Origin of the sequence: Psychromonas aquatilis, assembly GCF_038155185.1 — a bacterium.
GTDB lineage: Bacteria > Pseudomonadota > Gammaproteobacteria > Enterobacterales > Psychromonadaceae > Psychromonas > Psychromonas aquatilis.
On record NZ_JBAKAZ010000012.1, the window covers coordinates 1 to 57,671 of the forward strand.

43 protein-coding genes and 4 pseudogenes (1 of these 47 running past the window's edge) are annotated in these 57,671 nt (G+C 37.9%); 25 read left to right on the forward strand and 22 right to left on the reverse strand.

Going from position 1 to position 57,671, the window contains the following annotated elements:
• Positions 1-326: 326 nt before the first annotated feature.
• The 3 genes from V6256_RS04875 to V6256_RS04885 all read right to left on the reverse strand — a co-directional run bounded on the left by V6256_RS04875 (position 327) and on the right by V6256_RS04885 (position 3,062).
• Positions 327-860, reverse strand: a complete 534-nt coding sequence (locus V6256_RS04875; RefSeq protein WP_341596953.1) for a class I SAM-dependent methyltransferase — start codon at positions 858-860, stop codon at positions 327-329.
• An 87-nt stretch (positions 861-947) separates the two neighbouring features.
• Positions 948-2,360 carry a DNA repair protein RadA gene (radA, locus tag V6256_RS04880; protein ID WP_341596954.1) on the reverse strand — a complete coding sequence of 471 codons (1,413 nt, stop codon included), beginning with the start codon at positions 2,358-2,360 and terminating at the stop codon, positions 948-950.
• A 39-nt stretch (positions 2,361-2,399) separates the two neighbouring features.
• Complete coding sequence (locus V6256_RS04885) at positions 2,400-3,062, reverse strand: regulatory protein RecX (protein ID WP_341596955.1); 663 nt, start codon at positions 3,060-3,062, stop codon at positions 2,400-2,402.
• Positions 3,063-3,258: 196 nt separating this feature from the next.
• On the opposite strand from V6256_RS04885, the gene V6256_RS04890 reads away from it, so the two are divergent.
• Positions 3,259-3,918 carry a 7-cyano-7-deazaguanine/7-aminomethyl-7-deazaguanine transporter gene (locus V6256_RS04890; protein ID WP_341596956.1) on the forward strand — a complete coding sequence of 220 codons (660 nt, stop codon included), beginning with the start codon at positions 3,259-3,261 and terminating at the stop codon, positions 3,916-3,918.
• 75 nt (positions 3,919-3,993) lie between these two features.
• Here the strand turns inward: V6256_RS04890 and V6256_RS04895 are convergent, their stop codons facing one another.
• Entirely contained in the window at positions 3,994-4,251 is a 258-nt protein-coding gene (locus V6256_RS04895; protein WP_341596957.1) for a DUF2960 domain-containing protein, read from the reverse strand.
• Between the two features lie 198 nt (positions 4,252-4,449).
• Between V6256_RS04895 and V6256_RS04900 the strand changes: the two genes are divergently transcribed.
• The 3 genes from V6256_RS04900 to V6256_RS04910 all read left to right on the forward strand — a co-directional run bounded on the left by V6256_RS04900 (position 4,450) and on the right by V6256_RS04910 (position 8,250).
• On the forward strand, positions 4,450-6,168 hold the full coding sequence (locus tag V6256_RS04900) for an AMP-binding protein (RefSeq protein ID WP_341596958.1): 1,719 nt from the start codon (positions 4,450-4,452) through the stop codon (positions 6,166-6,168).
• 141 nt (positions 6,169-6,309) lie between these two features.
• Positions 6,310-6,588 carry a peptidylprolyl isomerase PpiC gene (gene ppiC / locus V6256_RS04905; protein WP_341596959.1) on the forward strand — a complete coding sequence of 93 codons (279 nt, stop codon included), beginning with the start codon at positions 6,310-6,312 and terminating at the stop codon, positions 6,586-6,588.
• Positions 6,589-6,636: 48 nt separating this feature from the next.
• The gene (locus tag V6256_RS04910; protein ID WP_341596960.1) at positions 6,637-8,250 is read left to right on the forward strand and encodes a recombinase family protein; all 1,614 of its coding nucleotides are present in this window, start codon (positions 6,637-6,639) and stop codon (positions 8,248-8,250) included.
• Positions 8,251-8,508: 258 nt separating this feature from the next.
• Here V6256_RS04910 and V6256_RS04915 read toward each other — a convergent pair whose 3' ends face one another.
• Both V6256_RS04915 and V6256_RS04920 read right to left on the reverse strand, forming a co-directional pair.
• A complete protein-coding gene (locus V6256_RS04915; protein WP_341596961.1) occupies positions 8,509-9,444 on the reverse strand; it encodes a hypothetical protein in 936 nt (311 codons plus the stop codon).
• On the reverse strand, positions 9,444-10,007 hold the full coding sequence (locus V6256_RS04920; protein ID WP_341596962.1) for a recombinase family protein: 564 nt from the start codon (positions 10,005-10,007) through the stop codon (positions 9,444-9,446). Before V6256_RS04920 ends, V6256_RS04915 begins: the two co-directional genes overlap by 1 nt.
• A 256-nt stretch (positions 10,008-10,263) precedes the next feature.
• Here V6256_RS04920 and V6256_RS04925 point away from each other — a divergent pair, with 256 nt between their 5' ends.
• From V6256_RS04925 to V6256_RS04965, 9 genes and pseudogenes are all read left to right on the forward strand, one after another.
• Entirely contained in the window at positions 10,264-11,082 is an 819-nt protein-coding gene (locus V6256_RS04925; protein WP_341596963.1) for a HEPN domain-containing protein, read from the forward strand.
• Between the two features lie 494 nt (positions 11,083-11,576).
• On the forward strand, positions 11,577-12,398 hold the full coding sequence (locus V6256_RS04930) for a helix-turn-helix domain-containing protein (protein WP_341596964.1): 822 nt from the start codon (positions 11,577-11,579) through the stop codon (positions 12,396-12,398).
• A gap of 68 nt (positions 12,399-12,466) precedes the next feature.
• Positions 12,467-20,713: pseudogene (locus V6256_RS04935) on the forward strand (SDR family NAD(P)-dependent oxidoreductase); the annotation flags it as partial.
• A gap of 2 nt (positions 20,714-20,715) precedes the next feature.
• Positions 20,716-23,127 carry a PfaB family protein gene (locus tag V6256_RS04940; protein ID WP_341596966.1) on the forward strand — a complete coding sequence of 804 codons (2,412 nt, stop codon included), beginning with the start codon at positions 20,716-20,718 and terminating at the stop codon, positions 23,125-23,127.
• Positions 23,128-23,136: 9 nt separating this feature from the next.
• The gene (locus V6256_RS04945; RefSeq protein ID WP_341596967.1) at positions 23,137-28,893 is read left to right on the forward strand and encodes a hotdog fold thioesterase; all 5,757 of its coding nucleotides are present in this window, start codon (positions 23,137-23,139) and stop codon (positions 28,891-28,893) included.
• A gap of 26 nt (positions 28,894-28,919) precedes the next feature.
• The gene (locus tag V6256_RS04950) at positions 28,920-30,563 is read left to right on the forward strand and encodes a PfaD family polyunsaturated fatty acid/polyketide biosynthesis protein (protein ID WP_341596968.1); all 1,644 of its coding nucleotides are present in this window, start codon (positions 28,920-28,922) and stop codon (positions 30,561-30,563) included.
• Between the two features lie 13 nt (positions 30,564-30,576).
• On the forward strand, positions 30,577-31,005 hold the full coding sequence (locus V6256_RS04955; protein ID WP_341596969.1) for a VF530 family DNA-binding protein: 429 nt from the start codon (positions 30,577-30,579) through the stop codon (positions 31,003-31,005).
• Positions 31,006-31,038: 33 nt separating this feature from the next.
• Positions 31,039-31,491 (forward strand): GNAT family N-acetyltransferase, encoded by a 453-nt coding sequence (locus V6256_RS04960; protein WP_341596970.1) that lies wholly within the window; start codon positions 31,039-31,041, stop codon positions 31,489-31,491.
• 111 nt (positions 31,492-31,602) lie between these two features.
• Positions 31,603-32,118, forward strand: a complete 516-nt coding sequence (locus V6256_RS04965; RefSeq protein ID WP_341596971.1) for a VF530 family protein — start codon at positions 31,603-31,605, stop codon at positions 32,116-32,118.
• A gap of 128 nt (positions 32,119-32,246) precedes the next feature.
• Here V6256_RS04965 and V6256_RS04970 read toward each other — a convergent pair whose 3' ends face one another.
• Entirely contained in the window at positions 32,247-33,098 is an 852-nt protein-coding gene (locus V6256_RS04970; RefSeq protein ID WP_341596972.1) for a tetratricopeptide repeat protein, read from the reverse strand.
• A 210-nt stretch (positions 33,099-33,308) separates the two neighbouring features.
• Between V6256_RS04970 and dapA the strand changes: the two genes are divergently transcribed.
• Both dapA and bamC read left to right on the forward strand, forming a co-directional pair.
• Positions 33,309-34,190 (forward strand): 4-hydroxy-tetrahydrodipicolinate synthase, encoded by an 882-nt coding sequence (gene dapA / locus V6256_RS04975; protein ID WP_341596973.1) that lies wholly within the window; start codon positions 33,309-33,311, stop codon positions 34,188-34,190.
• A complete protein-coding gene (gene bamC / locus V6256_RS04980; protein ID WP_341596974.1) occupies positions 34,187-35,302 on the forward strand; it encodes an outer membrane protein assembly factor BamC in 1,116 nt (371 codons plus the stop codon). The genes dapA and bamC overlap by 4 nt, the downstream gene beginning before the upstream one ends.
• Before the next feature lie 63 nt (positions 35,303-35,365).
• Here bamC and V6256_RS04985 read toward each other — a convergent pair.
• The 4 genes and pseudogenes from V6256_RS04985 to V6256_RS05000 form a co-directional block, all read right to left on the reverse strand.
• Positions 35,366-36,229, reverse strand: a pseudogene (locus tag V6256_RS04985) (IS3 family transposase); the annotation flags it as partial.
• Positions 36,208-36,714 (reverse strand): helix-turn-helix domain-containing protein, encoded by a 507-nt coding sequence (locus V6256_RS04990; protein ID WP_341596445.1) that lies wholly within the window; start codon positions 36,712-36,714, stop codon positions 36,208-36,210. The gene V6256_RS04990 and the pseudogene V6256_RS04985, both read right to left, overlap by 22 nt.
• 53 nt (positions 36,715-36,767) lie before the next feature.
• A complete protein-coding gene (locus V6256_RS04995) occupies positions 36,768-36,944 on the reverse strand; it encodes a DUF2897 family protein (RefSeq protein WP_341596975.1) in 177 nt (58 codons plus the stop codon).
• An 84-nt stretch (positions 36,945-37,028) separates the two neighbouring features.
• Positions 37,029-38,132, reverse strand: a complete 1,104-nt coding sequence (locus V6256_RS05000; protein WP_341596976.1) for a phosphoribosylaminoimidazolesuccinocarboxamide synthase — start codon at positions 38,130-38,132, stop codon at positions 37,029-37,031.
• A 180-nt stretch (positions 38,133-38,312) separates the two neighbouring features.
• On the opposite strand from V6256_RS05000, the gene V6256_RS05005 reads away from it, so the two are divergent.
• The gene (locus V6256_RS05005; protein WP_341596977.1) at positions 38,313-39,044 is read left to right on the forward strand and encodes a tRNA1(Val) (adenine(37)-N6)-methyltransferase; all 732 of its coding nucleotides are present in this window, start codon (positions 38,313-38,315) and stop codon (positions 39,042-39,044) included.
• 11 nt (positions 39,045-39,055) lie between these two features.
• On the opposite strand, the gene V6256_RS05010 is transcribed toward V6256_RS05005, so the two are convergent.
• The 3 genes and pseudogenes from V6256_RS05010 to V6256_RS05020 all read right to left on the reverse strand — a co-directional run bounded on the left by V6256_RS05010 (position 39,056) and on the right by V6256_RS05020 (position 41,519).
• The gene (locus V6256_RS05010) at positions 39,056-39,682 is read right to left on the reverse strand and encodes a sulfotransferase family protein (protein WP_341596978.1); all 627 of its coding nucleotides are present in this window, start codon (positions 39,680-39,682) and stop codon (positions 39,056-39,058) included.
• An 88-nt stretch (positions 39,683-39,770) separates the two neighbouring features.
• Complete coding sequence (locus V6256_RS05015; RefSeq protein ID WP_341596979.1) at positions 39,771-40,577, reverse strand: SDR family NAD(P)-dependent oxidoreductase; 807 nt, start codon at positions 40,575-40,577, stop codon at positions 39,771-39,773.
• Positions 40,578-40,647: 70 nt separating this feature from the next.
• Positions 40,648-41,519 (reverse strand): annotated as a pseudogene (locus tag V6256_RS05020) (zinc-binding dehydrogenase).
• 207 nt (positions 41,520-41,726) lie between these two features.
• Between V6256_RS05020 and V6256_RS05025 the strand changes: the two are divergent.
• The 6 genes from V6256_RS05025 (at position 41,727) to yghU (ending at position 48,023) form a co-directional block, all read left to right on the forward strand.
• A complete protein-coding gene (locus tag V6256_RS05025; protein ID WP_341597007.1) occupies positions 41,727-42,518 on the forward strand; it encodes a LysR family transcriptional regulator in 792 nt (263 codons plus the stop codon).
• Between the two features lie 163 nt (positions 42,519-42,681).
• On the forward strand, positions 42,682-43,608 hold the full coding sequence (locus V6256_RS05030) for a TAXI family TRAP transporter solute-binding subunit (protein WP_341596980.1): 927 nt from the start codon (positions 42,682-42,684) through the stop codon (positions 43,606-43,608).
• Between the two features lie 141 nt (positions 43,609-43,749).
• Positions 43,750-45,633 (forward strand): TRAP transporter permease, encoded by a 1,884-nt coding sequence (locus V6256_RS05035; RefSeq protein WP_341596981.1) that lies wholly within the window; start codon positions 43,750-43,752, stop codon positions 45,631-45,633.
• A gap of 179 nt (positions 45,634-45,812) precedes the next feature.
• Complete coding sequence (locus V6256_RS05040) at positions 45,813-46,313, forward strand: YbhB/YbcL family Raf kinase inhibitor-like protein (protein ID WP_341596982.1); 501 nt, start codon at positions 45,813-45,815, stop codon at positions 46,311-46,313.
• Between the two features lie 146 nt (positions 46,314-46,459).
• Positions 46,460-47,137 carry a glutathione S-transferase family protein gene (locus V6256_RS05045; protein ID WP_341596983.1) on the forward strand — a complete coding sequence of 226 codons (678 nt, stop codon included), beginning with the start codon at positions 46,460-46,462 and terminating at the stop codon, positions 47,135-47,137.
• A gap of 25 nt (positions 47,138-47,162) precedes the next feature.
• Entirely contained in the window at positions 47,163-48,023 is an 861-nt protein-coding gene (yghU, locus tag V6256_RS05050) for a glutathione-dependent disulfide-bond oxidoreductase (protein WP_341596984.1), read from the forward strand.
• A 446-nt stretch (positions 48,024-48,469) separates the two neighbouring features.
• Here yghU and V6256_RS16415 read toward each other — a convergent pair.
• The 8 genes and pseudogenes from V6256_RS16415 to V6256_RS05085 form a co-directional block, all read right to left on the reverse strand.
• Positions 48,470-48,604 (reverse strand): annotated as a pseudogene (locus V6256_RS16415) (helix-turn-helix domain-containing protein); the annotation flags it as partial.
• A gap of 591 nt (positions 48,605-49,195) precedes the next feature.
• Positions 49,196-49,297: a helix-turn-helix domain-containing protein gene (locus tag V6256_RS05055; RefSeq protein ID WP_424141047.1), complete on the reverse strand. Its 102-nt coding sequence runs from the start codon at positions 49,295-49,297 to the stop codon at positions 49,196-49,198.
• Positions 49,298-49,696: 399 nt separating this feature from the next.
• The gene (locus tag V6256_RS05060; RefSeq protein WP_341596985.1) at positions 49,697-50,245 is read right to left on the reverse strand and encodes a carboxymuconolactone decarboxylase family protein; all 549 of its coding nucleotides are present in this window, start codon (positions 50,243-50,245) and stop codon (positions 49,697-49,699) included.
• 229 nt (positions 50,246-50,474) lie between these two features.
• Entirely contained in the window at positions 50,475-50,852 is a 378-nt protein-coding gene (locus tag V6256_RS05065) for a hypothetical protein (protein WP_341596986.1), read from the reverse strand.
• A gap of 7 nt (positions 50,853-50,859) precedes the next feature.
• Positions 50,860-51,798 (reverse strand): DUF808 domain-containing protein, encoded by a 939-nt coding sequence (locus V6256_RS05070; protein WP_341596987.1) that lies wholly within the window; start codon positions 51,796-51,798, stop codon positions 50,860-50,862.
• 104 nt (positions 51,799-51,902) lie between these two features.
• Positions 51,903-52,751, reverse strand: a complete 849-nt coding sequence (locus V6256_RS05075) for an ADP-ribosylglycohydrolase family protein (protein ID WP_341596988.1) — start codon at positions 52,749-52,751, stop codon at positions 51,903-51,905.
• 290 nt (positions 52,752-53,041) lie between these two features.
• Positions 53,042-54,343 carry a DEAD/DEAH box helicase gene (locus V6256_RS05080; RefSeq protein ID WP_341596989.1) on the reverse strand — a complete coding sequence of 434 codons (1,302 nt, stop codon included), beginning with the start codon at positions 54,341-54,343 and terminating at the stop codon, positions 53,042-53,044.
• A 114-nt stretch (positions 54,344-54,457) separates the two neighbouring features.
• Positions 54,458-54,874 carry a hypothetical protein gene (locus tag V6256_RS05085; protein WP_341596990.1) on the reverse strand — a complete coding sequence of 139 codons (417 nt, stop codon included), beginning with the start codon at positions 54,872-54,874 and terminating at the stop codon, positions 54,458-54,460.
• Between the two features lie 781 nt (positions 54,875-55,655).
• Here V6256_RS05085 and V6256_RS05090 point away from each other — a divergent pair.
• From V6256_RS05090 to V6256_RS05100, 3 genes are all read left to right on the forward strand, one after another.
• Positions 55,656-56,735 carry a TRAP transporter substrate-binding protein gene (locus tag V6256_RS05090; protein ID WP_341596991.1) on the forward strand — a complete coding sequence of 360 codons (1,080 nt, stop codon included), beginning with the start codon at positions 55,656-55,658 and terminating at the stop codon, positions 56,733-56,735.
• A 95-nt stretch (positions 56,736-56,830) separates the two neighbouring features.
• Complete coding sequence (locus V6256_RS05095; protein ID WP_341596992.1) at positions 56,831-57,334, forward strand: TRAP transporter small permease subunit; 504 nt, start codon at positions 56,831-56,833, stop codon at positions 57,332-57,334.
• A 12-nt stretch (positions 57,335-57,346) separates the two neighbouring features.
• On the forward strand, positions 57,347-57,671 hold the start of the coding sequence (locus V6256_RS05100; RefSeq protein ID WP_341596993.1) for a TRAP transporter large permease. It continues 971 nt past the right edge of the window; the window shows 325 of its 1,296 coding nt (coding positions 1-325); it begins with the start codon at positions 57,347-57,349; the stop codon falls past the right edge of the window.

Consider the following 57,671-nt stretch of genomic DNA (forward strand, 5'->3'; position numbering starts at 1 on the left):
CAATGATTTAACACCGATTAACTATGAAAATTTACAAAGTCAGGTGTCCAGTTATACTTGACCAGAATAAAATGCAAAAAGGTAAAGAGCGAAGTGCTTTGTTTTATTCATTGCACCTACAAGGGACGCTAAAAAAAGAAGTCGCAGAGCTTCTCCGCTCATGATACTAAGCTGATACTTAATTCGCCCACCGCCCCAAAGTCAAAGCAAGATTTCTGAAAGTGAGTAGACCTAGCGTTAATAAATAGGTGAGTATCTATCTAAGCGAAGGCCTCGAAGGGTGGATTGGATGAAACTGACCAGTTAATTTTACAGATTGGTATTAGTTAGTTTTCAGTCAATGGCTTTTGACAAACAATTTGTGCAATTGAACGCATTGGATCATGTTTAATGCCTTCAAAATAAAAATGTATTGTCCAATCACTAAACAGTGCTTTTAATTCATTTTCTTGCAATAAAAAGCGTTCACTATTAGGCCTACCAAATTGTCTGTTATTTATTGTAAATGTTTCATAAATAACAAAGCCGCCAGGCTTAATGGCTTTTTTAATTGCGCTAAATAATGGTCGATGTAAGTATCTAAAAACAATACATCCCTGCAATTGCAGAGTACTCAACTTTTCTGGTGCGGTTGATCCATCACCTTCAAAATCAGCATGCCACAGCGCATTGTTATCAACATGATGGTCAGATGCTAGATCGGATAAGTGTTGCTGGTTTATATCGGCAAATAAAACCTCTATTTGTTGAGCTTTTAATGCTAAGCCGTTGTCTCCTTGCCCACAAGCAAGGTCCAAAACAACGCCTTGATCCTTTTTAAATAAATGCTTATAGCGGTCTAATAATTCTGCAGTGTTCATCAATTTCAGATCCTGAGTTAACAATTAATGTGTTGGTATGATCAATTAATATTACCTATAAGCATCTTAGATAAATCTAAGCGTTGATTATTGTAAAGCTTCGATTAGCTCTCTTACATTCTTAAGCGCTATTATTTTTTGATCCGCTTTAACAAATTGTTGCATTGAAGAATGGTAAGCAACCGCCGGTATAAATATTTGTTTTTTACCATGGCTTAGCGCTTCACGCACACGTGGCACAATTTGTGGGATTTGGCGTAATTCACCTGTTAACGCTAACTCACCAATAAAAACAGCGTCATTTGGTAATGGTTTTGAGTTAATGGAACTCAACAATGCAGCGGTTACCGCCATATCAGTAGAAGTTTCTGAATCAGCCATCTTCAGTCCACCGACCAAACTAATGTTGATGTCATAGTAGGTTGGGATACCACCATGTTTTTTTAATACCGCTGTGATTAAGGATAATCTACTGTATGAAACACCGATACAGTTACGAATCGATTTTTCGCCTTCCACTTCTGTTGCCAGAGCTTGAATCTCAATTAATAAATTACGAGCGCCATCTTTAATTACGGAAATAGCAGAGCCTTCAAAGTGTTCTTCACTGCCTGATAAAAATAAACGGCTTGGGTTATCAACTGAATGCATGCCTTTTTCAGTCATTTGAAATATGCCTACTTGTTCAGTATCACCAAACCGGTTCTTATCAGCACGTAAAATACGCACAGAGGCATCGTTTACTTCGATATGAATGGCTGTATCAATAATATGTTTAAGGGTTTGTGGGCCTGCCATTTGTGAGTTTTTGTTAACTTGGCCAACTAAAATTAAGGTGATCCCATGTTGTTTACACAAACGGTTTAATATTTTCGCACAGGTTTTAACTTGGGTAACACCGCCAGCAGATCCATCTACTGAGTTTGATTCAAATGCCTGAATGGAATCGGCTATTAAAAACTTAACCTTATTTTCGATACACTGATTCACAATATCTTCTATGTTATCTGTATCGGATAATAAAAAGTTATCTTCGTTAAAATTAAGCTGTAAACGCTCAATACCTCGTTTTGCCCATTGGCTTAAGCTTTCTTCTGCAGTGACATATAAAGTAGACATTGTTTGAGACATCACAGAAGCAACTTTTGTGAGTAGGGTGGTTTTACCTGAACCAGGGTCACCACTAATTAAGACCACTGAGCCTAAGGTAATGCCTTCGCCTAATACACGGTCCAGTTCGCTTAATCCGGTTGAGACTCTTTGTGCATTTTCAACCTGCACGGTAGAAATCTTTTGAACTCCATTGCTAGTAACACCTGCATAACCGCCTGCTTGGTTTCGATTGATTGCAGCGTTGACCGATTTAGTGGTACTCGAAGCTTCTCGAAATTCAGTAATGGTATTCCAAGATTTACATTCTGAACATTGGCCTTGCCACTTTGTATAATCAGCGCCACAGTCACTGCAAACATAGGATATTTTGGTTTTTGCTTTTGCCATTGGAAGAGTCCGTAATTTGTATAGATATGCAGAGGGTCTTTATGCTTCGTCTGCTAATTGTTGGTTAAATAATTTAATTGCTTGATTTGATTTTGAATAGTCATAACCATTTGAAACTAAATATCTTAATGCTTTATTAACCTGTTTGCTATCGGTTATTTCGTGTTTAAACTTTTTTGATAGTAAGCTACTTGCTTCGTCTACACTGCTAAAACTAGGCGTCGGATAAAGTGCATTATGTGCTTCAATTGCAAGCGAGATAGTATCAAAACGATGACCTTTTGCTTGTAAAAAGCCCATTGCCTTTTGTTTTAAATTGGTAGTGACAATAGCTTCATTATATTTGTTATTTAACAGTTGCTCAGCAGCATCAATATAGTTGAATTGATTCTCTGCAAATGCTTTTTTAATGAGTGGCTCGCCAATCCCTTTTATTTTTAAATCTTGTTGAATCCTTGCTGGACCGTGGCCTTTGTTTTGTGCATTACGAATAAAAGAATCCGCAAAGCGTTGATCGTTCAGATAATTAAAATCCAAACATTCATTGATCACGCTCTCTATCCAATCGTTATTATCGGTTTTACGCTGAAGTTTTTTTAGCAGTTCAGCTTGGCTATGGTCACGACGAGATAAATGCCAAAGGGCACTACGTCGAACGCCTTCAATATCTTTTGCTATTTTAATTGGTTTATTAGCAAACATATTAGCCTCTCATGTTTTTTTATACAGTGTAGCATTGATGATCATTAAAATTATAGTAGGGGAGGTAGAAAAGCACATATTTAAACTATAAAAACTTGTATTGAGCATTCACCACCTTATAATATGCGGCCCCAATAATGGGTTACATACTAAGCGGGTTCCCTCACCCCGTTGTTACATATAAAAAGGTTAAAATATGTTATCACTGTCTCACACGCAAATTCGCCGTGCTCTTACGCTATTGGTTGGATTTCATATCATTGTCATTTGCGCTAGTAACTACCTAGTTCAACTTCCCTTTACTGTTTTTGGTTGGCATACCACTTGGGGCGCATTTAGTTTCCCATTTGTTTATCTTGCAACTGATTTAACCGTTAGAATTTTTGGTCAAAGTAATGCTCGTCGCATTATTTTTAAAGCAATGCTACCAGCGTTACTGGTTTCTTATGTGATTGGTGTTTTGTTCCATCAAGGTGAGTTTCAAGGCTTTGCGTCATTATCTGACTACAACAGTTTTGTGCTGCGTATTGCTGCTGCAAGTTTTGCTGCATACTTATTTGGTCAGTTATTAGATATTAAGGTATTTGCTAAATTAAGATTAACCAAAAAATGGTGGGTAGCCCCAACAGCTTCGACCTTGTTAGGTAATTTATTAGATACATTAATCTTCTTCGGTCTAGCATTTTATGCTTCTACAGATAGCTTTATGGCAGCTAATTGGCCTGAAATTGCAATGATTGATTATGGCTTTAAGTTAATTGTAAGTTTATGTCTCTTCTTACCTGCATACGGTGTGCTTTTGAAAGTATTAGAAACACGTATTCTTAAACAATCAACGACTAATGCTTTAGCCTAAGTTAATGACGTGAAATAAGAAGCTCAAAGGGAGGGCTTCTTATTTTTCAGTAAGCTTTAAGGTGTTTTCTATCGGTTAGTTTTTTTCTTTTGTCTCGTCTCGTACAAATTTAATATCAGCAAACCCCATTCGTTCAAATTCATTTGCTCTAAAGTTTTTTACAATACCTTGCCCGCGACAGCTCATTTCTAACTGTTTTTCCATTGCCCAAAATGAGGTTAAATCAACGCCTTCTGCTTCAGCAACTGCTTCGTAAATATCAAAGTGTTGGCTATAAGAGAAAGTAATTGTTTTTTGTGTACCTTGATAAAAGTAGGTTACGTAGCGTGCCATAAAGTTGTCTCGATAAATAAAAAGCTGATATTAACACAGGTTTATCGATAGCGATTAATTGCTTGGTGATTAATTTTATTGAACCTAGGTTAGATAAAGTGAGCTGTTTTAGTTTTTGCTACGTATTTTTGTTATATGATTAATTTAATTATCTAATTTATATCCTAGCTACATTAGTTATCGACGTTAAGGGTCTGTATGACATTACAAATAGAACATGAAAACTTCTCTTTATTATCTGACTTTATCTTTGAAAGATACGCAGACAATGCATTTGCTTGCCATGTAGGAAAGGAAGCTATTACTTATCAAGAAGCTCAGCAAAAAGTACATGAACTTCAAGCGATGTTATCTAAAGTTGGGTTTAGCCATGGTGATAAAATTGCGCTTTGTAGTGAAAATATGCCTAACTGGGGGATTGTTTACCTTGCGGTAATCGGCATGGGTGCGGTTGTTGTCCCTATTTTACCTGAATTCCACAGTAATGAAATTCACCATATAATCAAGCACTCAGGCGTTAAAGCATTGTTTGCTTCTAGAAAGCTGTGTGCAAAATTAGATGAAGAAGATTTTAGTTCCCGTTTAGCCTATGTATTTGAATTAGAAACCTTTGAATTGGTTGAAGATAAAACACCGACGCATTCAGATCTGTATATCAAAGCAACGAGCGCGATACAAGAAATGAAAGAGCAAGCAATACAGTTTGCGAAGGATAAAAAGCTGATGCCTAAAACCAGTGATCAGAATGCTATCAAGGCTGATGATCTTGCGGTTATTATTTATACGTCGGGCACCACTGGTCAATCAAAGGGGGTGATGCTCACCCATCATAATTTATTGGCACAGTTAGCGCAGGCCAATATTTTAGTGAAGATCAAACCACAAGATAAGTTTTTATCTATTTTACCATTAGCGCATACTTTTGAATGTTCAATTGGATTTTTAACACCTTTCTCGAATGGCGCTTCTATTCATTATATTAATCGGATACCTTCACCAAAAATCATATTAAAGGCGATGCAACAAGTAAAACCAACTTACATGATAAGTGTGCCTTTGATTATTGAGAAAATTTATAAAAATCAAGTGCTTCCGGAGATGAATAAGAACAAGGTACTAAGTTACCTGTACAACAACATTGGTTTTGCTCGCAAACAGTTGAATAAATCGGCAGGTAAAAAACTGTTACAAAGCTTTGGTGGTGAAATTAAATTTTTTGGTATCGGTGGCGCAAAATTACCTGAGTATGTTGAGCAGTTCCTTATTGAAGCACGTTTTCCTTATGCCATTGGTTATGGTTTAACGGAAACAGCACCATTGATCGCTGGTGCTGTAGTAGGCAAGACTAAATTAGGTACAACGGGACCTTTTGTGGCCGACATTGAGCATAAATTTGTAAAGCACAATGAAACAGATAAAGAAGGTGAACTACATGTGCGTGGTCCTAATGTAATGCAAGGTTACTTTAAAGAGCAGAATCAGACTGAAGCAGTCTTGGACAATGATGGATGGCTTAACACCGGTGATTTAGGATACATTGATGATAAAGGTATTTTAACGATAAGTGGACGCAGCAAAAGTGTGATCGTTGGGCCAAGTGGCGAAAATATTTATCCTGAGGCGGTTGAAAGTGTCATCGATAAACATCCTTTGGTCTGTGAATCCATGGTCTTCGAAAAGAATAAAAAATTGGTGGCTAAGATTTATATTGATTACGATAAATTTGATGAGCAATATCAGATGGGTACCAACAGTGATAGTGATATGCATCAAGAGTTGCTGATTTTGTTAGAAGAAGTTAAAAAATCCTCTAATTTAGCATTATCGAGTTATTGTAAATTACATTCAGTTGTCGAACAGAGAGAGCCATTTATTAAAACACCAACGAAAAAGATTAAACGCTATTTATATCAATAATTTTGCTAGTTTATAGGTAAACATTATTTTATCAGTTAGCATTTATTTTTAACGAGATAGTATCAACACTAAGTCGCAATTTAACTTGAACATAAGCAATGTTAATATAGCGACTTATTAATTAACTTGAGAGAAACGAGCATGGCAAATACTGCAGCTGCATTACATATATTAGTGAAACATCAGGATAAAGCTGAAGATATTCTTGCGCAATTGAAAAAAGGAGCTAAATTCCAAACATTAGCTAAAAAATACTCAAATTGTCCTTCAGGTAAAAAGGGAGGGGATTTAGGTGAATTTAAAAGAGGGCAGATGGTGCCTGCATTTGATAAAGTCTGCTTTAATGGAGAGTTGATCAAACCTCATCTTGTTAAAACTAAATTCGGTTGGCATATCATAAAGGTATTGTATCGCTTATGACACAACTATTAAAATAGTGACTTGTTTATTAAATAGGGGCTATTTTTTATGCGTACGGCATACAGTTATGTAAGGCTGTCTTCAAAACGTCAAATTCAAGGTTATGGTAAAGAGCGTCAGTGGGAAGCTATTCAATCCGCAGCTCATGAAAATGGTTGGTTTTTAAGTGATAAGACTTTCTCTGATCTTGGTGTAAGCGGCTGGAAAGGAGCAAACATTGAAACAGGTGCTCTTAGTCAGTTTCTTCGTTGTGTTGAGAATGGCGTGGTTGAATCAGGCAGTATTTTACTCGTTGAGAATGTAGACCGTCTTTCTCGTGCTGGTGTTAATAAAGCAGTTACTTTACTTTTACAGCTACTTGATAACGGCATAAGTATTTATACGTTTACAGATAGGAAACTCTATGAGCCAGACTCTCCTAATCCCCTTATGGATCTAATGGGTTGGGCGCTAACAGCTCAGCGTGCTTATGAGGAGTCATCAAGAAAGAGCCAAATGATTCTAGACGCTAAATCTAAAGCTCAAAAGGAAGCTAGAAAGACAGGTAAGATAATAACGAGGAAGTGCCCCTCTTGGTTAAAGGTCAATGACGATAAAACCGCTTTTGAATTCGTACCTGAGAGGGTTGCTACAGTTAAACGAATCTTTGAACTTTACTTAGCAGGGTATGGTACTCCTCGAATAGGCCGTAAACTTACAGAAGAGGGAAGAGATCCTCTTATAGGTAAGCATTGGTATCCTCGTAGTGTGTCACGTATTTTGCAATATAGAGCTGTTATTGGTGAGTATCAGCCCACTTCAGGTGGAAAAGTTGTAGGTGAACCGATTAGAGGTTATTACCCTGCGATTATTGATATGGAAGAGTTTCGTGAGGCACAGGGTATTATAAAAGAAGGCGGTGCAGGTAAAGGACGAAGAAGTAATGAAATGCGTAATACTTTCGCTGGGCTACTTCGTTGTTCTTGTGGTCAAGGTATGCATATTGTTAGTTCTGTATCAAAAGGTAAAAGATATTATCAACTCAGATGTGTCCAGTATCAAATTGACTGTTTTCGTGCTACGTGGAATTACACAAAGTTTTCTTTGACTGTTTTGTTTGGTTTGAGACGTCTTCCTTTACTTGATGTAATGGGGACTACGTCAAACAAGGATTTGAAAACGTTGAATAATCGAGTTAGAGAGCTTACAGAAGAGCTTGAGGAACTAAAAAATCAGGTCGATAACACGGTTAATGCTATCGCAGCGGTTGGTATTAATACCGCTCTTGAGGTGAAGCTAAAACAACTGACAGCTCAAGTAGCAAAGACGGAGAAATATTTAGATATTACAAAGGCGGAATTAGAAGCTGCTCATGGGTTAGAAACGGTCACAAAGCATGATAATGAAATGCTGATTGAAAGGTATAAGGATATTGTTGATAACTCAAATACAGTAGAAGGCCGTATCAAATTGAATCAGCTCTTACGTCGTTATTTAAGTAAGATTGTATTGACTGGTGAGAAAGGGAAGGGCCAGCGTTTAATTGAGGTTTTTCGTAAAGATAATAAGTGCATCCTCACTATTGAGTGTGACAATCGTTTTAGTGAGTCCATTATAACAGGTGAAGGGTTCTCAGAAGCTTACGGATTGAGTAAGTACACTCGAAGGGAAGCTACTTTATAATGTTTCTCTTGTTGTCTTGCTGATAGCTGTAAAGAGGGGGGAGGGGGCGAGATATTGAGCTACCTTGACGATTGCATAATCTAGTGACTTTGAGACAAAACGTGTTTTACGTTTAGTGGTTTTTAGGTTTTTTAAAGTAATACCACTCTACACTGTTGTGTACACCCTAAGTTTTCTCAAGGTGTACACATGTGTACGGTTTATTGCTAATGCCCTGTAGAGCCCGTTGTGTGGGGCTTATAGGCCTACAACGAAATATTAAAAGTCCTCTTCACGAGGTTCATTAACATCATAATCAGTATCACTTCCTCTAACTGCTCCAGCTTGTTTTAGCCATTTTTTTCTTGAAGATACAGAGATGCCTAACTCTAATCCTCTAACGGCTTTCCTTAATCCTTCCCTAAAGATATCAGGGTCATACCTCTCAATGAGTCTTCCTAGATCCTTAGCGTTAGATTCAATTAGCTCTCTTTCTCTGTTTTCATCATCGGGTATAAACTCTTTACCAGTAATTGCATTTGATAAACGTCTAATCTTAGGGAAACCTTTAGAATCCCACGCACTCTTTTCCATTAGATATTTATTGTTAAGGGTTTCCGCTAACTGTTCTGTAAAACTTTCCAAGTTTGTTAACTCGTCTAGGTTATAATTACCTAATGCCTCTTTACACGCTTTGAGGCCTCTAGCAATGTGTGCTGCTTGACCTTGACTGCAACCTACTTCTTTAGCAGTATCTGATACACTTAAATCAAATTTACCAGTAACAATCAACGCTCTGAATTTAGACTGCATTGCTTCTTCTTTAGTTACGCTAACACCATGTAATTGATTAGCTTCTTGTGCAGCTGAAAATGCTTCTTGGTATGTTCTATTATCTATAATGTAAGCTGGAATCGTTAGGTCTGCATCAGGTTTTTCTTCAAGGTATTTTAAACAAGCACCTGTTCGATGAAACCCATCTACAACATAGTAAATATCACCTACTACAAATACAGTTATGGATTGTCGTATCGGTAAACCGTTACGTAAATCAGTAAGAATTTCCTTGTCTTGAGCTTCTTGCTTAATCTCTTGTGCTGCTCTTAAACGTTTATCTTTAATTAACTCTGTATCACGAGCTTGCATTGCTGGGTCTAAAGTGAGTTTTCTTGGGTCAAGTCTACTGTGTCTACTATCAGACATATATTTATTCATTAATCATTCTCTTTGGCTGTTAAAGCCCTTTGTACTGTTGATAAAGATACACCTACAGTGGACGCTATCTTTCTTAAAGAGACTCCTTGAGAACGAAGCTCAGAGATGCGCTGGTGGTTTGTCTCATTGATAGGCCTACCTTTGTATTTTCCAGCTGCTTTAGCCTTTTCAATACCTTCTTGACGTCTTTCTTGAATCATTGCCAATTCAAATTGAGCAACAGCCCCTAACATATTCAGCATTAATTCAGACATATGGTCACTTCCACCAGCATTAAAGCAGAGGTTTTCCTTATGGAATTTCACACTGACACCTTGGTTATTCCAATCATTAATCAACTGCTTCAAATCAACTAAGTTACGAGCTAGGCGGTCAATACTATGAACATGAATGGTGTCACTCTCGCGAACATAGTCTTTAAGCTCATTTAAGGCTGGACGCTTTGTTGAACTACCACTGCATTTATCAATGAAGGTCTTATCAAAAGATATGCCTATATCATTAAGTTGACGGTCTGTGTTTTGGTCAACTGTTGAGACTCTAAGGTAAGCTATACGTGCCACTTGATGTACCCGTTTGGTTTTAAGAGGTGGATAATATTATTGTACCTATTAATTAAAATCAATCCTAATAGGTACCATTTGATCACTCTTTGACCGCAGTCATTTGGGTATACCTAATGGATACAGATAAATTAAATAGTTATGAGGTATTTAACAAAACTATACAAAGGTAATCACCCAGTCGATTTGTTATACTTTAAGTCTAATTTATATAAAAATAACAATTAAATTTAATAAAAAATAGAAGGTGGAAGGAATGACAGTTGATCTAGAGGTAGACATTTCGGATGAATTTCCATGGTTAAGAAGTGAAGGTTTAAATGGCGTAAAAGGGGCTATAGAAGTTCATATTATTGATGTTATATATCAAACCTTTATTTGTACTGCTGATCAAGATTATGTGACAAGTCGGTTACTGGCTTTATATGGTAAAGATCGAGATTTCTTTTGGTCAGCAGCCCAGTGTTTGGAGAAATATTTCAAAGCTATATTGGTATCTCGCGGTATTAACGTTCCTGATACCCATAATATATCAGCTCTTTTTGATCGCGTAAAAAAGCAAATTCCTACGTTCAACTCTTTTGAATTTGATATTGATATGGAATCTTTAGTAGGTGAAGATTATGTGAAATGTATGGAATTATTTAATATCCAAAAGTTTATTAATTTGATTAATGAGCAAGGAACCCCACATCAAAGATATAACATGTCTGGTTATAGTTTCAATATATCTTTAGTCTTTCATTTAGATTGTTTTGTTGCTTTTACACGGCAAATTCTTGCATCCAAGGCAATTTCAGAAAGTTTTGTGAACTCAATACACTCCCATTTACTCAATGTGTTGTTTATTCAAAATGCTTACTTTAATAACCGAAAGCTTGATACATGTAATATAACAATAAAAGAATTTCCTAAATTTTCAAACGTTACTAATACAAAACTAGATTACCTTGTTCGTCATAAGGGAACAGACCAAAACTGTAATTATGCTTTTGATTGGTTGGATAAAAAAGTGAAACTACCTAACTCATTAAAGCCTAAAAAGGCTAAGCCAAAAAATAAGAGACTTAAATAGACAAGGTGTCTGATAAAGTAGGAATGATTCGTTTATTGGTATGAATACTTAATCAAGTTATCATATATTTGTACAAAGAATTGGTACAAACCTATAACTTTATGTGGAGTTAACTGTTTGATTTTAAATTGGTTAGTTACATTATAGAGTTCGAATCTACATTGTTTTTTTTGGGTGAAATGTTCTTAAAAACTTTGGTTAATTCTACAAAAAGATTAAGAATAATTATTGTGTGCTTAAAGAAACTTAATTAAGGTACTTTATAGAACCTAATACGTCATTCAAAATAATCCCTGTTTGATACCTATCAGATAGGGATTATAAGTCTCAAATATTAACCCTATTACGATGATTTTAAATAACATTCCTACTTTAAGACTAAGCTTCCCATAAAGCCTTAATCTCACTACAATAAAATAAAAGTATCAGTTGATTGTATAGGGTTTGATACCTGTGTATATTGTACTTACTTTTTGTTTTAGTGAATTAATCTATTGAGCGCCAAACAGCATAAAAACGCAACGACAACACCAGAAATTAGAGCTTTTATTAATCAATCCGAATTGCCTACGGCGGTCTTAGCTCGCCTTCTAAAAATTTCTGAGTCAACTGTTCGAAAATGGCGTCGCCGCGATGTCCTCGATGATGCCTCTCACGCACCAAAACAATCCAACTCAACACTGACATTACAACAGCAATATGTTGTGGTGCAATTACGTACACATTTAATGCTTTCACTCGATGCGTTACTTAGTGTTTGTCGTCAATTCATCAATGAAAATACATCTCGTGCTGGTTTACAGCGTTGTTTGAAGCGCCACGGTGTTTCAAAACTGGCAGATATCGACCCTGCAGGTGAACTGACCAAACTAGAGCAACAAGTCTCCGTAGCCATTCAAGATAATTCATCAGATAAAGTATTGAATTCGGTCGTTAGCCCTGAAGCTATGTTAGAAGTATTAAATCAATTACGTAGTGAAGAGTTTATAAAAACACAAGATAGTCAACTTGCTGACCATGCTAGAGCAGCCAAATCAAGGGCGCTGACTGGGTCAGATGTGGTACAGGTTAGTGTGACGACCTTACCTGAGTTAGATAAAAAAACAGTTAATAATCAAGCCATACATCGTTTATTGATAGCGCATGATCCTGATAGCCAATGGGTCTATGTAGATTTATATCAAGATGATGAGGCAGATGCTGCAAGACGATATATGAAACACGTTTTAAAGCATGCACCATTTCATATTCGTCGTTTATTAGCGGCAAATTACAATGAATTTTTAAGTCGATTTCATTTACTAAGCGAAAAATAGCGTTTAATAAATTAATAGTAATGCCATTGGAGAAAATAATGTCAAAAAAGCAAAGCACCAACACAGCGTCGGATAAGCGTATTAATTCACGCTTACAAGAAACGCCTATTGCAATTGTTGGTATGGCTTCGGTTTTTGCTGAAAGTAAGAATCTAGGACAATTCTGGGATACCATCGTTAATTCGGTTAATGGCATCCAGGATGTGCCTGAAGATCGCTGGGCTATCGATGACTATTATTCTGCTGATAAAAAAGAAGCAGATAAAAGCTACTGTAAGCGCGGAGGGTTTTTACCTGAAATTGACTTTGATCCAATGGAGTTTGGCTTACCACCTAACTTATTAGAGCTAACTGATATCACTCAATTAATGGCCTTAGTTGTGGCTCGTGATGTATTAGTCGATGCCGGCATTAGCGATGAAAGTAGCTTTGATCGCGATAAAATGGGTATTACATTAGGTGTTGGTGGCGGTCAAAAGCAAGGCGGGCAATTAATGTCTCGTTTGCAAGGACCTGTTTTAGAAAAAGTATTAAAAGCCTCTGGTGTGAGCGAGCAAGACACAAATGTGATTGTTGAAAAATTTAAAAAGGCTTATATCCCATGGGAGGAAAATTCATTCCCGGGTATGCTAGGTAATGTGATAGCAGGGCGTGTCGCAAATAGATTTAATTTAGGGGGCACAAACTGTGTTGTTGATGCGGCTTGCGCAGGCTCATTAGCTGCGATCAAAATGGCGGTATCAGACCTGTTAGAATACCGTTCAGATATGATGATATCAGGTGGTATTTGTTGTGATAATTCGCCGTTTATGTATATGTCATTCTCTAAAACACCAGCGTTTACCGATGGCGATTGTATTCGTCCTTTTGATGATAAATCAAATGGCATGATGATTGGTGAAGGCGTTGGTATGCTTGCACTTAAGCGTTTAGAGGATGCCGAGCGCGATGGAGACAGAATCTATTCTGTGATCAAAGGAATTGGTAGTTCTTCAGATGGTAAATTTAAATCGATTTATGCACCTCGCCCAGAAGGGCAGTTGAAAGCATTAAAACGCGCTTATCAAGATGCTGGTTTTGACCCTAAAACCTGTGGCTTAATCGAAGCACATGGAACAGGCACAAAAGCCGGTGATGCCGCTGAATTTAGAGGCTTAGAATTACTGTTTAGTGAAGATAATGAGCAAAAGCAACATGTTGCGTTAGGCTCAGTAAAATCGCAAGTAGGCCATACTAAAGCTGCTGCGGGAACTGCAGGGTTAATTAAAGCGGCGTTGGCTTTACATCACAAAGTACTACCTGCAACTATTAATGTCGATTTACCAAATCAAAATTTGGATATCGAAAACACACCACTATATATTAACTCAGAAACCAGACCATGGATGCCACGTGCTGATGGCGTGAAACGTCAAGCAGGTATTAGTTCATTTGGTTTTGGTGGCACCAATTTTCACTTGGTATTAGAAGAGTATTCGCCTACTCAGCAGCAAGCTTATCGACTCAATGACGTTGCTCAATCATTTTTAATCGCGGCAGAAAACAAAACTGCTTTGATTAACTTATTAGAAACAGAGCTTGAGCAATTGAAAGTAGAAGAGGATCTGCAGCCTTACGCCTTCAATAAATTGATTGAAACGTATCCAGTACAAGCAATTGATGCACAATTTGCGCGTTGTGGTTTCATCGCAAAAGATGTAAACAATGCAATCTCATTAATTGAGCAATTGATTAAACAATTAAAAACAGATCAGCGCAGTGAATGGTCTACACCTAATGATCTCTTTTATCGTCAAGCTGCCTTACAAACTAAGGGTAAAGTAGTTGCTCTGTTTTCTGGTCAGGGTTCGCAATACGTTAATATGGGCCGTGAAATAACCTGTCACTTCCCAACGATGCTGAAAAGCCAAGTTGCTATCGACAAGCAATTTAATGGTGCAGGTAAACCTAATTTATCTAATTTTGTTTATCCTATTCCTGTGTTTAATCAGGAAAAAAGAGAACAACAAGCGTTAGATTTACGTTTAACAGAACATGCACAACCTGCGATTGGTAGTTTCTCTGTTGGTGTCTTTAATATTTTCAAAGAAGCTGGCTTTAAAGCTGACTTTACTGCTGGACATAGTTTTGGTGAACTAACCGCTTTATGGGCTGCTGGTGTCTTTTCTGAAGATGATTTCATGTCGCTTGCGATGGCGCGTGGCGAAGCGATGTCTGCCTCAAAAGAAAGTACCGATGATACAGGTACAATGGCCGCAGTGATTGGTGATGTGGCTGATATTGAAGCTCAAATTTCTACCATCGATGGTGTAACAATTGCTAACTATAATGCTAATAATCAAGCTGTTATTGCAGGAGCAACGGATGCTATCGAGGTTGCAACAAAACAATTAACAGAAGCTGGATTTAAAGTCATTGCACTACCTGTTTCCGCTGCCTTCCACACACCTTTGGTGGCGCATGCACAACAACCTTTTGCGAAAGCAATTGATAAGGTCACTTTTAATAAACCTAAAGTAGCAGTATATGCTAATGCAACGGGTGAAAAGCACCTTAATGATGCGAATAAAATTAAAACAGCTATCAAAGATCATATTTTACAATCAGTACAGTTTAGTAAAGAAATTGAAAATATCTATGATGATGGTGGACGAATTTTCGTAGAGTTTGGTCCTAAGAATGTGTTAACACGTTTAGTGGATAATATTTTAAGTGACAAAGCAGATGCAGTTACTATTGCCACTAATACTAACCCTAAACAAGACTCGGATTTACAATTGCGCTCAGCAGCAGTTCAGCTTGCTGTGTTAGGGGTATCACTAGAAAATATTGACCCTTACTCTGCGATTAACAGACCAACCGTTGCCCCTAAAAAATCACCATTGGCAATGAAATTGTCTGGTGCGGCATATGTTAGCCCTAAAACTAAAAAAGCATTTCAAGATGCATTAAGAGATGATTGGCAGTTAACTAAGCCTGAGCCAGTAACACCGCCAGTAAAAGAAGTTATAAAAGAAGTCGTTGTTGAAAAGATTGTAGAGAAGATTGTAGAGAAGATTGTTTACGTTGATAGCCAAGGAGTGCCTTTGGCTGACCAATCACAACCTAATACTGTGGTAGACAATAATAACAATCAACAGCTGGTCTCTAATATCGAACAAAGCGTTGAGCAATTTGTTCAACATCAATCGCAATTACTCGCTGTTCATCAAGCTTACCTGGAAGGGCCTAACCAGTATGCGGATACTTTTAAGAGTGTATTAGCAGCGCAAGCTGGACAACAAAAGTTACCAGAAGGCTTAGATAAAACGCTAGCGATGTATCATGATTTCCAAACTGAAACATTGCGAGTGCATGAAACCTATTTAAATAATCAATCTGATAGCCTTCAACAGATGCTTAATGGTGTATCTGAGGTTGAATTGACTAACAATGCCAGAGAGCAGCAGATACCAAAACCATTTGCTAACGCTACTGTTCATCAAGCTGCTAGCAAACCTGCAGAAAGTGTTGTTAAGGCGCCGGTAAAACCTCGCCATGATGATTTAAATTTACAACAACAATTACAGGCAACGGCAGAAAAGGTTACGACTACGCAACAAGCAGCGGTAGCTGATAATACTGAATCAGTATTAAACAGTGGGATAGATAAGATCATGTTAGATGTGGTGGCCGATAAAACCGGTTACCCGACAGAAATGCTTGAACTAAGCATGGATATGGAAGCAGACTTAGGTATCGATTCAATTAAACGCGTTGAGATCTTAGGTGCTGTGCAAGATCAAATCACTGATTTACCAGAGCTGGATGCTGAGCAATTATCACAAATGCGTACCTTAGCTGAAATTGTGACGTACATGAATTCAGTGATGAGCAATGTTTCCACCTCAGCTTCGGCTTCAGCTTCATTCGCAACGCCAATGTCACCTAACTTGAATGCTACTGTTAACGTGTCTCACACGCAGGCAACTGAGCAAATTGAGCAAGTGATGTTGGAAGTTGTGGCTGATAAAACCGGTTATCCGACAGAAATGCTGGAACTAAGCATGGATATGGAAGCAGACTTAGGTATTGATTCAATCAAACGCGTTGAGATCTTAGGTGCGGTGCAAGATCAAATTACTGATTTACCAGAGCTTGATGCAGAGCAATTATCACAAATGCGCACCTTAGCTGAAATTGTGACGTACATGAATTCAGTGATGAGCAGTGTTTCCACCTCAACTTCAGCTTCGACAGTAACGCCAATGAGCTTAGATTCTATTGTTAACGTGCCTCACACGCAGGCAACTGAGCAAATTGAACAAGTGATGTTGGAAGTTGTGGCTGATAAAACCGGTTACCCGACAGAAATGCTGGAATTAAGCATGGATATGGAAGCAGACTTAGGTATCGATTCAATCAAACGCGTTGAGATCTTAGGTGCTGTGCAAGATCAAATTACTGATTTACCAGAGCTGGATGCTGAGCAATTATCACAAATGCGTACCTTAGCTGAAATTGTTTATTACATGAACTCAGTGATGGGCGAGCTATCAGTATCTGAAGCCATTTCTGCGTCAGCGATTAACCCTGTGGTAAATACAACAGCAAACCAAACTACATCAGTTAATGTTCAGGATATAGAGCAGGTCATGCTGTCAGTCGTCGCTGATAAAACCGGCTACCCAACGGAAATGCTGGAATTAAGCATGGATATGGAAGCGGATTTAGGCATCGACTCAATCAAACGTGTTGAAATCTTAGGTGCGGTGCAAGATCAAATCACTGATTTACCTGAGCTTGATGCAGAGCAATTATCACAAATGCGTACCCTAGCTGAAATTGTTAATTACATGGATTCAGTGATGGGCGATCTATCAGTTTCTGAAGGTATTTCTGCGTCAGCGATTAACCCTGTGGTAAATACAACAGCAAACCAATCTACATCAGTTAATGCTCAGGATATAGAGCAGGTGATGTTGTCAGTCGTCGCGGATAAAACTGGCTATCCGACGGAAATGCTGGAATTAAGCATGGATATGGAAGCAGACTTAGGCATTGATTCGATTAAACGTGTTGAGATCTTAGGCGCAGTACAGGATCAAGTCACCGATTTACCTGAGCTGGATGCTGAGCAGCTATCACAAATGCGTACGTTAGCTGAAATTGTTAATTACATGAACTCAGTGATGGGCGAGCTATCAGTTCCTGAAGTTATTTCTACTGCAACAGAAAATGCCGCAGCATTAATTAATACTCAGAATATAGAACAGGTAATGCTGGAAGTCGTGGCAGATAAAACTGGCTATCCGACAGAAATGCTTGAACTAAGCATGGATATGGAAGCAGACTTAGGCATTGATTCAATTAAACGTGTTGAGATCTTAGGTGCGGTGCAAGATCAAGTAACCGATTTACCAGAGCTTGATGCTGAGCAGTTATCACAAATGCGCACCTTAACTGAAATTGTTAATTATATGAATTCAGTGATGGTAAATGCATCTGTTTCTGAAGCTACTTCTACTCCAACAGCACAGCAAGCTGTATCAATTAATAATCAGGATATAGAGCAGGTGATGCTGTCAGTCGTCGCTGATAAAACCGGTTACCCAACGGAAATGCTGGAATTAAGCATGGATATGGAAGCGGACTTAGGCATTGATTCGATTAAACGTGTTGAGATCTTAGGTGCGGTACAGGATCAAGTTACCGATTTACCTGAGCTTGATGCTGAGCAATTATCACAAATGCGTACCTTGACTGAAATTGTTGAATATATGCAACAGGTATTCACTCATGGTTCAACACATAATGCACAGTCTGCGGTACAGTCACAAGTCGTGCAAACCATACAACCAACAGTGGTTGCTGAGCCTGCGCCAAGTGCAACGGTGGCGATAAAAAAGCTTGAAGCGGTTAAGTCTATTAATGCTAATGTAGATAACAAAAATATCTTATTAGTGAATGATGGCTTAAATAGCTGTGTGCTGACCGCGAATGAATTAACAAAATTGGGTTGGTTAGTCACAGTGCTAACACCAAAATGGATAGAAAATAAGGCCAATAAAGACTTTGATTCAAGTATTCAATTGATTGAGTTAGCTGTACTAGATGATCAAGCTATTAGTGATGTTTTTAGTACGCAAAGTGTATGGCATTCAGTGCTTTATCTTTACCCAAAAACAGTTGCAACTGATTTTGAATTTGCAGAACAACATAAACAAAGTGTGCAACTTGCATTTTTGTTAGCTAAGTTTTGTAAGCTTAAAGAAACTACTTCTGATTCAAAAAATAATGAAGTCCGGGCATCATTTTTAGTGTTAACACGCCAAGGCGGTGATTTCTCTATCAATAATACTGCTGAGACGAAAGTTGATTTAGTACAAGGTGGGCTGTCTGGACTGGTTAAAACACTTGCACATGAATGGCCAACTGTATTTTGTCGTATTGTTGATGTACCGAGTAAATTCACTGCTAATAAAGTAGCTAAAACTATCATTAGCGAACTTAATGATAAACAATTGTTCCCTGTAGAAGTTGGGATTAATGATAATGGCCGTGTAACTTTGGTGGCAAAGCCAACGGATAGTTATTCGTTATCACCAGGACAACACCTAAACCAAGATGCTGTGTTTGTTGTGAGTGGCGGCGCAAGGGGGGTTACAGCTCATTGTGTTATTGAACTAGCAAAACAATTCCAATGTAAATTTATTTTGTTGGGGCGTTCAACTTATCAAACAACGGAAGCAGACTGGTCATTAAACCATGTCAGTGAAAGCGATCTTAAAAAAGCAGCAATGCAGCATTTAATTCAGAGTGGTCAAAAACCAAACCCGAAATTAATTACTAGTATGCTGAAGGCCGTACTGGCTAATAGAGAGATCACTGAAACGTTAACGACCATTGAAAATAATGGTGGTGTTGCGACGTATCTTTCTGCTGATGTTTGCGATAAAGACAGCATTGCACAGGCTATTAACCCTATTTGTGATTTATGGGGACCCGTGACTGGCATTATACATGGTGCTGGTGTATTGGCTGATAAGCTAATCGAGCAAAAAACATTAGCTGAATTTGATCAAGTCTATAATACCAAGATTCAAGGTCTACAGGCATTGCTTGCTTGTTGTGACGTGCAAAAGCTGCAGCATTTAGTTGTATTTTCTTCAGCTGCTGGCTTCTATGGTAATGCAGCACAATCTGATTATGCGATTGCCAATGAAATTTTGAATAAAGCCGCTTATCGTTTCAAAGCATTACACCCGCAGACACAAGTTCTTAGCTTTAACTGGGGTCCATGGGATGGCGGTATGGTAACACCTGAACTAAAACGCATGTTTAATGAGCGTGGAGTTTATATTATTCCTGTTGATGCTGGTGCAACATTATTAGCGAAAGAACTAGCGGCAGACAGTAACCGTTGCGTGCAGATTGTTGTCGGGACTGATATGTCTGGTACTGAAAAAACAATAAGTTTAACTAGTGAACATCGCAGTATCAAAATGTTCAACCACTTAGATAATCAGCTGTTAGCGGACCATAAAATAGATGGCCAACAAGTGTTGCCAACCGTCTGTGCTATAGACTGGTTAAAAACAACCTGTGAACGTTTATATCCTGATTTTCAATATCAAGGCATAGAAGACTTCAAATTATATAAAGGCATTGTTTTTGATGGTTCACAGGCTGAGCACTACGTTATTGATAGTAAACTATTAGCTGAAACTGAGTCTTCTATTAAAGTTGAAGTGACTGTCGGCAGTGAAAACGCTCAAGATAAACCTGTGTTTCATTACAAAGCTGTGGTGAAGTTGGTTAAATCACTTAATGATGTTGAGCTGGTAGATTATCAAGGCACCTTACCTCAACCAGTAAATAAGCAGTCAGAACAGGCAAGCGCTTTGTATCGTGATGGAAGTTTATTCCATGGTGAAAGTTTGCAGGGGATCCAAGTGATCCATCAATTAGATGAAAAAGGTTTACTACTTGAATGTAAAGTTCATCAATCGGTGAAACAAGCGCAGGGCGAGTTTGACGTTACTGATAATAATGTCTTTGCTAACGACTTGGTTTATCAAGCTTTATTAGTATGGACAAGTAAACAGTTAGGATCTGGTAGCTTGCCAACAAGCACTGAACATTGGCAAGTTTTCCGTGAAGTGAAGTTGGATGAAACCTTCTTCATTAAGCTCAATATAACCAATAAAACAGGTCAAAGTATATTTGGTGATCTCCTGTTAATTGATCAAAATAATAAGGTGATTAGTACTGTGACGGGTGCGGAAGTTACTTGCAGCCCAAGTCTAAGCTTACTTTTTAAGGCTAGTGCTTAATAATGTTGTCGGTTATTGGTTTAGCGTTTTGTAGTGGTTCGGTATCTAATATCGATGCCTTTGACTACCTGATCTATAACAATAAACCGATTACGTTTAATGAAAATAAGCAAACAACGCGACTAACAACGCAGTGTGAAACCATTATTCAACGTTTATTAACGGTGAACCATTTACAGGCTTCACAAGTAAGCTTGGTATTATTGGATGAGCGCTTAAACCATCAAGTGTCTTTTTTTAGTGGAGGCTTGGAAAATGCAGGTTCTGCTTTTGCAAGCTCTGAAACGGCTTATTCGTTAGTAGATGCATTAAAGCTGTCTCAACAGTTAAGTGTTAATACTGGACACCCAATACTTATTTTATCTGTAAACCAAGCGCAATATGATGGCGCTAGTGGCTTATTAGTGTGTGACCATCAGGTTATATCATCTGTTGCTGCATTAGCTGCTTGCCATATCTATGCTGATATAGACGATGCCGTTGAACGTTGTAATGATAATCTGGCAGATAATATCAGTGACTTTGTGCTTGATAACAAATTGTCTGTTTCACAAGTTGAGTCGTTGGTTATTAAACAAAGTACAGCGGCTCAAGCAGGTACTCATCAGCAAGCTTGTCTAGGCGCTTTTGAGTATTTATCGACAAAACTTAATTGCAAACAAGATAAGTCAACTCTACTGACTGGTATTGATAATATTGCACACTGCACTGAAAACTTTAGCACTGTCTTATCTTTATTAGCCACGGTGCTATGTCTTGATCAACATTATCGCTTAGCGTCTAATTTAACTTTTCCTGATCAGCAAGGATCATTACCAGCTCGTTGGCAAAATTCAGCATTTTATTGTTTAGAGCAAGCCACAAGCTACCTTGTTGCTAAAAATGTTGATAAACGCCATCTTGTTAGTAGCCATCTTAATAAAAATTCACAGCAGTTATTGCTATTAAGTAAAGGTAAAACAGCCCAAGTAAACAATGGCTTTTTAGCACAGCATGATAATAAGCCTATTCTATTTAAAGCGCCTACTATTGAAGGTTTGCTGCAATTATTAGCGCAAGTTTCACTGCTAAATCCGACTATTGAGTTTATTGAGTTTTGCCTACAAAAAAATCAACAAGCTAAAGAGATAAAGGGCAGTGTGTACTGTGTTGTCTTGATAGCCGATTCATTCGCTTGTTTGAATGAACAGATCAAACTAGCCAAGGCTGGAATCGAAAAAGCCGCTGAAAATCAACAGACTTGGAAGACACCTCAAGGAAGTTATTTTAGTGGAAAGCTGGTGGATTTTGACCAAGCTGATAAACCTTTAAGCTTCGTTTTTCCTGGCGTTGGTGCATTGTATGTTGGTATGGGGAAAGACTTATTACGATTGTTTCCTGATGCTTATCAAACGTTAACTGACATAAGTGACGATTTAGCCTTTAGTTTGCAAGATAAGTTAATAACACCACGTCAATTAGCAAAGCTAGAGCCTAGACAAGCGATTCACAATGAGCAACGATTACGCTCAGAATTAGCCAATATTGCTGAAGCTGGCGTTAGTTATGCTTGTTTACTCAGTTATATTTTTCAACAGGTATTTTCTGTAAGGCCAAGCAGTGCAGCCGGCTATAGTATGGGTGAGATCAGTATGTTTGCGGCATTAGGTTGTTGGCAAAAGCCGCAAGTCATGAGTCAACGATTACGTCAAAGCCCTATATTCACCGAACAGTTGTCAGGAGCCTTAAAGCGTTTAGATGATTTATCTTTACCAGAAGATCGCAAGCATTGGGAATCTTATCACCTTAAAGCAACAGTCAGTGAAGTCGAAGCTGTGCTTGATGGCTTTCCTGACGTATTTATCACTATCATTAATACAGCGCAGAGCTTAGTCATTGCAGGCATTCCTGAACAATGTCTGGCATTAGCCAAACGCTTAAAAGTGCGCGCTATCGCATTAAATGTTCCCAATATTATTCATTGTGATCTTGCTAAAAGTGAATATGAAAATATGAAGGATCTATATTCCTTACCGGTCAATAAGGTTAATGCTTACAAATTATATTCAAGCTCCTGTTATTTACCTGTACCGATCACAGAAAAAGCGATTGCCGTTAGCATTAGCCGATGTTTAACAGAGCAAGTTGATTTTCCTCGATTGATCAAGAGAATGGCGGCAACAGGGGAAAGTGTCTTTATGGAAATAGGGGCTGGTAAATCGTTAAGTACTTGGATTGATAAGATACTTAGCGATAATGCAACACCAGTCACTTGTTTGTCAGTTAATCAAAAGAATACGGATGATTATAAAGCGATTTTAAAAACAGTCGCATCGTTAATAAGTCTTGGCTTCCCAATAAACTTAGCGCCTTTTTTCTCAGGGACCTTAATTCGTCCTGTTAATAAGCAGCCTGAGTCCGTTTCAGTATTTTAGAGAGTATTTATGGAAAACATCGCCATCGTCGGTATCGCTAATTTATTCCCAGGGTCAAGTGCACCTGAAGAGTTTTGGCAACAGTTGTTAAAGCAACAAGATAACCGAACCCCCATTACAGAAGTTGAATTAGGGGTAACGCCTACAGATTATTTAGGTAATAAAGGTGAAACAGATAAGTTTTATTGTTTATATGGCGGTTATATCCGTGACTTTGAGTTTAATGCCGATGAATATTTACCTCAACACCCAAGCAACATTACATCGACCTATTTAAAGCAACTTGATGATCTACATCATTGGTCTTTATATGTAACAAAGCGTGCTTTGCAAGATGCAGGTTATTGGCAGAGTGAAGCATTAAATAATTGTGGTTTAATTTTAGGTAATCTTTCATTTCCTACTAAATCATCTAACCACCTTTTTATGCATACCTATAAACATGTGGTTGAGCATGCTCTGCAGCAAACGGTACACTCAAGCTTTACCTTAAGTGGTTTTGCAGAAAATAAAAATGTGGCGCCTGAAAATGCATTAGTTGCCGGTTACCCAGCAGCTTTATTAGCACAAGTGAATGGCTTGGGAGGTCAATATTTTGCGTTAGATGCAGCCTGTGCCTCTTCTTGTTATAGCGTAAAATTAGCCTGTGATTATTTACAAACAGGTAAAGCAGATATGATGTTAGCGGGCGCAGTTTCAGCGGCTGATTCATTGTTTGTGAATATGGGCTTCTCTATTTTCCAAGCTTTTCCTGAAAACAACCGTCATGCTCCCTTTGATAAAGATTCACAAGGTTTATTTGCAGCACAAGGTGCTGGCATGATGGTGTTAAAAAGACACAGTGATGCACTTCGAGATGGCGATACTATTCATGCGGTTATTAAAGGTGGTGCATTAACCAATGACGGTAAAGGTGAGTTTGTACTTAGTCCAAATAGTAAAGGGCAGGTACTGGCTTATCAACAAGCCTATGACAATGCGCAAGTAGATCCTCTACATGTAGATTATATAGAATGTCATGCAACTGGCACGCCGAAGGGTGATAAAGTTGAATTACATTCCATGGAACAATTTTTTAGCCAGTATAATCATAAGCCTTTACTGGGCTCGGCTAAATCAAACCTTGGGCACCTATTAACTGCAGCAGGCATGCCGGGCATGACAAAAGCGATTTATGCACTAAATCATGGTTTGATCCCAGCAACAATTAATGTTGATAATGCTATTTCCACTAAACAGGCTTATTTTTCTGCACAGCAGATTCCAACCAATACAACGACTTGGCCAGCGGTAACACATCAAAAAACTGCTGGCGTCAGTGTTTTTGGCTTCGGCGGCAGTAACGCGCACTTGGTTTTACAAGCTGGAGATACGCCTGAAGCGGTTAATAGTAAAAAGCTTAATAAAGTACAGCGATTAGCCGTTGTTGGAATGGACTGTCACTTTGGTCAAGTAGACACATTATCGCATTTTCAAGATATCCTTGAACAGAATCAGTCAGTTTTTTCAGCGCTACCTAAACAGCGTTGGCAAGGTATCGATTTATTACCTGAGACATTACAAACAGTAGGGCTGAGCGCTGCGCCAAAAGGAAATTATGTTAGTGAGTTTGATATTGATTTTCTGCGCTTTAAAATTCCACCGAATGATCAAGACAGCTTAATTGCACAACAATTATTGATGATGAAAGTGGCTGATAATGCAGCTAAAGATGCGCAGTTAAGTGTCGGTTCAAATGTGGCTGTGTTAGTGGCGATGGGGCTAGAGCTAGATCTACATCAATACCGTGGTCGTGTTAATTTACATACTCAAATTCAACAAAGTTTGCATAAGCAAGGAATTGAGTTGAGTGAGGCGCAACAAGCTGAATTAATTAAGGTCAGCAAACAAGGTATTAATGATCCCGCGCAACTTAACCAATATACCAGTTTCATTGGTAATATTATGGCCTCACGAATTTCAGCATTATGGGACTTTAGCGGGCCCGCATTTACTGTGTCGAGCGAAGATAATTCAGTTTATAAGTGTGTTGATATTGCCGATAATTTACTACAAACCAGTAATGTAGAAGCAGTTATTATTGCTAGTGTAGATCTTGCAGGTAGTCTTGAAAATATCAGTTTAAGACAACAATTTATGCCTGTATCAGAACAAGCCGTTGTCGCCTCTCGAACAGCGCAGCAACAAGATTGGTTAGTGGGCGAGGGCGCAGGTGCTATCGTCGTTAAAGCAAATGATAAAGCTAGTCAGGAACAAGTTTACGGCAATATTGAAGCTTGTTTGTTTGCTGCCAATCAAACAACGCAAGAAAATATAACGTTAGCGAATAATGCACTGGCTAAAGTGGGGATTACAGCAGCGCAAGTTAAGCAAGTGGAGGCTTTTGCTGCCGGGACACGCACACAGTTAAACAATGAACAAAGTGCGCTTGCTAGTGTTTATGAAAATGCTGAGATCATTTCTTCAAAACAATCAGTCGGACACTGTTTTAATGCGTCAGGCATGGTGAGTCTGATTGCTAGTTTATTGACTAATAAAAAAGCCAAACAGTCACAACCAGTAAACTATGTTGCATTAAATGGTTTAGGAATGGATGGCAGCGTCGCGCACCTTATTCTGTCCGATAAAGATGCCATTAGACAAATATCTGATAAACAAATAGCAGCACAAAAACCGGGTCTAATAAAAACCATACAAGTAGGTGGCAAGTCTATCTTTGACGCTATCTATCAAGAAAAGCAAAACCCAGTGATCAAAGAAATACAGCAAGCTTTTGCTGCACATTACTCAGACAAAGCAACGTTAGATACTGATACACCAAACCTTGCTCAACAAGCGTCGAGCAGTAATTCTACGACTGATATCAATCATAAAATAAACGCAGAGTTCACCAACATGACAGATAGTTCAGCCTCTAAAGTGAAAGTTAACAGCACTGTGAGTCAACATATTGCGCAACAAAGCAAAACCCATCAAGCCTTTTTACGGGCTCGATTTTTGGCAGAGAAGCAAATTTCAACCCTTATCAAATTACAAGCTCAAGTTGCTTCTGGGTCTACAGATAAAGCGTTGGATACAAGCACTCCTAAAGCTACATCGAATGTGCAAATACCGGGCTCAATTGCCATTCAAGGGCAAACAGGTTATCAATACCCGCCTTTACAATTAAAAGCGCAATATAATAAACCGTCTGAGGTTGTTTTTGATACGGCTGATTTAGTGGAGTTTGCAGAAGGAAAGATCGGCAACGTATTTGGTTCTGAATACAGCATTATTGATAATTACGAGCGTCGTGTACGTTTGCCAACAACAGACTATTTATTAGTAAGTCGAGTGACTGCTCTGGATGCAAATATTAATCAGTATAAAAAATCATCGATGGTAACTGAGTATGATATTCCATTAGATGCGCCGTTTCTGATTGATGGTCAAATCCCTTGGTCTGTTTCTGTAGAATCTGGGCAATGTGATTTAATGTTGATCTCGTATATTGGTATTGATTTTCAAAATCGTGGCGAACGCGTTTACCGCTTGTTAGATTGTGAGTTAACCTTTTTAGAAGAGATGGCTTTTGGCGGTGAAACATTACGTTATGAAATCCATATCGACTCCTATGCTAAAAATGGCGAACAGTTACTTTTCTTTTTTCATTACGATTGTTATGTCGGTGATAAAAAAGTACTTATTATGCGCAATGGTTGTGCTGGTTTCTTTACTGATGAAGAGCTTGCCGACGGTAAAGGCGTGATCAGTACTGCAACAGATCAAGCACAATTCGATGCCGCTAAAAAGTCATCTTTTGCGCCTCTCATTACTAATCATAAAACCCAATATAACTATCAAGATATGTTGAAATTAGTGAATGGTGATATCAAAGGTTGCTTTGGTGATGATTATGACCAGAAAGGGCGCAACCCTTCATTGAAATTCTCTTCACAGAAGTTCTTGATGATCGAGCGTATAACAAGCATAGATAAAAACGGTGGTCATTGGGGGTTAGGTGTTTTAGAAGGGCAGAAAGACCTATCACCCGAGCATTGGTATTTCCCTTGTCACTTTAAAGATGATCAAGTGATGGCAGGTTCATTGATGTCTGAAGGTTGTGGGCAAATGGCGATGTTTTTCATGTTGTGGTTAGGCATGAATGGCGAAGTGAATAATGCACGTTTTCAGCCAATGCCTGGTGAAGCACAAACCGTACGTTGTCGTGGTCAAGTGAGACCGCAAAGCAATGTCTTAACTTATCGTATGGAAGTGACTGATATTGGTATGCTTCCTCGTCCATTTATCAAAGCGAACATTGATATTATCCTTGATGGTAAGGTTGTTGTTGATTTTAAAAACTTGTGCATGGAAATAAAAGAGCAAGATGAGCATAGTCCGTATCCTGTTCAATTACCTGAAAATGTCAGTAAAGTAACTAAATCAGTGAACACTACTAATAATACAGTGTCGCCACTTAGTGGTGGTGATGAGTTTGATGAGCGTGGTGTACAACCCTTTAAGCATCCAGAGCGACCATTAATGCGTGTTGAATCAGATATGACCTCACCTACTAACAAAGGTGTAGTGCCAATAAAGCATTTTGAAGCCCCTTTAGTGAGTGGACAAAACAGGGTTGCAGACTCAGTTCCTTTTACACCTTGGCATCTTTTTGAATTTGCTACTGGTGATATAAGTAAGTGTTTTGGTCCAGACTTTGATGTTTATCATGGTAGAACGCCACCAAGAACGCCTTGTGGTGACTTACAAGTGGTGACGCGAGTTACAGAAGTGGTTGGCCAACGTATGGACTTCAAAACACCATCGAGTTGTACAGCAGAATACTTTGTCCCTGAAGACGCTTGGTACTTTACTAAAAATAGTAATGATAACTGGATGCCATATTCATTGTTGATGGAAATTGCATTACAACCTAATGGTTTTATTTCTGCTTATATGGGCACCACGTTGAAATACCCTGAAAAAGATCTATATTTCCGAAATCTTGATGGTCACGGTGAATTACTAAAACAAATCGATTTACGTGGTAAAACCATTGTTAATAAATCGGTTCTGTTATCAACAAGTATGGCCGGCGGTGCAATTATTCAAAGCTTTAGTTTTGAGTTAAGTGTTGATGGCGAGACGATTTACCGTGGTGGTGCTGTATTTGGTTATTTCAGTGCAGACTCACTCACTAACCAGTTAGGGATTGATAACGGACAAATAACCCAGCCATGGTTTGTTACCAATAACACACCAAGAGAACAGATTAAACAAGTGGATTTAAGCAATGTACAATCGCCATTGTTTGTCGGCCAGATCAATAAACCTAATTACAGGTTGGCTGGTGGACAATTAAATTTTGTTGATAATGTTAGTATTGTTGAGGGCGGCGGTGATTATAAACTAGCTTATATTTATGGTGAACGTACCATTGATGCCAGTGATTGGTTCTTCCGTTATCACTTCCATCAAGATCCTGTTATGCCAGGCTCATTGGGAGTAGAAGCGATTATCGAGTTGTTACAATGCTACGCCTTAAATAATGACTTAGGCAAACAATTTAAAAATCCAAGATTTATTACTTCGACAACTAAGGTTGAATGGAAATATCGTGGACAAATTACGCCACTTAATAAAAAAATGAATTTAGATATTCATTTAAAAGAGATAATCAAAACTGACACAGAAGTGCGATTAATAGGCGATGCTAATTTATCAAAAGATGGATTACGTATTTACCAGGTGAAAGACATCATTCTTAGCCTTATTGAGTCGTAGATTAAATACTAGTGAAGAGAAATACAATGAATGAAGCAATAAATAGCCAACCTTTAATTGATATCAAGTCACCTAAGGTACAATGGCCGTGGACCGTTGAGACAAAGCAATTATTAACGGACGCAAATGAATTAAAAAACGCTTTATTAAATATCGAAAAGCCACTTTATTTTGCTCAATCTGGCGGTCAGTTTGGCGCAAGCCATGAAGTTAACAGCAGTAATAATGCTTCACAGACAACTGACGTTGTGGCATTTGCACAGGCAATTAAAGCTGATGAATTAGGTAGTGAAGCGTTTAAACAAGCACATGGTGTAAAATACGCATATCATGGCGGCGCGATGGCCAATGGTATAGCTTCCGTAGAGCTTGTTATTGCGTTGGGAAAAGCCGGTTTTCTGTGTTCTTTTGGTGCAGCGGGACTGATTCCTGATGTGATAGAAGCATCCATCAAACGTATTCAAGCTGCGCTTCCTAATGGGCCTTTTGCCGTTAATTTAATTCATGCACCAAGTGAAGAAGCGTTAGAGTCTGGCGCCGTTGAACGCTTTTTAAAGTTAGGGGTTAATACGGTCGAAGCTTCTGCATTTCTTGGGTTAACTGAGCATATCGTATATTACAGAGTAGCTGGTTTATCTGAAAACACCGACGGTAGCGTTAATATTGGCAATAAAGTTATTGCCAAAATATCACGTACGGAAGTGGCTGAGAAGTTTATGTCACCGGCACCACAAAAGTTACTGGATAAACTCTTAGCTGCAGGCAAAATTACAGCTAAACAAGCTGAACTCGCGTTAAAAGTACCCATGGCTGACGATATCACTGCTGAAGCTGACTCAGGTGGACACACGGATAATCGTCCATTTTTAACTTTATTACCGACTATCATCAAACAGCGTGATCAAATTCAACTTGAATATGACTATGCGGTACCACTACGTGTTGGTGCGGGCGGTGGCATCGGTACCCCAGAGTCTATGCTTGCTGCTTTTAATATGGGTGCTGCTTATGTTGTGTTAGGCTCTGTTAATCAAGCCTGTGTAGAAGCAGGGGCTTCTGAACATACTAGAAAATTATTGGCTAATGTTGAAATGGCAGATGTAACAATGGCACCAGCTGCCGATATGTTTGAAATGGGCGTTAAGCTACAGGTAGTTAAACGTGGCTCTATGTTTGCAATGCGTGCTAACAAACTTTATGAGCTTTATAGTAATTATTCGAGTATTGAAGCAATTCCTCAACTTGAACGTGAAAAAGTTGAAAAGCAAATATTTCGTCAAAACCTTGACCAAGTTTGGCAAATAACAATGGATTTTTTCGAACAACGCGATCCTGAAATGTTGGCACGAGCTAAAAATGACCCTAAACGTAAAATGGCACTTATTTTCCGTTGGTATCTCGGTTTATCATCACGTTGGTCTAATATTGGTGAAAAAGGCCGTGAAATGGACTATCAAATTTGGGCTGGTCCAAGCTTAGGCGCTTTTAACAGTTGGGTGAAAGAAAGTTATCTTGCCGACTTCCAACAACGAAAAGCAGTGGATATCGCATTGCATTTATTAACCGGCACGGCTTATTTAGCACGCATTAATCAACTTAAGTACCAAGGTGTTAATGTAGATAGCAGTTTATTAAATTATCAACCAACACACACACTATTAACAGATTAACATTAAGGTATTCATGGCTACTAAAAAGCAAAACAATCCTCTTTTTGGGTTGAAACTTGAAGTTTTACTCACAGAGCTATCTGAGCATTACTCTTGGTCTGGTTTAAGTGACGCATTATCAATCGATCGCTTTAACTTCCATACAGGTATGAAATCGACCTGTAAATTTTTAAGAAATAATCAATGGGCTAGAGAAAAAGTAGAAGTTTTTTATCTCTATGAATATAAAGCTTACCCTTATCCTGACCCGAAGATTCTCGCAAAACAACCACGCGATCATAATATTCCTGAAAACCAGCTTCCAGGTGAACCCGCTGTGATCACGCCAGCATTAAATGATCGTGTCGATATTGCTTGTAAATATAGAGTTTATGAAAAATCGGCAGCAGTGAAAAAAGAGCCTGTTTATGATCCTAGTGATCCTTGGGGTGTTAAGAAATAATGTTAATGGTTTAGTAAAGGAATCAATTAGTTTATGCAAAAGTGGGAAATAAAATTCTTTTCTGAATTATCAGCATTGCGCTTGTATCAAATATTAAAGTTACGACAAGATGTCTTTGTATTAGAGCAAACCTGCCTGTATCCAGATTTAGATAATTTAGATCAACAGTCGGTTCATCTGATGCTGGTGGACCAAGAAGATGATCTGGTCGTTGGCTATTGCCGAATATTAGCCGCGGGTGTTGTCTATCCGGAGGTTGCAATTGGTCGGGTTGTGGTATCAGAACTCGCCAGGAAGCAAGGGTTAGCAAGAAAGCTGATGCTAAAAGCGATGGATTTTATAAAACAAGAAATGCAAGTTGATGCTATTACTATCTCTGCACAGGTGCATTTACAATCGTTTTATCAATCACTTGGCTTTAAACCGGTCTCAGCTCCTTATGATGAAGATGGTATTGAACATATCAAAATGACTGCTGCGTTATAATTACGTGTTAGAATTCATAAATAAAATAACAAAGGTTGTGAAACTGCTATCTGCATTTTTGCTAACTGTGTATATAATACAACATAAAATATGTAAGCTTTAGGAAGAGAAATGTCTGCTGAATTACAACGTAATAACCCACTTCATGGTTTAAAAACTGAAACACTATTAACTGAATTAGTAGAGCATTACGGTTGGAAAATCTTATTCGCTGCAACTCGGTTTAAGTGTTTCGATGTTAACCCGACGATTAAAGGCAGTTTAAAGTTTTTACAGAAGACTGAATGGGCGCGCATCAAGCTAGAAAACTTTTATTTATATCGTTTTAAACGTATGCCAAAGCCAAATGATGCTGAATTTCAATTAAACCCAAGAGAGCGTGGTTTTGAGCATGGCATTGTGCCGTTATCACCAATGAAGTTAACCATTGAATCTATTGAGTTATCTCAAGCTAAAGCAGCTTCTGCATTTCAAGAAAGACAAAATGAAAAGCGCCACAATAATCATATTCGTCAAAGAAGAGAGCAGGGCGGCAAACACCCAATGCGTGATAATAAAGTGAAACCTGAGCGCAATAATAAAGATAACGAACCTAAGTACGATCCAAGTAATCCGTGGAATGTATAAATAACAATTAAACGTTAAATTAATTGTCGCTTACTGATTTGTCTCATTAAGTAAGCGACAATGTTGTTTAAATCGTTATTAACACTGTTATTTAAATTATTATTTAAATTGTCATTAAATAAGTCGAATTAATACAATAAACTGTATAGCTTACGACGATACTCAGAGACTAAAGCAGCGTCATCTAAGGTTGCTAAAATATCTAACATGGTTTTCTTCGCTTCACCATTTTCATATCCTAGGTCTTTTGCTAATAGATTATATAATAAGTTTAATGCTTCTTTATAACGCTTAGCCTGATGATACTGTATTGCCAATTTGTATTGGATAGGTTGAATATCAGCTTCCGTTAACAATGCTTCTTCTAAAGCCGCAATTTCAGGCGTTTGTGACGATTGTTCTGCCAATTCTAATTCAGAAATTAAACTATGGTAGATCATGTTTTGGTCGGCCATTGGAATCGCTGCTAATATCGGTTTAGCATTTTCAAATTCTCCCTCAGCCAAATAGACTTGCGCTAATGCTAACTTGATTTGATTATCATCGGAATTAAGGCTTTGAGCTTGTAAAAGGGTTGCTTTTGCTTCTGCAATATTGCCCTGTGCAAATAGGGTTTGTGCATCAGTTAATAAAGCTTGCGACGGATCCGGCAAATGCTTACCGATAAACTCATTAATGAATGCATGTGTTTGCTCTCCAGCAAAACCATCAACACCTTGTCCATTAACAAACATATAAACAGTTGGCACACTCTTTATATCAAAGTGTTGGACAATTTGATGTTCGGCTTCACAGTTAATTCTAGCCAGTGTAAAGTTATTGCCATGCTCTCTTTGTAACTGCTCCAATAAGGGCAGTAAAGATTTGCAAATAGTACATTGGCTTGACCAGAAAACCACCAAGACAGGTTTGGTTGCTGAACCTTGAGCAATAACTTCTTGAAAATCTTGCACGGTCACATCAAAGATATCTGATTGCATTTTATACTCTTTTTATTATGAAAAACTGTGCTCATAATACGTGAAGATAAAAACGCATCAAGTTTGCAATGCAATGATTTAGGTATAAAAATGAAGATATCGACCACAATCTAAAAAATATTAGGCTTGAGTAAGATTCTAGCACTTTTTCTTCTTGTTTTTAGAGGCTTGCAAAAGTAACATGATGGGCTCAATAAAAGGAGCATTTACATGTTAACAGGTAGTATTGTAGCACTCGTAACCCCAATGGATGAAACCGGCGAAATTGATTATATTGCATTGAAAGAACTCGTAGAGTTCCATATTAAATCAAAGACGTCAGCTATTGTAGCAGTTGGCACATCAGGTGAATCAGCAACATTTAGTGTAGATGACCATGTTAAGGTCGTTGAACGTACAATTGCTTATGCAGATGGTCGTATCCCAGTCATTGCAGGTAATGGCGCAAATTCAACTTCTGAAGCAATCGCGCTTAGTAAACTATTTTTAAACAGTGGTATTGTTGCCGGTTTAAATGTAACTCCTTATTACAATAAGCCGACACAAGAAGGTTTATATCTTCATTATAAAGCGATTGCAGAGTCTTGTGAGTTACCACAAATTTTATACAATGTACCTGGTCGTACTGCTGTAGATATGTTGCCTGAGACAGTAGCTCGCTTGGCAAAAATTCCTAATATTATTGGTATTAAAGAAGCAACTGGCGATTTACAGCGTTTGGCTGAGATTAAAGACGTTGTTCCTGACGATTTCTTATTGTTTAGTGGTGATGATTCAACATGTTGTGATTTCATCTTACAAGGTGGCCATGGTGTTATTTCGGTATCAACCAATGTTGCTCCTGTAGAAATGGCTGAAATGTGTGAATATGCATTAAAAGGTGAAACGGAAAAAGCATTAGCAGTTAATAAGCTTATTGATCCAATTCATAAACACCTTTACCATGAAGCAAATCCTATTCCTGTTAAATGGGCTTGTGCTGAGTTAGGTTTAATTCCAACACCAACTCTGCGCTTACCTTTAACAACATTATCAGAGCAGTATCACGATACCGTTCGTAATGCCTTAAAAGAAGCTAAATTACTTTCATGAGAAAAAATAAAGTTTTAAGTCAAGTTGTTAGTTTGGTCGTTTTGACCTCTGCCGTTTCAAGTTGTGCGCGCTTTGAAGAACGCACACAGGCTGAAGGGAACTATGACTATCAAGAGGTTAACTTACACAATCAGTATGATAGTGGCGAGTTTTCCTCTAAAGAAAATAGAACTGTTTTTAAAATTGATGAATTAACGGAAAAGCAAGAGGAGTATGGCTCCTTAGGTAGACAGGTAGACGTTCGTCCGCCTGCTCAGCTAATTCCTATTTTAGATGGTATCTATTTAGACAATGATCCGAATCAAACTAAAATCATATTTGATCCTAATGTGCAGAGCGATGAACTTCAGGAGAAAGTGTGGGGTTTAATTGAAGCTTATCTTGCCGAAAAACAAGCTGACCCAGTGATAAATGAAGCTGCGCTTGCTATTAATACAGGTAAAATTAAAAACACGCGTAGTTATGGCTCAATGAGTACTAATACAGTAGAAGAAGTAGGGGATTATAATTTACAACTGCTAAAAGATAATTCTGCGCAAGGGCTTGCACTATTGATTGATGTACAAAGTTATCAGCTTAATAATGATGGTGATCTGATTGAACCTAAGTTAGGCGGGCGACCTAAACATAATATCGAAGTTGCTTTTGCCAATGATTTATTGGCATTTGCTTATGCTAAACAGCAAGCAGAAGCACTGGAAGCTGCGAATAATCAGCCATTACCAATTAAGCTTGGGTTTGATGATAATCACCAAACAGCTTGGATCGTTGATGACGAATTCCTTGATGTATGGAATAAATTACCTTCACTATTATCATTGATGAGCTTTGAGCTGGTTGAAGAAGATAAAAATCTAGGTTACTTTTTGGTTGAGTTTGAACCACAAGATGCTGAATATTGGGCACAAAACAATCTAAATCCAATTGATTTAGAAGCCGGTGAATATTTTGTACAGCTAGGTGAATTGACGGGCGGTGAAACGTCTATTATTTGGTTAGATGACAATAAAAAGCCTTTGGAAGACCAAGTAGTTACAGAACTATACTTTAGTATCACTGACAAAATACGCACTGTTATTTTAGAGAATGATAAACAAACTAAACCTCTGTAAAAACAACTTACTATTCAATAAAGCCTGATTTATGAACTGACCCCATAAAGTTGGACATTTTAGTTAAGCGGCTTGTAAGGCCTGGATTCGATACTCTATCGGAGTCAGGCCTTTTAATTTGACCTTTATCCTTTTTTTATTGTAATACTCGATATATTCGTCGAGCTTTTCTATCAGTTCATCGGCATCTTTGAAGTTTTGCCTATGATACATTTCTGTTTTTAATAATCCAAAAAAATTTTCAGCTACTGCATTATCTAAACAATTCCCTTTTCTCGACATACTTTGTGTAAGCCCATAATCAGTAAGCTGTTTTTGATATGCTTTGTGGCGATACTGCCAGCCTTGATCGCTATGTACGATCGGTTTTGAATTCTCGCTCAAATTATCGAGAGCATCTTTCAACATATCGGTGACTAATGGTAAACGCGCATTTTTAGCAATCTTATAAGCGATTACTTCTTGGGTAAATAGGTCAACAACTGGTGACAAATAGACTCTCTGCTCTTTAACCTTGAATTCTGTTACATCAGTTACCCATTTTTCATCTGGTCTTGTGGCTTTAAAGTCGCGCTTAAGTACATTAGGTGCCGTTTTCCCTACTCCTCCCTTATAAGCGCTATATTTTTTGGGTCTTACTGTCGATTTTAAGTTTAACTGCGCCATCAGTCTTTGTACCGTCTTATGGTTTAGCATAATACCTTGCCTTCTAAGTGCTAGGTGAATACGACGATAGCCATAACGGCCTTTATGCTCATGGTAAATTGTCTTAATAAGCTCTAATTCAAGGCTATAAACATCCATTTTTTTGCCTGCGTTAACTTGATAATAAAACACGCTCTTTGCCAAGTGAGTGGCTTTAAGAAGGTGCTTCAAAGCATGCTTATCTCTGAGAGCTAAAACAACTAACGCTTTTTCTTTATTTGGCGGCGTTTTGTCTGTTCCAGCTCTTCCAACTTTTTTAAAACAGCATTCTCTGCTCGTAAGTAAGCAAGCTCTTCTTTTAGTTCTTCAAGTGTCATTTCATTATTTGGCTTTGCAGGCGTATTTGGTTGTGATTTCATAGGAGTTCTGCCGAGTGAGGAACATTCAAGCCCTCTAAGCCCTGCCTCATTATATGTTTTTAACCATAAAGAAAGAGAGCCGGGTGAAGACAAATTTAATACAGCACTAGTGTGAGTGAGAGACCAGTCATTTGTCCACATTAATTTTAATGCTTGAAGTTTTGTTTTTGCATTACGAGCATGCGAAGTAGGTAAGAATGCGTTTGTCCCATGAATTGCGAAAACCGAAGTCCAATATCGAATCTGTCGAGAGGATATTGTAAATTCACTTGCTAGTTTCCTAGATGGCTTACCACCTAAGCACTGTTTTGCGATGATGAGTTTTAACTCACGACTATATTTGGACATAAAAAAAGACCCTCAGTAATTGGTTGTCCAACTATTGGGGGTCAGTTCATTTATTAATCAGGCTTTTTTTTATTTTCTTGTTCCAATGCTTCTTTTTCTTTCTTTTCTTGAATTGCTTTAAGCACCTCTTCAGGTATTTTTATTTTAGCGCTTTTTCTAAGTAGTAAAAGATTACTTAAAATAATACCCAGCACTAAGGTGATAATAACAATTATCCAACCAGTAGACATAAAGATACAAACTCCATATTAGCTGCAACAAAAAAGCAGGACTAACGCCTGCTTTTAGATATTAATTTGAGAAATAGCTAGTGACTAGTCTATTAAGTCGTATTGCTCGCGCAAGATATCAATGATCTCTTGTTTTGGGTTCTCAGACAGCACGATAGGTTTACCGACTATTTTTTCTGCGATGCCAGTATAAGTTTTAGAAATTTGCATTAATACCGCTTCTGGTAAAGCATTATCTCTTGCTAATGCACTACGCTCTTCCATTCTATCTTTATTTAAAAGGATATCTGGATCTGGGAAATGCTTAAGCAGTAATTGACGGAAGTCTTCTTTAGAGTTTTCAACGATTTTACCTTCACGGTAAGCTGGACCATCCCAAATACGAGAAGAATCTGGTGTGCCTACTTCATCCATATAGATAAGTTTTTCGTTTCCAGCTTTGTCTGTCACATAACCAAATTCAAATTTTGTATCGACAAATATTTGGTCTAGCTTAGCAAGTTCAGCACTGATCACATCAAAACCTTCTTTTAATAATCTTTCGTAATCAGCAATGTGTGACGCAGAAGTGAAATTAAAAGCAGCAAAGTTTTCTTCGATATTTTTACGAGTAACATTTACATCATCTACTTCTTGAACACCTGGAATACCTTTTAGAATGCCTTTAGTAGAAGGGGTGATTAATAGCTCAGGTAGTTTTGTGTTGTTTTGTAGACCATCTGCAATATCGATACCACAGAATTCACGTTCACCTTTTTCATAAGCACGCCACATTGACCCTGTAATGTATTGACGAGCGATTGCTTCAATCATGACTGGTCGCGCTTTTTGCACAATCCAAACAAATGGATGTGGGATATCTAAAATATGACTGTCCGCAAGACCTTGTTCTTTAAATAATTTGAACCAATGGTTTGAAATCGCGTTTAGAGCAGCACCTTTACCCGGAACACCATGAATACCACCTTCACCGTGCCAGATACAATCAAATGCTGAAATTCGATCACTAATGACCATAATAGCCAATGGGGCATCAGCAGCAACGTCATAACCTTTTTCTTCAATTAGACGCTTACTATCTGCTTCTGTTAACCAATATACTGATCGTACTTTTCCACTGTGCACACGTTGATCGGTACGAATCGGTAAATCATTGTTTACAGCCAATACTTTGTCGGCGAGACTCATAAAAATATCCTATAAAAATCATGGTAAGCAGAATCATCTGCGAGAATAAATAATCTGAAGATAATAGCAGATTGTAACTGACTAATCATATCTAAAATATGCATGATAAGTATAATAAAAAGTGAATAATGACCATCACTGATGCTTATTAAATGAATATCAATAAAGGCAATTTTAAACATGGCAAAAAGTTTTACTTTCAAACAGTTTCATATTGATGCTTTTGGCTGCGGTATGCCAGTGAGTACTGATGCTATTCTGTTGGGAGCATGGGTAAATATCGACAATGTAAGTTCAGTGCTTGATATTGGATGTGGGACAGGAGTTTTGGCATTGATGTGCGCACAAAGAAACCCACAAGCGGCCATTACAGGTATTGAAATTGAAGAGAATGCCTACCTTGCTGCAAGCCAGAATTGTAAAAATAGCATCTGGTCAAATAGATTAACGATAGCGCATATCAGCTTGCAAGACTATGCGAATAAACACAGTAGCGTAGACGCTATTATTTGTAACCCTCCTTATTTTAATGATGGACAGCAATCCGCCGTAAGCCAACGTGCAATGGCAAGACATACCGCATCTTTAACGCATCATAGTTTATTAGTGCATTGCGACAAGTTATTAAAGCAAAATGGCACCGCAAGTTTTGTACTACCTAAACAAGAGGGCGATGACTTTATTGATATAATCGAGAAAATGAGACTTAGTGGCATCACTTTGTGTATAACGCGTGTTGTGGAAGTCAAAACAACGCTCAAAAAGCCGGTTAGTAGACTGTTAATTGAGGTGGCAAAAAAGCCTGTCGATGCGATTTCTAGCTATCAGAAGAGCCAATTATTAATACATGATCAAGACAAGTATTCGTCTGATTTTATTGCATTAACCAAAGATTTCTATTTGAAAATGTAAAGCCAAATAAGTTAAACGTAGTCGAAAAACTGACGATGATCTTTTCCAGCACTGTGGCTACTTATTTTATTGCTGTGTTTATATGACTTCCAGCTTGCCACCTGCGCGCCTTTATTTAAGTGAGGGAAAGTTTGCCCTGGTTGACAGGGTAAAGATAAAAAGTGGCATAATTGTTGGAAACTGTCTTTATCACTTAGGTTAATTGATAGTAAATTATTTCGGTTCTTAAAATAGGTTGTTATTTGCTGTTGATGCGCATAATAACAAGCCGTTAAATGGGCTTCTGATAATAATTGTGCACAGTCGGTATCAAAGGTTTCCATAAAAGCGCGTTTTAATACCGGGCTAAAATGGCCATTTTTAGCGTCCAAATGTGGGCTCATTTTGGTTAGTAAACGTTGCATCGACAGTAACCAGCTTGTTATTTCTCGTTCTAAATAGATGAATTTTGATTGAGGAAATAGTTTATCTAATTGTTTGAAGTCAGAGAAACAAGGCGCATCTGAAATAGCGTCAGCAAGGTAAAAGGTTTCTTTAGTAAAAGCAGTATGTGCAACTTTGTAGCCTGCCTCCAATAAACACACACTAATACTTGTTGTACCCGTGCGCGGCAACCCTATAATGATAATTTTAGACATACAAAAGACTTTAAGAAGTTTAATTAAAGTCTATTGTACTTGATATTGGTTGTTTGTCCTATTAACAGCGTTTTCATGCTTTAAGTGTTCAATTAAGATTAAGATCTTGCAAAATAGACTCGATGCTTTGAATCACTTGTCTTGCCATTTGCTGCTCTTCAATTAGGTCAATATCGGAACTGTAACGGCCTAAGTCGTTATCGTAATATTCACCGTTATGGCTTGCTATGTCCTTATCGGTGCTAAGTTTAGTTAATATATCCGCACCAATACTGATGTCATTTCCAGCGATGCCAAAACCTTCTTTAACCATTTTACTGGCTAATAACGAGCCTGGATTAACGGCAATCAGTGTCGGATAGTTCTCTTTAATACTTAAGCCTCTACTCCATAATCTAATCGCTAGTTTGCTTTGTGCGTAAGCTTGCATATCTTCTAAATTTACTTTGCCTATTAAAGCTTGATGATCGACTTTAGCTTGCGCTGCAGATGATAAATTAATAACTCTACCAGTTGATCCTAGCAGTGAGGATAAAAGGGTAGTTAGGTAAAAAGGCGCGATACTGTTGACTACAAAACGTAGATCTAAATTATTTGCATTTTTTGCGTTTGTAACCTTAAAGACGCCAGCATTATTGATGAGTACATCTAATCTGTTGTAAGATTTTTTAATATTATCTGCAAGCTTCTTAACGTCCTGTAAATCAGATAAGTCTGCGACGACAATATCGACTTTGCTACTTTCTGCTAGCAGGAGTAATTGCTTTTGCACTAGCTGTAATTTATCTAAATTACGTCCGTGAAGAATAAGGTGATGGCCTTGTGTGGCAAGTTGTTTTGCTGTTGCTAAGCCAATACCATCGGTTGCACCGGTCAATAAAATTGTTTGTAACATAAATGTAGACTCCACTTGATACATCTAACAAACAGGGAAGTGTTGTTAGGTGATGATGAGCAATAAACAGCTATTTAATTTCTACTACTACTTTACCCATTCCTTTGCCGCTAGATAAACGCGCATAGGCTTCACCAACTTGATCCAGTGTGTAGTGGTTCTCATCTAAAACCGGCATTAAACCTTTCTCTTCAACGATGTTAGTTAAGGTATTAAGAATCTTGCCATGTTCTTTACGTCCTGTGTTATGTAACATAGGAATTAGCATGAAGATGACATGTAAAGATAATCCTTTCATATGTGCTGTCATTAAATCAATCGATAACATAGTAGTAGTCGAGGCAATTTGCCCATTTAACGTCGCCGCTTCAAAGGAATTCAATAAATTCTCTCCGCCCACTGAATCAAACACAATATCAAAGCCGTTGCCGTCAGTATGTTCAGCGACATAATCACTGACTTTTTCAGTTTTGTAGTTAATGGCTGTTGCACCAAGTTGTTCAATTAAACGCATTTGTTGAGTACCACCACCTGTAGCATAAACATTCGCGCCAAAATATTTAGCTAATTGTACGGCTATATGGCCAACACCACCTGAACCGCCATGCACAAGTATTTTTTTATCCTGACTAATCTGTGCTCTTTGTAACCCTTCATATGCAGTGATTGCTACTAATGGCAATGCAGCAGCTTCACGCATCGACAGATTTTTTGGCTTTAATGCAATAAGATCCTGATCAACTAACATATATTCAGCTAGTGCACCTTGTAAGTCAGCTAAACCACCGGCACACCCATCACTTTGATCATGGTATCAACAGTATTCACGCTAGCAGCTGCTATTTTGATAATAAGGTGTTTTGCTTTTATTGTCGGCTTATCTAATTGTACTTCTTCAAAAGAAGCGTCTTGACCATAATTATTGAGTATCATTGCTTTCATGTAATTTATCCTTATTTAATAGTAACGACTTTGATAAGGATGAGTATAATGTTTAAGTATTAGATTGATAATATAGTGTTATATATAATCACTTTATACTTTTTGTTTATAATAGGGCGCTTATGAATATTGAACACCTTAAACTTTTTCTGCGTATTGCAACGTTAAAAAACATTAGGTTTATCAGCAGCTGTAGCCAGTAATCATATCAATAAATTAGAAAAGCAATTAAAAGTCCGTTTAATTCATCGAACCACCAGAAGAGTCTCGTTAACGGAAGAAGGTAAAGCTTTCTTACCTTATGCTGAGGATGTGATTGCCAGTGTATTGGCTGCACAAGCAGCGCTCAGCAATGAAGATAGTTTTTTACAAGGAACGTTACGTGTGACTGCGCCAGCCTCTTTTGGTCGGATGCATTTAATTCCTGCGTTATCCGGTTTTTTAGCAATGCACCCTCAATTGAATGTCAATATTACCTTGTCTGATGCGATTGTAGATCTTGTTGAAGGTGGCTTTGATATCGCTATACGAAATTCTAAGTTGAAAAGCTCTAGTTTGATTGCTACCAGGCTAGCTAAAGATCAACGTTTATTATGTGCATCTCCTGCATATCTTGAAAAATTTGGCGAGCCAACACATCCCGAGCAACTAAAAGATCATCAATGCTTAACCTTAACAGGATTAGATCATTGGACTTTTGATGGACCCGCAGGCTCTGTTTCTGTGAAAGCTAAGGGGAGGTTGAGCGCAGATAATGGAGAAGCCATTCGTGATGCATGCATTAATGGAATCGGAATCACTATTTGCTCTAAGTGGATTGCTTATCAGCAATTTGAAAACAAGCAGCTTGTGCCAATTTTGACTGATTATGCGATACCAACAGATACTGCCATTTGGGCTATCTATCCAAGCGCAAGGCAAGTTGCCCCGAAAATTCGTGCATTCATTGATTATTGTAAGGCTTATTTTGGCGATCAACCTGTTTGGGAGGCGAATTAATCTGTCATATTTTAGCGCTATGATAATGGTTAACTAATTGCTTAAATCAACAAGTTTGTGAAGCAAAACGATCATCTAAATTTTAGTAAATGTTATTCTTTTCTAGTTACAAAACAATAACATTTACATTACAATCGAAAGACATACTTAATAAGGAATAGTTATGAATCATATGTTGAAGTCAGGGTTGATAGGATTAGCGTGTTTATTTTCTTTTAATACACTTGCTGATAATTATACGATAGGGACAGGGAGTCAAAGTGGTACTTATTATCCACTCGGTGGTATTTTGGCTAAAATTTGGAGTGAGAAGATTGATAACTTTGACATGCGAGCAGAGGTAACAGCTGCATCGGTCGAAAATACTATTAAAGTATCTTCTAAAAAACAGTTAGCTGGTATTGCAATGGGTAACGTTGTACTTCAAGCAGCAGAAGGCACTAAACCATTCCCACGTAAAATGGATGTCGCTCCTTTATTTGCATTATACCCAAATGTCGTTCAATTCATCGTTCGTGCTGATTCAGATATTCATTCAATTCAAGACTTAAAAGGCAAAAAAATCTCATTAGGCGCACCTGGTTCAGGTACGCGTGTTAGTTCAACTAATATTCTTGCTTCTTTAGGTATTACTGATGATGACATTAAAGCCCAATCATTAAACTACACAGCAACAACTAATGCCATTGCGGCAGGGCAAATCGACGCAGGTGCAATTGTTGGTAGTATTGGTGTAGGTGCGATAACTGAGCTAGCTTTTACACAAGATATTCGTATCTTATCTTTTACACCTGAAGAGTTAGAAAAAGTCTCTGCAGATAATGCTTCATACCAAGCAATTGACGTACCGGCAGAAAGCTACAAAGGCGTGAATGAGTTTAATGCGCCAGCTGTATGGAATATTCTTGTTGTAAACAAAAACATGGATGAAGATCTTGCTTATCAAATGACTAAAGTTGCATTTGAAAATATGGATGAGATTAACCAAATTATCAGTGTGACAAAATTTACAACATTAGAAAATATGGATAAGTTAGACGGTGTACCTTTACACCCAGGTGCGATGAAATACCTTAAAGAGCAAATGTAATAAGGCCATTGCAAACACCACCTAGTTGATTGCAGTAACGTTACTGCAATCAACTCTTATAATAATAAAAAACAACCTCAAGATTCACACACACAGATTACCAGTTAAATCATAGAGTTTTGTATCTTATCGGAGAAGATCATGACTGAATCATCAGTACAAAAAAACACGGACAAGTTAGTTTTACTGGCAGCTTTTGTTGCTATTGCACTATCAATATTTCAAATTTGGCAGGGGATTCGTGCAGATCTTTCTGCCCCAGTATTTCGACCAATTCACCTTAGTTGGGTGCTTATTCTTGTATTTCTCACTATGCCTTTATTTAATGATACTCATAGTAAAGGCGTTTATCTTCTAGGTCGTTGTATTGACGTCCTGTTTATTGCAGCCGTTGCTTGGGCATCTTATGCGATTGTCACTTTTGATTACGACGATATAACATTCTTAATGGATGGGTTAACGTCTCTAGATCAGCTTTCAGGTCTTATTATCCTAGTGCTCCTCCTAGAAGCAACGCGACGCACAGTGGGTATGGTGATGGTATTAATCGCGGCGTTATTTTTATCTTATGCCTTATTTGGTGACGCATTACCAAACTCAGTGGCCAGTAAGGGTTTCTCTATTGAAGAAATTATTCGCTTCCATATATTTTCAACCAATGGGATTTACGGTGCACCCTTAGCGATTGCAGCAGGTGTTGTATTTATCTTTGTATTGTTTGGTGCTTTTTTACAGGTGACAGGTGCAGGTAAGTTTTTTATTGATGCTTCGTTCTCACTTGCAGGTAAATACAGAGGTGGTCCAGCTAAAGCAAGTGTACTTGCTTCTGCGGCATTAGGATCTATTTCAGGTTCTGCTATTGCTAACACGGTAACAACCGGTGCATTAACAATCCCGATGATGAAAAAATTGGGTTATAAACCAGAGCAAGCAGCAGGTATTGAAGCAGCTGCATCAACAGGGGGACAAATAATGCCACCTGTAATGGGAGCCGGTGCCTTTGTAATGGCCCAATTTACAGGGATTCCATATAGTGAAATACTATTAGTTTCTATTGCACCAGCTATTTTATATTTTGGTTGTACATTACTTTATGTGCATTTAATGGCTTGTAAACTTGGATTACAAGGCATGGATACCACTGAAAAAATTACCGTTGTTCTAAAACATGGTTGGCACTTTTTAGTACCGTTAGTATTAATCACTAGTTTATTATTGATGAGTTACTCTCCTATTTTAGTGGGTATAGCTGGTTGTGTTGCCATTTTAGTTGCTGCTATGTGTCGTAAACACAGCCGTATTACTATCTCTGTCTTTTTTGAAGGAATGAAAGAAGGTGCATTGCTTGCATTACCTATTTCAGTGGCTTGTGGTACAGCAGGTATTGTTGTTGGTGTTGTTGGACAAACAGGCATTGGCTTACAGTTTACACAATTCCTAATGGCGCTTTCTGGCGGCCATTTATGGTCTGTATTGGCGTTAATCGCAGTTGCTGCCGTTATTCTTGGCATGGGGTTACCTGTGACCGCTGCTTACATTGTGTTATCGATAATGGCTGTGCCAAGCTTAACTGAATTAGGTGTGGGCTTATTGGCAGCACATATGATTGTATTCTGGTTATCACAAACATCGAATGTAACACCACCCATTGCATTAGCGGCATTTGCTGCTGCGGGTATAGCCAATACCTCCCCGATGAAGGCGGCAATACAAGCATTCAAACTTGCCCAAGGTTTCTTTATTATTCCACTAATGATGGCTTTCTCGGGATTGATTTGGTTAGAAGGAGAGGGAGTCGATTTCTTCCTAGCGATTCTGTCCACTATCGGTCTGATCGTTGCATTTGCTGGGTTCATTGAAGGACGATTAGTGACAACCTTATCGCCAATTAGTCGAGGGTTATTATTAATCGCAGGCTTTGCCATGTTAGCGCATCATTTCTACACTAGTATCCCTGGTATAGCGATAATTATTGTAGTCGCTTCGTTAAATTACCGGAAATCTACATTAGAAACGGTAGGCTAAAAAGGCCTATTAACGGATATTAAAAATGCAATAAAACCTTTGTTTTATTGCATTTTTTTTGGGGATTGATCTGAACTGATAACTGCTGCGTATTTTTAGATACTGTTTTGAGTATTTCAACCATCAGAATCAACTGATAATGACCATTCGATATAGATTGATTAATAAGGAAGTTTATTATGAACATTAAGTTATTAACGTCTTTAATTGCAGCTTCATCATTTTCTGCTTATGCAGCTGAACTAGATGTGGTATTGGCAGACTCAGCATGGGATGGGAAAACCATTCCAGAAGGGCAGCAGTGTCAGAAGTTTGGTGGCGTTGACCCAGCAACACCAGCTTTAAAAATAAGTGATATACCAGCAGGAACGGATTCAATTATTTTATCCTATAGTGATCGCGATTCAGAGAGAATGAATAATGGCGGTCACGGCAGCATGCTTTATCGTATTGATGATGCCTCAACTGTAGTCGATATCCCTCCGGTCGCAGGCCACTCTTACGAACTACCTGAAAATTTTACTATGCTTGAAGAGCATCGTGGCGCAAATTGGGATAAAGCAGGTGCCTATATGCCACCTTGTTCAGGCGCGAAAGGCCATGCCTATTATTTAACAGTAAAAGCAATGGATGGCGATAACGTAACCGCATCCTCAATGATTGAACTAGGAAAATATTAATATTTTAAGGCCAATGTGTAGATCAATATCCCTGTTGAGTATTACTTTGTGACTCACTAAGCATTGGCTTTTAATATATATTTTTAATGCTTGAACGATCGTTCATTGTGTGGTTGAATGAGTGTTCAACTATTAAGGAGTTCAATATGATTAAATTTTATTTCCACCACACACCTAATCCAATGAAAGTGGCGCTATTTTTAGAAGAAACAGGTTTACCATTTGAGCTCATCCCACTTGATACTTTAAAAGGCGAGCAACACACGCCAGAATACAAATTAATTAATCCAAATGCTAAAGCACCAGCTATTGTTGATGGTGAAACTCGTGTATTTGATTCTAATGCCATCCTTATGTACCTATCTGAAAAATCAGGAAAATTAGCTGGTAAACCAGAAGATCGCGCTGAAATGTTATCTTGGTTAATGTTTATCGCATCAGGTTTAGGGCCTTACTCAGGTCAGTCTGTGCATTTCAGACATGCTGCACCAGACAACCTAGATTATGCTGTTAACCGTTACTTGCGTGAAGCACAACGTCATTACGAAGTTTTAGATACACATATGGAAGGCCGTGACTACATCGTTGGTAACGAGTACACTATTGCAGATGTATCGGCATGGGGATGGATTGATAAAGCAACAGTTGTACTAGGCGAAGAAGGTTTAGCACCTTACCCTAACTTACAACGTTGGTTTAATAGCATTGAAAGTCGTCCTGCTGTTGCAAGAGCACGTGCTATTGGTACAGATGTTGAATTCAAAAAAGAGTTTGATGAAGAAGCGAAACGCGCATTCTTCCCATCTAATTATCCAAAAGCTTAAATTTTACTGATTGTAAGGAATTAACATGACAGAAAAATACGTACCGCCGAAAGTTTGGGTTCATAACACAGATGGTGGCAATAAATGGGCAAGTATCAATCGTCCTGTTTCAGGTGCAACACATGAGAAAGCTCTTCCTGTTGGTGATCATAGTCTACAGCTATACTCATTAGGCACACCTAATGGCCAGAAAGTGACAATAATGTTAGAAGAGTTATTGTCTGCTGGTATAAAAGAAGCTGAGTACGATGCTTTTTTAATTAACATTGGCGAAGGGGATCAATTCTCATCTGGCTTTGTTGATGTTAATCCGAACTCAAAAATTCCGGCTTTAGTGGATAAATCAAATGCTGACGATATCAATGTTTTTGAATCAGCTTCTATTTTGGTTCATTTAGCTGAAAAATTTAATGCCTTTTTACCAGAGAAAGGTCCAGCTCGTACTGAAACCTTTAATTGGCTTTTCTGGGCTCAAGGTTCAGCACCTTTTCTAGGTGGTGGGTTTGGCCATTTCTATGCTTATGCAGATGAAAAGTTTGAATATCCAATTAATCGTTTCGCGATGGAAGCAAAACGTCAGTTAGATGTATTAGATAAACAATTAGCTAATAACACTTTTGTTACTGGTGATGAACTTACTATTGCTGATATTGCTATTTGGCCTTGGTACGGAAACTTAGTACTAGGTAACTTATATGATGCAGCAGAGTTTTTACAAGTTGAAAGTTATAGCAATGTAGTGCGTTGGGCTAAGCAACTTGAACAGCGTGAAGGTTTTCAACGTGGACGTATCGTAAATCGTTCTTTTGGTGAAGACTGGGAGCAGTTAAAAGAAAGACATTCTGCCGCAGATATTGATGCTGTATTAGCTAAAAAACCTAAATAGATTAAGCGTTAATAAACGTAGAAAATGTAAAGCCAACTCAAGTATTTGAGTTGGCTTTTTTTGTTATTAATCAGCTCATTAATAACTAATGTATTAATAACCAATATCTTGAGTCACTTTAATCGTAATAGACAAATCAATTAGATAATATTTTTACTTAGATTGGTATTACTTCGATGAATGTTTATTTTGGCTTTTGCTTTGATGCAAGCAGGGAGGTTAAAGTCACCGCCCCGAGGCTGGAAGTTGAGCGTTTTTGGGGCGGTGGCTTGAGCCTCCCTTGTAGATGCAGTCAATAAAACAAAGCACTTGGCTCTTTACCTTGTTACACTTTACTTAGATGAAGTTTGTTTTGGTTTTTTATTTTGACGCAAGCGGGGAGACTAATACCAATCTGTAAAATTAACTGGTTAGTTTCATCCAATCCCTAAAGCACATGCTTTTTACCCTTCTAGGCCTCCGCTTAGATAGTTACTCACCCATTTATTAACGCTAGTTCTACTAACTTTTAGTAACTGAGAAATTTGGGTTCGTGAATGGCCATCTTAAAAATGCGCTAAAACCAGTAAACGCATTTTCATTTGTAATGAGGTTTGTTTACGGGCAAGTACTTTAAAATCTGTCTTTTTATATGCTCCACCTGGAGTCGCTTTAATTGCAATAGATAAATCAATTAGATCATATTTCTATTTAGATTGGTATTACTTCGATGAACCTTTATTTTGGATTTTGCTTTGATGCAAGCATGGAGACTAAAGTCACCGCCCCGAAGTAGAAATTTAGTGTTTGTGGGGCGGTGACTTGAGCCTACTTTGAAGGTGTAATGAATAGAAGAAATGACCTCGCTTGTTACCTTTTAGCATTTTTATCGGTGAATTTTTGTTTTGCTTTTTGCTTTGATACAAGCATGGAGACTAAAGTCACCGCCCCGAAGTAGAAATTTAGTGTTTTTGGGGCGGTGACTTGAGCCTCCCTTGTAGATGCAGTCAATAAAACAAAGCACTTGGCTCTTTACCTTGTTGCACTTTACTTAGATGAAGTTTGTTTTGGTTTTTTATTTTGACGCAGCGGGGGAGGCTAATACCAATCTGTAAAATTAACTGGTCAGTTTCATCCAATCCTAAAGTACATACTTTTTACCCTTCGAGGCCTCCGCTTAGATAGATACTCACCTATTTATTAACCCTAGTTCTACTCAATTTTAGGAACTGAGCAATTTGGGTTCGTGAATGGCCATCTTGAAAATGTGCTAAAGCCAGTAAACGCATTTTCATTTGTAATGACGTTTGCTTAAGGGCAGTACTTTAAAATCTATCTTTTTTACATGCTCCATCTTGAGTCGTTTTAATCGCAATAAATTAATTAGATCATATTTTTACTTAGATTGGTATAAGTTACCTTAAACGCCTTGTGCTGCAATTTAACAATGAACTAACAAATACCTGTGATTCATACACTAGGAAGTAATATTTATAATAGAATTAGTTACGGGTTAGTGATTTAAACTGTATTGATCATTAAATGGCAGAATATTCAGAGGGATTACTTAAATGGGGTAGTGATTTACAGTAGAAAGTATTGGGTAAGAAATATAATAAAAGATATAAAAAAACGAGTTGATTATTTAAATCAACTCGTCAGATCAATAGTTTAGTGATCTTAAAATGGAATATTTATTTTTCCCAAGCAAATTTTTCAAACATTGGGTCAACTGGTGTTTCTGCAACGTGATTAACGTAGTTACTGATCACTTTTTGTGATAAACCAAGGATCACGTCTAACACTTGTTGGTTTCCATAACCTGCATCGAAGAAGGCTTGCATTTCTGAAGCTGGAACATTACCGCGATTACGTACCATGCTTAAAGTGAACTCATGTAATGCTTGTAGCTTTTCTGTTGGCATTTTATCGCCATTACGAAGTGCTTCAGTTAAAGCTGCATCAACATTCATTGAATGAGCAATACCTGTATGAGCAGGTACGCAGTAATGACATTCATGTTCAACATTAATTGTTTGCCATACAACGGTTAATTCTTCTGCGTTAAACGAAGAACTTGCAAATTGTTCGTGTAGCTGAGTATAAGCTTTTAAAATATTTGGAGATTCAGCCATTGCCCCAAAAAGATTTGGTACAACACCCATTTGCTTCGTTGCACCTTCAAGAATAGGTTTGCTTGCTGCTGGTGCTGTTTCGATTGTATGAATTTTAAATTTGCTCATTATCTACTCTCTTATGGTTTGATAAAACCGTTATTGGGAATGTATTTTAAAAACGTAAAGCTACAATAAACTAATATGAACGAACGTTCAACCTTATTTTGAACAATCGTTCAAAATTGTAATTGATCTATGTCGTAATGTGGCTCATTTTCTCCGAAGTAATGGTAAATGGCTGTTGTGATATCAAATGAGAAGCTAGCAAATTAACGCATGATTGATATGGTAGAGGTTAATCAATTATCTTTTTCTGTTTTTTATTATTTACCTTAACAAATGCACTGGGCATGACTTCAACCCCTACTAGACGAGCTAATTTAACAATTAATGGAATGGTAATAGGAGCGAAGGGCAGAATAGCAAAAACACCTAAACCGATACCTTTAAGTACATCTACAAATTGTTCATTTGCTAGTTTCATTTCCTCTTTGGTCGCATTACCTTGCGTATAATTTTTGTAGCTAATTAACATGGCCTTAGTTTCTTGCTTTTCTTGAGCTAAAGCCAATTTGAGTCTCAACATGCAACGTTTAGTTTGTAAGCGCATTGACACTCTTTTAATACGATAAACCCGTAAAGGGGCTTTATGGATGTATCGGTATATTTTCATTTATTATTCATTCTTTTTTACAAAATCTCATATAAGAGCCAGCGATTAATTTAACAATTAAAAAGCAACTTGCTCCAGCAATTAAACCCACTAAAGCAATCACTGCTGTAGGAGCTAAGTATTGGAAAATAATATTCGTTGCTAATAGCGATTGTTCTAAGTGATGATAAAATTCAGTGACCAGAGGAATATGATGCACGATTAATCCACCACCCACTAAAAACATAGCGATTGTGCCAACAACAACTAAGAGCTTCATTAATATTGGTGCAAATGTTAATAAAAATTGCCCAATCGACTTAGTTAATGATGCACCATCTCCTGACTTTTCGATGAGGTATAAACCCAAATCATCCATTTTAACAATCACAGCGACAAAGCCATAAACTGCAAAGGTTAATGCAATTGAGACACCAACCAGAGTCAGTACTTGCGTTAATAATGTTGCTGTGGCAATGGTACCTAAAGAGATCACAACCACTTCGGCAGATAAAATAAAGTCCGTTCTAATTGCACCTTTTATTTTATCTTTTTCAACTGCCACTAAATTTATATTATCGTCAGAGTTAGCTTCGACACGTTGTTTCTTAGTTTGTTCCTTATCCTCGTGAGGAAAGTAGTAATGAAGTACTTTTTCAAAACCTTCAAAGCTTAAGTACACGCCACCGATCAATAATAAAACGGTAATTGCTGCAGGTAAAAATGTACTTAATATGAGTGCAATAGGGACGATAATCGCTTTATTTAATAATGAACCTTTTGCTACAGCCCAAACCACAGGGATTTCTCTTTCAGCTCTTACACCTGAGACTTGTTGTGCATTAAGTGCAAGGTCATCTCCGAGTACACCAACGGTTTTTTTAGCGGCGACTTTACTCATTAACGCAACATCATCGAGTACGGTGGCGATATCATCCAATAGTGCTAGTAGGCTTAATCCTGCCATTTAAAACGCTCCAAAATAGTATATGTAATTTAAATTTAAATATTGATGATCTATCTCATTAATAGTGAATACTGATTGATTTCCCGCTGTTGACTTAATTAATTTTAATTCGCTGCGAACGTAGTGAGAAAACGGTCGTTTAATTCAATTAAAAAATCTTTTCCGAAAGCAGCATTTTCAAGCTCATTGAATAAAAAATCCGGTAAGTTCTGTTCAATTTCATCACAGAAATAAGCGATTCCACAAGCGATAGTCGCCACACTATCTGTATCCCCACCGAGTTTTACAGCATGATAAAGTACCTCACTTAATGTTGAAGACTGAGCTAGTACAGTTAACACAGCGTCAACGGTATCAATACCATCGCATTCCGTTGGCTCGGTTTTATCTTCTATAAAAAACTCATTGGTCTGTTCACAAATGTAACTGAATAGATCGGCCTTTTTACCCAACTTATTAACGAAATAAAACACACAAAGTGCGACGGCTTGTGATGAAATAATCCCTTCGTGTGTATTATGAGTAAGTTGCGCTTGGATTTTCGCTTTTTCTAACATTTCTGTTTTATCTTTAATTAAACCAAGCGGCACTGAACGCATCGCTGCACCATTACGAATACTGTCGGAATAAATGTTATTAACAAATTCACTAGCGGTTTGAGTGGTTAATAAAAAATGATAAAAATTATCAGAATATGACTGTCGCGGGTCTCGTTTAAAAGCGTTTAGAAAATAATCGGCGACTAATTGTTTTGTCCAGATTTTGCGATCCGCTAACATCAGCTCGCAGATAGCAATACTCATTTGTGTATCATCAGTATAAGAGCCTGCTGGCTTGCTATCCAACCAGGCATGTTGATATTCAGTTAATGTATTTTTCTCTTCTATAAATTCAATATCAGTGAATTCAAAGCCGGCTCCATAAGCATCAGCCATTGCCATAACTAATAACATCCGTGTCCCTTTAAATTATGCTTAGATTGATTATCCTAATTGATATCATCAGTCTATAGTGCTTTTAAAACGCTTTAAAAAGTAATTTAAACATAAAAACTGATAAATATAGTAAATTGTTTTGTAAAGGTTTTCTATTAACGTATAACATAAATAGAAATAAGGGGAAGTATGCTAATTAGGTACTTTGTCGTGTAGAGTATTGCTTGTTTAAAATAGTCGCTTAACATTGAGCGACTATTTATTATCGAAATAATTTTACCTAATGATTATCTTTTAAAGATTACCTTTTAAACATTACCAGACCAGATATCAGCATTAATTTGTTGAGGTTTATTTCGTTGTTTTTTACCAGTACCTTCAGGCTTAGCCGTCGCTTTTTTAGAAGCAAACGCGGCTTCTGTAAATTGCGTCGTTTCAAACCCTGGGATTTGCTCTCTTTCTAATCGAATTTTATTTTTTTTCTCAATAACATTAAAGTGATGGTAATCATCTTGGTCAATTAAAGACAGAGCCAAACCTATTTCGCCAGCACGGCCACTACGTCCTATTCTGTGCATATAATCTGCAGGGCTTCTTGGTAAATCGAAATTAATAACAACAGGCAGTTTATCGATATCTATACCACGCGCGGCGATATCCGTTGCAATAAGTACTTGTGTCTCACCAGCTTTAAAAGCATCTAAGACACGAGTACGCGCACCTTGTGCCTTATCACCGTGGAAGACCTGTGCTGAAATGCCTCTTTTTGCTAATTTTTCAGCTAAATGATTACAGGCTTTTTTAGCATTCACAAAAATCAATACTTGTTTCCACTGATGTGTCTTCACTAAATGCGCAAGTAACGCAGTTTTTTGCCCCTTATCAACGGTAAAAATACGTTGCACTAAGGTACTTGACTCTGTGCTTTGTAATTGTATCTCAACAGGATCATTTAATAATGAAGAGGTCAGTGCTTTTACTTGCTCAGGAAAGGTTGCAGAGAATAAAAGAGTTTGTTTTTGTTTAGGCATTAACGTCAGCAAAGAGCTTAGTTCTTCGGTAAAGCCTAAACTTAACATGCGATCTGCTTCATCTAGAACCAGCGTTTTAACCTTGTCTAATTTTATTGCGTTACTATTAATTAAGTCTAATAGGCGTCCTGGTGTTGCAACTATAATGTCACTGCCACCACGTAAAGCTTTCATTTGAGTATTCGTTGAAACACCACCAAATAAAGCTAATGTTTTGATAGCTCCATTAAAATGTACAGCATAAGACTTTATATCATCAGCAACTTGCTTCGCTAATTCACGCGTCGGTACCAAAATTAATGCAGAAACAAAGTTATGGTTAGCCGAGACTGGCTTGTCTAATTCACTAGATTGGGCAAGTTGTTGCAACAAAGGTAATGCAAAAGCAGCTGTTTTACCTGAACCTGTGTTGGCACCAGCAATCAAATCGCGTTTAGCCAAAATACAAGGGATCGATTGGGCCTGTATTGGTGTGGGATGCTTATATTGCATCTCTGTTAGTCTATTTAACAAAGGTGAAATAAGGCCAAGATCGTTAAAGCTACTTGTAGAGTTGGTTAAAGTTGAATCAAAAGTCATTAATATAAAGCTCAAAAATTAAAATAATATAACATTTTATCCTATTTACATTATTTTGCGTAAATTAAATGGCATTAACTTCGAATAGACTGCTCCGCAATGATCTTCGCTTCACTAATCAATCACTGTGACCTTGATTGTTTTGTCAGCCTGCGAGGTATCTTTGAGAGTCCACTGATTGCCAAAGGAAAGGATTGTTTCACCCACTTGATGGGCATGTAAACTACAGACAGTTCCACCAAAAATGATACCGGGCTCTCTAAAAGGGATATAGCTTCTTGCGTCTTCACACTCAATACTCGCAATATCAGGGTTTGAAGAAATGACAGCAGGGTAGTAACCCCACCAACCAGGAAAGCCATCGCCAATGGCTAATAGTTCATTAACGTCTCCTCGCGCGACTGTCATTACTGCTTGATTATTGACATTAGTGGTTAAGTCAGCAGAGTTATCTCTTACGCCAGCACAGGCTTGTAATAAGGCTGCAGTTGCTATTAAAGCAGATAATTTGATCATTTCATTGATTTTCATAGTATTTACCTTATCGCTGGATAATAGAAGCTGGTCGATGGGAGCCGATAGTTTTCTAAAACCGCTTTTAACGGGGCTTTCGCGATATCAAAAACCATTAATAATGCTGTCTGCTAGCCATTTTATATCGATAACCTAGCCCATCATTTCTGTTCTATTTTTTCTCGTAAAACTTACCTTACTAACACTTTAATAATACTCTAGGCTTTCTCTGCTGAAGACAGTCGAGCGCTGCAATCTTGATTAAAAAGGTTGTATGTAGCTATCTTCAATATTAACGGTAATAGCTTTTTATCTCTAATGCTGATGCCTAGATATATCATCTAAAACATACCCTTTATTATGAAAAGGGATAGTTTAGGGTTATTTCAGTTGCTTTGAAACTCAGCTCTTAACTATAAAAAATTTTAAAAAAGATATTTAACCTTTTTTACGATAATTATAACGAGTTACTTGTGTAATTTAAATATCACAATATGTTGACTTATCACGGGGTATTTAAGTTAGAAATCATCGATAACTACTTATTTCTTCGAGGGTTTGTTCGAGAATAAATTGAACGTTTATTGAGCTAGCACGCTTTAATGAGCAAAAAAATAACTAGCCTGTGATGAAAGCGACAATTTACTCATGTAGAGGATACATTTCAGTTCATCATGGTGGCACTCTGTGAACCTGTATTTAACATTTTAATTACATTTACCAGCGATATTTAGTCGCTGAAATGTTGATATTAAGACTTATCAGCCGTTCTTTTAGTCTAATTTACATGGAGTTTACAATGCTAAGATCCCTTTTTAAAACAACTATCCTCGCTACCGCTGTGATTGTGACAAGCACAAGTGCTTTTGCTGCTGATAAAGTATATCGATTAAAGCTCGCGGAATCATGGGGACCCAATTTCCCCGTATTTGGTGATGCAGTAAAAAATATGGTGAAGATGGCTGATGAAATGTCCGATGGCCGTTTAAAGATTCGTGTCGATTCAGCGAATAAGCATAAAGCGCCTTTTGGTGTTTTTGATATGGTAAAAATAGGCCAATACGATATCGGCCACTCTGCAAGTTATTATTATAACGGTAAAGTACCTAATACCTTATATTTCACAACCATGCCCTTTGGTATGACAGCCAGTGAGCAGTATGCTTGGTTTCAGTATGGCGGTGGTCAAGAGCTAATGGATGAAGTTTATGGAAAGCATAATTTAGTCGCGTTTCCGGGTGGGAACACAGGCGTGCAAATGGGTGGTTGGTTCCGTAAGGAGATCAACAGTGTTGAAGACTTACAAAACCTAAAAATGCGCATTCCTGGTTTTGCCGGTGAAGTACTTGCTAAATTAGGCGCGACACCCGTCAATATTCCACCAGGTGAGTTATATACCTCATTAGAGCGTAATACGATTGATGCATTGGAGTGGGTAGGTCCTTCATTGGATTTACGTATGGGCTTCCACAAAATTGCACCTTACTACTACATGGGTTGGCATGAGCCGGCGACAGAGTTGATGTTTATCGTAAACAAAAAGAAATTAGCGACATTACCAGCTGACTTACAAGCGATCCTGAAAGTGGCTATGCACAAAGCATCTTATGATATGTACATCCAGTCTTATGCTTCAAGTGCGGAAAACTGGGATACAATGACTTCTGAATTCCCTGATATTCAAGTAAAAACTTTCCCACCTGAAGTACTAAGTGCTATTAAAAAAGCCAATGATGAGATCCTCAGTGAAAAAGCGAGTAAGGATCCGCTAGCGGCTAAAATCATAAAATCACAACAAGATTACTTGAAGTTAGTGCGTGTTTGGACTGATATCTCTGAATACGGTTATATCAAAAGCACTAAAGCGCTAACGGAATAATCAATTAAGCCACTTAACCATGTTTCTAGCTGATTTATAGCGCTAATGGTGAAGTGGCTTTTTTAATGTTGTTTAGGTAGAAGGAGTTATCTTCAATGGAACAATTACAAAATATCTTTGATCGCTTTTCCAATATCATCGGTAAAATTTCAGCAACATTAATGATCTTATTATTGATTAATGTTTTCTATGATGTAATCGCCCGTTATTTTTTCAAATCCAGCTCAATTGCACTTCAAGAATTAGAATGGCATCTATTTGCCTCTATGTTTTTACTGGGCATTGCTTATACCTTAAAAGAGGAAGGGCATGTTCGAGTTGATATCTTTTATGAAAAATTAAGTGAAAAAAATAGAGCATGGGTTAATAGCTTAGGCTGTATTTTTTTTCTACTGCCATTTTGTGCTTTGATTATTTGGTATGGCTATGACTTTACATTAGAAGCTTATCACCTAGGGGAAGTGAGTGGTGATCCGGGTGGTTTATCACATCGCTGGTTAATTAAAGCAATGATCCCTTTATCAGCCTTAACCTTGATATTGAGTGGGTTAGGCATGTTAGTAAAAAACCTGCGTTGTATTGTTGCCGTTACACATTAAAAGGGAGTTTTTATGATTGGCATTATTATGTTTGGTGTAGCTTTGCTACTCCTATTGACGGGATTTCCCGTGGCTTTTGTATTTGCAGGTGTCGCATTAATTTTTGGCGTATTTGCAGAAGGGTTTGAATTATTTGCATTCATGCCTTATCGAATAATGAGCATCATGGAGAACTCGATCATGATGGCGGTCCCTATGTTTATTTTTATGGGGAATATATTACAAAAAACAAAATTAGCCGAGCAGCTATTAGAAGCGATGGGGCAATTGTTTGGGCGAGTAAGAGGGGGAATTGCGGTTTCCACTATACTCGTTGGTTGTTTACTTGCGGCTTCTA

What these genes read in the sequence shown, in the direction of transcription:
- V6256_RS04960 (WP_341596970.1), top strand. Translation starts at nt 31,039, where the DNA reads ATGCAAAAGTGGGAAATAAAATTCTTTTCTGAATTATCAGCATTGCGC.
- V6256_RS05035 (WP_341596981.1), top strand. Translation starts at nt 43,750, where the DNA reads ATGACTGAATCATCAGTACAAAAAAACACGGACAAGTTAGTTTTACTG.
- V6256_RS05070 (WP_341596987.1), bottom strand. Translation starts at nt 51,798, where the DNA reads ATGGCAGGATTAAGCCTACTAGCACTATTGGATGATATCGCCACCGTA.
- V6256_RS04990 (WP_341596445.1), bottom strand. Translation starts at nt 36,714, where the DNA reads ATGTCCAAATATAGTCGTGAGTTAAAACTCATCATCGCAAAACAGTGC.
- V6256_RS04895 (WP_341596957.1), bottom strand. Translation starts at nt 4,251, where the DNA reads ATGGCACGCTACGTAACCTACTTTTATCAAGGTACACAAAAAACAATT.
- V6256_RS05005 (WP_341596977.1), top strand. Translation starts at nt 38,313, where the DNA reads ATGGCAAAAAGTTTTACTTTCAAACAGTTTCATATTGATGCTTTTGGC.
- V6256_RS04900 (WP_341596958.1), top strand. Translation starts at nt 4,450, where the DNA reads ATGACATTACAAATAGAACATGAAAACTTCTCTTTATTATCTGACTTT.
- radA (WP_341596954.1), bottom strand. Translation starts at nt 2,360, where the DNA reads ATGGCAAAAGCAAAAACCAAAATATCCTATGTTTGCAGTGACTGTGGC.
- V6256_RS04915 (WP_341596961.1), bottom strand. Translation starts at nt 9,444, where the DNA reads ATGAATAAATATATGTCTGATAGTAGACACAGTAGACTTGACCCAAGA.
- V6256_RS05030 (WP_341596980.1), top strand. Translation starts at nt 42,682, where the DNA reads ATGAATCATATGTTGAAGTCAGGGTTGATAGGATTAGCGTGTTTATTT.
- V6256_RS05075 (WP_341596988.1), bottom strand. Translation starts at nt 52,751, where the DNA reads ATGTTATTAGTTATGGCAATGGCTGATGCTTATGGAGCCGGCTTTGAA.
- V6256_RS04910 (WP_341596960.1), top strand. Translation starts at nt 6,637, where the DNA reads ATGCGTACGGCATACAGTTATGTAAGGCTGTCTTCAAAACGTCAAATT.
- V6256_RS04945 (WP_341596967.1), top strand. Translation starts at nt 23,137, where the DNA reads ATGGAAAACATCGCCATCGTCGGTATCGCTAATTTATTCCCAGGGTCA.
- V6256_RS05040 (WP_341596982.1), top strand. Translation starts at nt 45,813, where the DNA reads ATGAACATTAAGTTATTAACGTCTTTAATTGCAGCTTCATCATTTTCT.
- V6256_RS05000 (WP_341596976.1), bottom strand. Translation starts at nt 38,132, where the DNA reads ATGAGTCTCGCCGACAAAGTATTGGCTGTAAACAATGATTTACCGATT.
- V6256_RS04965 (WP_341596971.1), top strand. Translation starts at nt 31,603, where the DNA reads ATGTCTGCTGAATTACAACGTAATAACCCACTTCATGGTTTAAAAACT.
- V6256_RS05090 (WP_341596991.1), top strand. Translation starts at nt 55,656, where the DNA reads ATGCTAAGATCCCTTTTTAAAACAACTATCCTCGCTACCGCTGTGATT.
- V6256_RS05060 (WP_341596985.1), bottom strand. Translation starts at nt 50,245, where the DNA reads ATGAGCAAATTTAAAATTCATACAATCGAAACAGCACCAGCAGCAAGC.
- ppiC (WP_341596959.1), top strand. Translation starts at nt 6,310, where the DNA reads ATGGCAAATACTGCAGCTGCATTACATATATTAGTGAAACATCAGGAT.
- V6256_RS05065 (WP_341596986.1), bottom strand. Translation starts at nt 50,852, where the DNA reads ATGAAAATATACCGATACATCCATAAAGCCCCTTTACGGGTTTATCGT.
- V6256_RS05015 (WP_341596979.1), bottom strand. Translation starts at nt 40,577, where the DNA reads ATGTTACAAACAATTTTATTGACCGGTGCAACCGATGGTATTGGCTTA.
- V6256_RS04925 (WP_341596963.1), top strand. Translation starts at nt 10,264, where the DNA reads ATGACAGTTGATCTAGAGGTAGACATTTCGGATGAATTTCCATGGTTA.
- V6256_RS04890 (WP_341596956.1), top strand. Translation starts at nt 3,259, where the DNA reads ATGTTATCACTGTCTCACACGCAAATTCGCCGTGCTCTTACGCTATTG.
- V6256_RS04970 (WP_341596972.1), bottom strand. Translation starts at nt 33,098, where the DNA reads ATGCAATCAGATATCTTTGATGTGACCGTGCAAGATTTTCAAGAAGTT.
- V6256_RS04875 (WP_341596953.1), bottom strand. Translation starts at nt 860, where the DNA reads ATGAACACTGCAGAATTATTAGACCGCTATAAGCATTTATTTAAAAAG.
- V6256_RS05085 (WP_341596990.1), bottom strand. Translation starts at nt 54,874, where the DNA reads ATGAAAATCAATGAAATGATCAAATTATCTGCTTTAATAGCAACTGCA.
- dapA (WP_341596973.1), top strand. Translation starts at nt 33,309, where the DNA reads ATGTTAACAGGTAGTATTGTAGCACTCGTAACCCCAATGGATGAAACC.
- V6256_RS04940 (WP_341596966.1), top strand. Translation starts at nt 20,716, where the DNA reads ATGTTGTCGGTTATTGGTTTAGCGTTTTGTAGTGGTTCGGTATCTAAT.
- V6256_RS04950 (WP_341596968.1), top strand. Translation starts at nt 28,920, where the DNA reads ATGAATGAAGCAATAAATAGCCAACCTTTAATTGATATCAAGTCACCT.
- V6256_RS04885 (WP_341596955.1), bottom strand. Translation starts at nt 3,062, where the DNA reads ATGTTTGCTAATAAACCAATTAAAATAGCAAAAGATATTGAAGGCGTT.
- V6256_RS05080 (WP_341596989.1), bottom strand. Translation starts at nt 54,343, where the DNA reads ATGACTTTTGATTCAACTTTAACCAACTCTACAAGTAGCTTTAACGAT.
- V6256_RS05010 (WP_341596978.1), bottom strand. Translation starts at nt 39,682, where the DNA reads ATGTCTAAAATTATCATTATAGGGTTGCCGCGCACGGGTACAACAAGT.
- bamC (WP_341596974.1), top strand. Translation starts at nt 34,187, where the DNA reads ATGAGAAAAAATAAAGTTTTAAGTCAAGTTGTTAGTTTGGTCGTTTTG.
- V6256_RS04955 (WP_341596969.1), top strand. Translation starts at nt 30,577, where the DNA reads ATGGCTACTAAAAAGCAAAACAATCCTCTTTTTGGGTTGAAACTTGAA.
- V6256_RS05045 (WP_341596983.1), top strand. Translation starts at nt 46,460, where the DNA reads ATGATTAAATTTTATTTCCACCACACACCTAATCCAATGAAAGTGGCG.
- yghU (WP_341596984.1), top strand. Translation starts at nt 47,163, where the DNA reads ATGACAGAAAAATACGTACCGCCGAAAGTTTGGGTTCATAACACAGAT.
- V6256_RS05095 (WP_341596992.1), top strand. Translation starts at nt 56,831, where the DNA reads ATGGAACAATTACAAAATATCTTTGATCGCTTTTCCAATATCATCGGT.
- V6256_RS04995 (WP_341596975.1), bottom strand. Translation starts at nt 36,944, where the DNA reads ATGTCTACTGGTTGGATAATTGTTATTATCACCTTAGTGCTGGGTATT.
- V6256_RS05055 (WP_424141047.1), bottom strand. Translation starts at nt 49,297, where the DNA reads ATGAAAATGCGTTTACTGGCTTTAGCACATTTTCAAGATGGCCATTCA.